The organism is Streptomyces sp. NPDC085927, from assembly GCF_044540975.1.
Taxonomy (GTDB): Bacteria; Actinomycetota; Actinomycetes; order Streptomycetales; family Streptomycetaceae; genus Streptomyces; species Streptomyces hirsutus.
The window spans coordinates 114,709-170,770 of sequence record NZ_JBITSN010000012.1; the positions used below are offsets into that span (position 1 = coordinate 114,709).

53 protein-coding genes and 2 pseudogenes (2 of these 55 running past the window's edge) are annotated in these 56,062 nt (G+C 72.0%); 32 read left to right on the forward strand and 23 right to left on the reverse strand.

The window, feature by feature from the left end; all coding sequences use genetic code 11:
• Window positions 1-829: the 3' portion of a glycerate kinase gene (locus ACIF80_RS27330; protein ID WP_399809573.1), read on the forward strand. Its footprint begins 359 nt before the window's first position; the window shows 829 of its 1,188 coding nt (coding positions 360-1,188); the start codon falls outside the window, past its left edge; it ends in the stop codon at window positions 827-829.
• 138 nt (window positions 830-967) lie between these two features.
• On the opposite strand, the gene pssA is transcribed toward ACIF80_RS27330, so the two are convergent.
• The 12 genes from pssA to ACIF80_RS27390 all read right to left on the reverse strand — a co-directional run bounded on the left by pssA (window position 968) and on the right by ACIF80_RS27390 (window position 15,851).
• Window positions 968-1,783, reverse strand: a complete 816-nt coding sequence (gene pssA / locus ACIF80_RS27335; RefSeq protein WP_381371135.1) for a CDP-diacylglycerol--serine O-phosphatidyltransferase — start codon at window positions 1,781-1,783, stop codon at window positions 968-970.
• A 25-nt stretch (window positions 1,784-1,808) separates the two neighbouring features.
• A complete protein-coding gene (locus ACIF80_RS27340; protein ID WP_055607660.1) occupies window positions 1,809-2,465 on the reverse strand; it encodes a phosphatidylserine decarboxylase in 657 nt (218 codons plus the stop codon).
• Between the two features lie 170 nt (window positions 2,466-2,635).
• On the reverse strand, window positions 2,636-3,841 hold the full coding sequence (locus ACIF80_RS27345) for an acyl-CoA dehydrogenase family protein (protein ID WP_399809576.1): 1,206 nt from the start codon (window positions 3,839-3,841) through the stop codon (window positions 2,636-2,638).
• A 3-nt stretch (window positions 3,842-3,844) separates the two neighbouring features.
• Entirely contained in the window at window positions 3,845-4,372 is a 528-nt protein-coding gene (locus tag ACIF80_RS27350; protein WP_399809577.1) for a MaoC family dehydratase, read from the reverse strand.
• Between the two features lie 5 nt (window positions 4,373-4,377).
• Window positions 4,378-5,340: an HpcH/HpaI aldolase/citrate lyase family protein gene (locus tag ACIF80_RS27355; RefSeq protein WP_399809579.1), complete on the reverse strand. Its 963-nt coding sequence runs from the start codon at window positions 5,338-5,340 to the stop codon at window positions 4,378-4,380.
• A complete protein-coding gene (locus ACIF80_RS27360) occupies window positions 5,337-7,364 on the reverse strand; it encodes a protein meaA (protein WP_399809581.1) in 2,028 nt (675 codons plus the stop codon). Before ACIF80_RS27360 ends, ACIF80_RS27355 begins: the two co-directional genes overlap by 4 nt.
• A gap of 10 nt (window positions 7,365-7,374) precedes the next feature.
• Complete coding sequence (gene ccrA / locus ACIF80_RS27365) at window positions 7,375-8,718, reverse strand: crotonyl-CoA carboxylase/reductase (RefSeq protein ID WP_399809583.1); 1,344 nt, start codon at window positions 8,716-8,718, stop codon at window positions 7,375-7,377.
• 457 nt (window positions 8,719-9,175) lie between these two features.
• Window positions 9,176-9,988, reverse strand: coding sequence for a TetR family transcriptional regulator (locus ACIF80_RS27370; RefSeq protein WP_399809585.1), 813 nt, complete (start codon window positions 9,986-9,988; stop codon window positions 9,176-9,178).
• Window positions 9,989-10,157: 169 nt separating this feature from the next.
• Entirely contained in the window at window positions 10,158-11,972 is a 1,815-nt protein-coding gene (locus tag ACIF80_RS27375; RefSeq protein WP_399809587.1) for a 3-hydroxyacyl-CoA dehydrogenase family protein, read from the reverse strand.
• 362 nt (window positions 11,973-12,334) lie between these two features.
• A complete protein-coding gene (locus ACIF80_RS27380) occupies window positions 12,335-13,471 on the reverse strand; it encodes a hypothetical protein (RefSeq protein ID WP_399809589.1) in 1,137 nt (378 codons plus the stop codon).
• A complete protein-coding gene (locus tag ACIF80_RS27385) occupies window positions 13,468-14,580 on the reverse strand; it encodes a hypothetical protein (RefSeq protein WP_399809590.1) in 1,113 nt (370 codons plus the stop codon). The genes ACIF80_RS27380 and ACIF80_RS27385 overlap by 4 nt, the downstream gene beginning before the upstream one ends.
• A 29-nt stretch (window positions 14,581-14,609) precedes the next feature.
• On the reverse strand, window positions 14,610-15,851 hold the full coding sequence (locus ACIF80_RS27390; protein WP_399809592.1) for a glutamate-cysteine ligase family protein: 1,242 nt from the start codon (window positions 15,849-15,851) through the stop codon (window positions 14,610-14,612).
• A 671-nt stretch (window positions 15,852-16,522) separates the two neighbouring features.
• Here ACIF80_RS27390 and ACIF80_RS27395 point away from each other — a divergent pair.
• Window positions 16,523-17,386 (forward strand): alpha/beta fold hydrolase, encoded by an 864-nt coding sequence (locus ACIF80_RS27395; RefSeq protein ID WP_399809594.1) that lies wholly within the window; start codon window positions 16,523-16,525, stop codon window positions 17,384-17,386.
• 5 nt (window positions 17,387-17,391) lie between these two features.
• Window positions 17,392-18,000, forward strand: coding sequence for an adenylosuccinate lyase (locus ACIF80_RS27400; RefSeq protein WP_399809595.1), 609 nt, complete (start codon window positions 17,392-17,394; stop codon window positions 17,998-18,000).
• Between the two features lie 34 nt (window positions 18,001-18,034).
• On the opposite strand, the gene ACIF80_RS27405 is transcribed toward ACIF80_RS27400, so the two are convergent.
• The 3 genes from ACIF80_RS27405 to ACIF80_RS27415 all read right to left on the reverse strand — a co-directional run bounded on the left by ACIF80_RS27405 (window position 18,035) and on the right by ACIF80_RS27415 (window position 21,570).
• A complete protein-coding gene (locus ACIF80_RS27405) occupies window positions 18,035-18,538 on the reverse strand; it encodes a GNAT family N-acetyltransferase (protein ID WP_399809730.1) in 504 nt (167 codons plus the stop codon).
• A 163-nt stretch (window positions 18,539-18,701) separates the two neighbouring features.
• Entirely contained in the window at window positions 18,702-20,279 is a 1,578-nt protein-coding gene (locus tag ACIF80_RS27410) for an alpha/beta hydrolase (RefSeq protein ID WP_399809597.1), read from the reverse strand.
• A gap of 133 nt (window positions 20,280-20,412) precedes the next feature.
• Complete coding sequence (locus tag ACIF80_RS27415) at window positions 20,413-21,570, reverse strand: Rv2578c family radical SAM protein (RefSeq protein WP_399809599.1); 1,158 nt, start codon at window positions 21,568-21,570, stop codon at window positions 20,413-20,415.
• 184 nt (window positions 21,571-21,754) lie between these two features.
• On the opposite strand from ACIF80_RS27415, the gene ACIF80_RS27420 reads away from it, so the two are divergent.
• The 9 genes and pseudogenes from ACIF80_RS27420 to ACIF80_RS27460 all read left to right on the forward strand — a co-directional run bounded on the left by ACIF80_RS27420 (window position 21,755) and on the right by ACIF80_RS27460 (window position 33,915).
• Window positions 21,755-22,198, forward strand: coding sequence for an SRPBCC family protein (locus tag ACIF80_RS27420; RefSeq protein ID WP_332431799.1), 444 nt, complete (start codon window positions 21,755-21,757; stop codon window positions 22,196-22,198).
• A gap of 169 nt (window positions 22,199-22,367) precedes the next feature.
• Window positions 22,368-24,899 (forward strand): MFS transporter, encoded by a 2,532-nt coding sequence (locus ACIF80_RS27425; RefSeq protein ID WP_399809601.1) that lies wholly within the window; start codon window positions 22,368-22,370, stop codon window positions 24,897-24,899.
• A gap of 197 nt (window positions 24,900-25,096) precedes the next feature.
• Window positions 25,097-27,646 (forward strand): SpoIIE family protein phosphatase, encoded by a 2,550-nt coding sequence (locus ACIF80_RS27430; protein WP_399809603.1) that lies wholly within the window; start codon window positions 25,097-25,099, stop codon window positions 27,644-27,646.
• Between the two features lie 218 nt (window positions 27,647-27,864).
• Window positions 27,865-27,996 (forward strand): annotated as a pseudogene (locus ACIF80_RS27435) (SAM-dependent methyltransferase); the annotation flags it as partial.
• Between the two features lie 213 nt (window positions 27,997-28,209).
• A complete protein-coding gene (locus tag ACIF80_RS27440) occupies window positions 28,210-29,043 on the forward strand; it encodes a M55 family metallopeptidase (RefSeq protein ID WP_399809605.1) in 834 nt (277 codons plus the stop codon).
• On the forward strand, window positions 29,036-30,340 hold the full coding sequence (locus ACIF80_RS27445) for a M20/M25/M40 family metallo-hydrolase (protein ID WP_399809607.1): 1,305 nt from the start codon (window positions 29,036-29,038) through the stop codon (window positions 30,338-30,340). The genes ACIF80_RS27440 and ACIF80_RS27445 overlap by 8 nt, the downstream gene beginning before the upstream one ends.
• Before the next feature lie 4 nt (window positions 30,341-30,344).
• Window positions 30,345-32,327: a prolyl oligopeptidase family serine peptidase gene (locus ACIF80_RS27450; RefSeq protein WP_399809609.1), complete on the forward strand. Its 1,983-nt coding sequence runs from the start codon at window positions 30,345-30,347 to the stop codon at window positions 32,325-32,327.
• Entirely contained in the window at window positions 32,324-33,292 is a 969-nt protein-coding gene (locus ACIF80_RS27455; protein ID WP_399809611.1) for an LD-carboxypeptidase, read from the forward strand. The genes ACIF80_RS27450 and ACIF80_RS27455 overlap by 4 nt, the downstream gene beginning before the upstream one ends.
• Window positions 33,293-33,330: 38 nt before the next feature.
• Complete coding sequence (locus tag ACIF80_RS27460; protein ID WP_399809613.1) at window positions 33,331-33,915, forward strand: GNAT family N-acetyltransferase; 585 nt, start codon at window positions 33,331-33,333, stop codon at window positions 33,913-33,915.
• Between the two features lie 139 nt (window positions 33,916-34,054).
• Here ACIF80_RS27460 and ACIF80_RS27465 read toward each other — a convergent pair whose 3' ends face one another.
• A complete protein-coding gene (locus tag ACIF80_RS27465) occupies window positions 34,055-34,405 on the reverse strand; it encodes a VOC family protein (RefSeq protein WP_399809615.1) in 351 nt (116 codons plus the stop codon).
• 60 nt (window positions 34,406-34,465) lie between these two features.
• On the opposite strand from ACIF80_RS27465, the gene ACIF80_RS27470 reads away from it, so the two are divergent.
• Window positions 34,466-34,939 carry a phage holin family protein gene (locus ACIF80_RS27470; protein ID WP_399809617.1) on the forward strand — a complete coding sequence of 158 codons (474 nt, stop codon included), beginning with the start codon at window positions 34,466-34,468 and terminating at the stop codon, window positions 34,937-34,939.
• Window positions 34,940-35,062: 123 nt separating this feature from the next.
• Here ACIF80_RS27470 and ACIF80_RS27475 read toward each other — a convergent pair whose 3' ends face one another.
• Complete coding sequence (locus ACIF80_RS27475; RefSeq protein WP_399809619.1) at window positions 35,063-36,022, reverse strand: LLM class F420-dependent oxidoreductase; 960 nt, start codon at window positions 36,020-36,022, stop codon at window positions 35,063-35,065.
• A gap of 186 nt (window positions 36,023-36,208) precedes the next feature.
• Here ACIF80_RS27475 and ACIF80_RS27480 point away from each other — a divergent pair, with 186 nt between their 5' ends.
• The 13 genes from ACIF80_RS27480 to ACIF80_RS27540 all read left to right on the forward strand — a co-directional run bounded on the left by ACIF80_RS27480 (window position 36,209) and on the right by ACIF80_RS27540 (window position 46,045).
• Window positions 36,209-37,714, forward strand: a complete 1,506-nt coding sequence (locus ACIF80_RS27480; RefSeq protein WP_399809731.1) for an FAD-dependent oxidoreductase — start codon at window positions 36,209-36,211, stop codon at window positions 37,712-37,714.
• Window positions 37,711-39,558, forward strand: a complete 1,848-nt coding sequence (locus ACIF80_RS27485) for a transketolase (RefSeq protein WP_399809620.1) — start codon at window positions 37,711-37,713, stop codon at window positions 39,556-39,558. Before ACIF80_RS27480 ends, ACIF80_RS27485 begins: the two co-directional genes overlap by 4 nt.
• A complete protein-coding gene (ligD, locus tag ACIF80_RS27490) occupies window positions 39,555-40,493 on the forward strand; it encodes a non-homologous end-joining DNA ligase (RefSeq protein WP_399809622.1) in 939 nt (312 codons plus the stop codon). Before ACIF80_RS27485 ends, ligD begins: the two co-directional genes overlap by 4 nt.
• A gap of 121 nt (window positions 40,494-40,614) precedes the next feature.
• Window positions 40,615-40,983, forward strand: coding sequence for a gas vesicle protein (locus ACIF80_RS27495; protein WP_399809624.1), 369 nt, complete (start codon window positions 40,615-40,617; stop codon window positions 40,981-40,983).
• Between the two features lie 55 nt (window positions 40,984-41,038).
• Entirely contained in the window at window positions 41,039-41,473 is a 435-nt protein-coding gene (locus ACIF80_RS27500) for a gas vesicle structural protein GvpA (RefSeq protein ID WP_399809625.1), read from the forward strand.
• Window positions 41,470-42,237 carry a GvpL/GvpF family gas vesicle protein gene (locus ACIF80_RS27505; RefSeq protein WP_399809627.1) on the forward strand — a complete coding sequence of 256 codons (768 nt, stop codon included), beginning with the start codon at window positions 41,470-41,472 and terminating at the stop codon, window positions 42,235-42,237. The genes ACIF80_RS27500 and ACIF80_RS27505 overlap by 4 nt, the downstream gene beginning before the upstream one ends.
• A gap of 4 nt (window positions 42,238-42,241) precedes the next feature.
• Window positions 42,242-42,505, forward strand: coding sequence for a gas vesicle protein GvpG (locus ACIF80_RS27510; protein WP_399809628.1), 264 nt, complete (start codon window positions 42,242-42,244; stop codon window positions 42,503-42,505).
• A complete protein-coding gene (locus ACIF80_RS27515) occupies window positions 42,502-43,161 on the forward strand; it encodes a DNA primase (RefSeq protein WP_399809630.1) in 660 nt (219 codons plus the stop codon). The genes ACIF80_RS27510 and ACIF80_RS27515 overlap by 4 nt, the downstream gene beginning before the upstream one ends.
• Window positions 43,161-44,315 carry an SRPBCC family protein gene (locus tag ACIF80_RS27520; protein ID WP_399809632.1) on the forward strand — a complete coding sequence of 385 codons (1,155 nt, stop codon included), beginning with the start codon at window positions 43,161-43,163 and terminating at the stop codon, window positions 44,313-44,315. The genes ACIF80_RS27515 and ACIF80_RS27520 overlap by 1 nt, the downstream gene beginning before the upstream one ends.
• Entirely contained in the window at window positions 44,312-44,728 is a 417-nt protein-coding gene (locus ACIF80_RS27525) for a gas vesicle protein (protein WP_399809633.1), read from the forward strand. The genes ACIF80_RS27520 and ACIF80_RS27525 overlap by 4 nt, the downstream gene beginning before the upstream one ends.
• On the forward strand, window positions 44,725-45,507 hold the full coding sequence (locus ACIF80_RS27530) for a GvpL/GvpF family gas vesicle protein (RefSeq protein ID WP_399809635.1): 783 nt from the start codon (window positions 44,725-44,727) through the stop codon (window positions 45,505-45,507). Before ACIF80_RS27525 ends, ACIF80_RS27530 begins: the two co-directional genes overlap by 4 nt.
• The gene (locus tag ACIF80_RS27535) at window positions 45,504-45,692 is read left to right on the forward strand and encodes a gas vesicle protein (RefSeq protein ID WP_055597259.1); all 189 of its coding nucleotides are present in this window, start codon (window positions 45,504-45,506) and stop codon (window positions 45,690-45,692) included. The genes ACIF80_RS27530 and ACIF80_RS27535 overlap by 4 nt, the downstream gene beginning before the upstream one ends.
• Complete coding sequence (locus tag ACIF80_RS27540; protein WP_399809637.1) at window positions 45,689-46,045, forward strand: gas vesicle protein K; 357 nt, start codon at window positions 45,689-45,691, stop codon at window positions 46,043-46,045. Before ACIF80_RS27535 ends, ACIF80_RS27540 begins: the two co-directional genes overlap by 4 nt.
• Window positions 46,046-46,125: 80 nt before the next feature.
• Here ACIF80_RS27540 and ACIF80_RS27545 read toward each other — a convergent pair whose 3' ends face one another.
• Together ACIF80_RS27545 and ACIF80_RS27550 are read right to left on the reverse strand one after the other, a co-directional pair.
• Complete coding sequence (locus ACIF80_RS27545; protein ID WP_399809638.1) at window positions 46,126-46,296, reverse strand: hydrophobic protein; 171 nt, start codon at window positions 46,294-46,296, stop codon at window positions 46,126-46,128.
• Between the two features lie 42 nt (window positions 46,297-46,338).
• A complete protein-coding gene (locus tag ACIF80_RS27550; RefSeq protein ID WP_399809640.1) occupies window positions 46,339-47,160 on the reverse strand; it encodes a methyltransferase domain-containing protein in 822 nt (273 codons plus the stop codon).
• 181 nt (window positions 47,161-47,341) lie between these two features.
• On the opposite strand from ACIF80_RS27550, the gene ACIF80_RS27555 reads away from it, so the two are divergent.
• Together ACIF80_RS27555 and ACIF80_RS27560 are read left to right on the forward strand one after the other, a co-directional pair.
• Window positions 47,342-48,961, forward strand: coding sequence for an ABC-F family ATP-binding cassette domain-containing protein (locus ACIF80_RS27555; protein ID WP_399809641.1), 1,620 nt, complete (start codon window positions 47,342-47,344; stop codon window positions 48,959-48,961).
• A 108-nt stretch (window positions 48,962-49,069) separates the two neighbouring features.
• Window positions 49,070-49,353: pseudogene (locus ACIF80_RS27560) on the forward strand (DUF6158 family protein); the annotation flags it as partial.
• Between the two features lie 121 nt (window positions 49,354-49,474).
• Here ACIF80_RS27560 and ACIF80_RS27565 read toward each other — a convergent pair.
• Together ACIF80_RS27565 and ACIF80_RS27570 are read right to left on the reverse strand one after the other, a co-directional pair.
• Window positions 49,475-50,023: a type 1 glutamine amidotransferase domain-containing protein gene (locus ACIF80_RS27565; RefSeq protein WP_399809643.1), complete on the reverse strand. Its 549-nt coding sequence runs from the start codon at window positions 50,021-50,023 to the stop codon at window positions 49,475-49,477.
• Between the two features lie 70 nt (window positions 50,024-50,093).
• Window positions 50,094-50,486 (reverse strand): DUF2795 domain-containing protein, encoded by a 393-nt coding sequence (locus ACIF80_RS27570; protein WP_399809645.1) that lies wholly within the window; start codon window positions 50,484-50,486, stop codon window positions 50,094-50,096.
• 141 nt (window positions 50,487-50,627) lie between these two features.
• On the opposite strand from ACIF80_RS27570, the gene ACIF80_RS27575 reads away from it, so the two are divergent.
• The 4 genes from ACIF80_RS27575 (at window position 50,628) to ACIF80_RS27590 (ending at window position 54,602) form a co-directional block, all read left to right on the forward strand.
• The gene (locus tag ACIF80_RS27575) at window positions 50,628-50,882 is read left to right on the forward strand and encodes a hypothetical protein (protein WP_399809646.1); all 255 of its coding nucleotides are present in this window, start codon (window positions 50,628-50,630) and stop codon (window positions 50,880-50,882) included.
• Window positions 50,883-51,086: 204 nt separating this feature from the next.
• Window positions 51,087-52,073 (forward strand): hypothetical protein, encoded by a 987-nt coding sequence (locus ACIF80_RS27580; protein ID WP_399809647.1) that lies wholly within the window; start codon window positions 51,087-51,089, stop codon window positions 52,071-52,073.
• A 133-nt stretch (window positions 52,074-52,206) separates the two neighbouring features.
• Window positions 52,207-53,529: an aminotransferase class I/II-fold pyridoxal phosphate-dependent enzyme gene (locus tag ACIF80_RS27585; protein ID WP_399809649.1), complete on the forward strand. Its 1,323-nt coding sequence runs from the start codon at window positions 52,207-52,209 to the stop codon at window positions 53,527-53,529.
• Entirely contained in the window at window positions 53,526-54,602 is a 1,077-nt protein-coding gene (locus ACIF80_RS27590; RefSeq protein WP_399809650.1) for an MBL fold metallo-hydrolase, read from the forward strand. Before ACIF80_RS27585 ends, ACIF80_RS27590 begins: the two co-directional genes overlap by 4 nt.
• A 48-nt stretch (window positions 54,603-54,650) precedes the next feature.
• Here ACIF80_RS27590 and ACIF80_RS27595 read toward each other — a convergent pair whose 3' ends face one another.
• Together ACIF80_RS27595 and ACIF80_RS27600 are read right to left on the reverse strand one after the other, a co-directional pair.
• Window positions 54,651-55,277 carry a DedA family protein gene (locus ACIF80_RS27595; RefSeq protein WP_399809733.1) on the reverse strand — a complete coding sequence of 209 codons (627 nt, stop codon included), beginning with the start codon at window positions 55,275-55,277 and terminating at the stop codon, window positions 54,651-54,653.
• A 56-nt stretch (window positions 55,278-55,333) separates the two neighbouring features.
• Window positions 55,334-56,062: the 3' portion of an MBL fold metallo-hydrolase gene (locus tag ACIF80_RS27600; protein WP_399809651.1), read on the reverse strand. 45 nt of this gene lie beyond the right edge of the window; only the last 729 of its 774 coding nucleotides appear in the window; the start codon falls outside the window, past its right edge; it ends in the stop codon at window positions 55,334-55,336.

Below are 56,062 nucleotides of genomic sequence, written 5' to 3' on the forward strand. Positions count from 1 at the left end.
CGTACTCGCGCCGCTGGCGGCGTCCACGTACGGATCGGGCGAGCTGCTGACCGCCGCGCTGGACGCGGGCGCGCGGACCCTCGTGTTCGGGGTCGGCGGCAGTGCCACCACGGACGGCGGCGCCGGCATGCTGGCCGCGCTGGGCGCCCGCTTCCTGAAGGCCGACGGCAAGCCGGTGGCGCCGGGCGGCGCCGGTCTCGCCGAGCTGGCCTCGGCGGATCTGTCGGGCCTGGACCCGCGCCTCGGCGAGGTCGAGTTCGTGCTCGCCAGCGATGTCGACAACCCGCTGACCGGCCCGAAGGGCGCCCCGGCGGTCTACGGCCCGCAGAAGGGCGCTTCCCCGGAGGACGTGCGGCGGCTGGACGCGGCGCTCGCGCACTTCGTGCAGGTGCTGGAGGAGCCGGCCGGGGCCGGGGCCACCGGGTTCGCCGCCTCGCCCGGTGCGGGCGCGGCCGGCGGCATCGGATACGGCGCGCTGCTCCTCGGAGCCCGGTTCCGGCCCGGTATCGAGGTCATGCTGGACGTCCTCGGCTTCGCCTCCGCGCTGGAGCGGGCCGACCTCGTGATCACCGGCGAGGGCTCGCTGGACGAGCAGACCCTGCACGGCAAGGCCCCGGCGGGGGTGGCCGCCGCGGCCCGCGCCGCCGGCAAGGAGGTCGTCGCGGTGTGCGGGCGGCTCGCACTGCCTCCGGAGGCACTGGGGCGGGCGGGGATCCGGCGGGCGTACGCGCTGACCGATCTCGAGCCGGACGTGGCGACGTGCATCGCGGAGGCGGGCCCGATCCTGGAACGCACCGCGGAGCGGATCGCACGGGACTTCCTCGACTGAGGCGGCCCGACCGCGCGTACCAGGGGGTTCCGGCCCTGGCTCCCGGGGGGAACCCCGGCAGGGGCCGTACCCGTGCCGGGTGGCCGCAAAGCAAGGGGCCCCGGACCCGACAGGGTCCGGGGCCCGAAGCAGCAGGCGTTACGGCTGCGCCGCCCGCGCCTCGCGACGGTTGCCGCGGAAGTTGTTCACCCGGCGAGCCGTGGCGAACAGCGGGATCACCGCGCCCATCACCAGCTGCAGCGCGCAGCCGGTCTGCAGGAGCAGCTGGCCGCTCGGGGCGTCGAAGGCCCAGGCCGCCAGCAGGCCCATGGCCAGCACGATCCAGGAGAGCATCGCCACCGCGAGGGGGCCCCGCGGCTTCGGGTACTCGACCCGGCTCACCATCAGCCAGGCCGTGCCCAGGATCGCCAGGACCGTCGCCACGAACGGCAGCTCCAGCAGCACGATCGAGACGATGGTCAGCGCCCCGAACGGTGACGGCATGCCCTGGAAGGTGCCGTCCTTGACGGTGACGCAGGAGAACCTCGCAAGCCTCAGCACCACCGCCAGCAGCACCACGATCGCCCCGACCGCGGCCACCCTCTGGTGCGCGTCGTCCGCGACCATGCCGTACACGAGGACGAAGTACGCCGGGGCCAGACCGAAGCTGATCAGGTCCGAGAGGTTGTCGAGCTCCGCACCCATGGGGGAGGAGCGCAGCTTGCGGGCCACCAGGCCGTCGAAGAGGTCGAAGACCGCCGCGCACAGCATGAGGATCACGGCGGTGGCCGCGCTGTGGCGGGCCATCCCGCTCTCCTGGCTGCCCGTGAGGTGCGGGATCAGGATGCCGGTGGTGGTGAAGTACACCGCCATGAAGCCACAGGTGGCGTTACCGAGGGTGAGGGTGTCCGCTATCGACAGGCGGAGTGAGAGAGGCATCTCCTCCTCGTCGTCCGCCCCGTCGGCGTCGGGCACCCAGCCGATCTGTGTCTTCTCTGGATCAATCACGGTCAATGCGAGTCACCCCAGCCACGGTCTTCTGGCCCACCTCGACGTCGATCTCCACACCCTCGGGCAGGTAGAGGTCGACACGCGAGCCGAACCGGATGAGACCGATCCGCTCGCCCTGCTCCACTTTGGTGCCCTCGGGCAGGTAGGGGACGATGCGGCGGGCCACCGCACCGGCGATCTGGATCATCTCGATGTCACCGAGCTCGGTGTCGAAGTGCCAGACGACCCGCTCGTTGTTCTCGCTCTCCTTGTTGAAGGCGGGAACGAAGCCACCGGGAATGTGCTCGACCGACGTCACCGTGCCGGCCAGCGGGGCGCGGTTGACGTGGACATTGAGCGGGCTCATGAAGATCGCGACGCGGGTCCGGCCGTCCTTCCACGGCATGATGCTCTGCACCACACCGTCGGCGGGCGAGATGACCCGGCCCCGGGTGATCTCGCGCTCGGGGTCGCGGAAGAACCACAGCATCCCCGCCGCGAGAGCGGTGGCGGGGACGGCTACGGCCTTGGCGGCACCCGAGCGGCGGGCGCGGACCAGGCTGACGGCTGCGGTGGCGACGGTCGGCAGGAGCCACGGCGACGCTCCGCGCGCGAGGCGCACGCCGGCGAGGCTGTCGCGAGATGCAGAGGTTTTGCTGTGGGGCATGGATGACCTTCGTAGCGGATAGTGCCGCGCATGGACAGGGGACGGCGGCTTTCCGGCGATCGTAGCGGCTCCGGGCGGCAACTGGGTAAGCCAGGCAGTCGAGTCGGTGACCGGAGAGTGCTGACGGGGTGTGATCCTCTATTCCGAGAAAACACCCCGTATCCGGACATTCAGCCCTGGAATCGATACTCTTCGAGCAGTCTGCGGCCGATGATCATTTTCTGGATCTCAGCGGTTCCCTCGCCGATCAGCAGCATCGGCGCCTCACGGTAGAGGCGCTCGATCTCGTACTCCTTGGAAAAGCCGTAGCCGCCGTGGATCCGGAAGGCATCCTCGACGACCTCCTTGCAGTACTCGGACGCGAGGTACTTGGCCATCCCCGCCTCCAGGTCGTTTCGTTCTCCGGAGTCCTTTTTGCGTGCGGCGTTCACCATCATCGCATGCGCGGCCTCCACCTTGGTAGCCATCTCCGCGAGCTTGAACTGAATGGCCTGGTGCTGGGCGATCTGCTTGCCGAACGTGTGCCGCTGCTGGGCGTACCGGACCCCGAGTTCGAAGGCGCGCTGGGCGACACCGCAGCCCCGCGCCGCCACATTGACGCGGCCGACCTCGACGCCGTCCATCATTTGGTAAAAACCGCGGCCGGTGACCCCGCCGAGCACGCGGTCCGCCGGAATGCGCAGTCCGTCCATGAGGAGCTCGGTGGTGTCGACACCCTTGTAGCCCATCTTGTCGATCTTGCCGGGGATGGTCAGACCGGGCCGCACCTCGCCGAATCCGGGCTCCTTCTCCACCAGGAAGGTCGTCATCGACTTGTGCGGCGCCGTGCCCTCGGGGTGTCCTTCGTCACTCCGGACCAGAACGGCCACCAGGGACGACGTCCCGCCGTTCGTCAGCCACATCTTCTGGCCGTTCAGGACGTACGCGTCGCCGTCCTTCACCGCCTTCGACGAGATCGCCGACACGTCGGAACCCAGCGCCGGCTCCGACATGGAGAACGCGCCCCGGACGTCACCGGCCGCCATGCGCGGCAGGAAGTGGTCCTTCTGCTCCTGCGTGCCGTGCTGCTTGAGCATGTACGCCACGATGAAATGCGTGTTGATGATGCCGGACACCGACATCCAGCCGCGCGCGATCTCCTCCACGCACAGGGCGTACGTGAGCAGCGACTCGCCCAGACCCCCGTACTCCTCGGGGATCATCAGACCGAACAGGCCGAGTTCCTTCAGGCCGTCGACGATCTGCTGCGGGTACTCGTCGCGGTGTTCCAGGCCGGTCGCGACCGGGATGATCTCCTTGTCCACGAAGTCCCGGACGGTGGACAGGATCTCCCGCTGGACGTCCGTGAGGCCGTGGGTCTGGGCGAGACGGCTCATCTTCTACTTCTCCTGCTCTCGCTTCGAAAGGTCCAGCGGCTCCGGGCGGCCGGGCTGCTCGCCGCCGCGCTCCTTGATGTAGGTCTCGGTCGGCACCATCACCTTGCGGCGGAACACGCACACCAGGGTGCCGTCCTGCTTGTACCCCTTGGTCTCGACGTGGACGATGCCGCGGTCGTTCTTCGACCGGGACGGCCACTTGTCGAGCACGGTCGTCTCACCGTAGACCGTGTCGCCGTGGAAGGTCGGCGCCACGTGCTTCAGCGACTCGATCTCCAGGTTGGCGATCGCCTTCCCGGAGACGTCCGGCACCGACATGCCGAGCAGCAGCGAGTAGATGTAGTTGCCCACCACGACGTTCTTGCCGAAGTCCGTCGTCTTCTCCGCATAGTTGGTGTCCATGTGGAGGGGGTGGTGGTTCATGGTGAGGAGACAGAAGAGGTGGTCGTCGTACTCCGTGACCGTCTTCCCGGGCCAGTGCTTGTAGACCGCGCCGACCTCGAACTCCTCGTAGGTGCGTCCGAACTGCATCGCGCTCAGGCCTCCGGGATCTCGAACGTGCCGGTGCGCCGCATACCCGCGGCCCGGCCCTTGCCGGAGACGACCAGGGCCATCTTGCGGCTGGCCTCGTCGATCATCTCGTCGCCGAGCATCGCGGAGCCCTTCTTGCCGCCCGCCTCGGACGTGTAGTAGTCGTACGCGTCCAGGATCAGCTCGGCGTGGTCGTAGTCCTCCTGGGAGGGCGAGAAGATCTCGTTGGACGCCTCGACCTGGCCCGGGTGGAGCACCCACTTGCCGTCGAAGCCGAGGGCGGCGGCGCGCCGGGCGACCTCGCGGTAGCCGTCGACGTTGCGGATCTGCAGGTAGGGGCCGTCGATCGCCTGGAGGTTGTTGGCGCGGGCGGCCATCAGGATCTTCATCAGGATGTAGTGGTAGGCGTCCGCCGGGTAGCCGGGCGGCTGCTCACCCACGACCAGCGACTTCATGTTGATCGACGCCATGAAGTCTGCCGGGCCGAAGATGATCGTCTCGACGCGCGGGGAGGCCTGCGCGATCTCGTTGACGTTGTTCAGCCCCTGGGCGTTCTCGATCTGCGCCTCGATGCCGATGCGGCCGACCTCGAAGCCCATGGTCTTCTCGATCTGGGTGAGCAGCAGGTCGAGCGCGACGACCTGCTGGGCGTCCTGGACCTTCGGCAGCATGATGCAGTCGAGGTTCGGGCCGGCTCCCTCGACGACGGTCACGACGTCGCGGTACGTCCACTCGGTCGTCCAGTCGTTGACCCGGACCACGCGCGTCTTGCCGGTCCAGTCGCCCTCGTTGAGGAACTTGACGATGGTGTGCCGCGCCTCGGGCTTGGCGAGCGGCGCGCAGGCGTCCTCCAGGTCGAGGAAGACCTGGTCCGCCGGGAGGCCCTGGGCCTTCTCCAGGAAGCGGGGGTTGCTTCCGGGAACCGCGAGGCAGGAGCGCCGGGGGCGAAGGCGGTTCACAGTCGTCATGCGGGGACCTCCAGGGGGTCGAGCTTGTTCGCGTTGCGGATCTCGTCGACGATACGGCCGATGATCCCGGTGATGTCGAAGTCCTTCGGGGTGAAGACCGCGGCCACTCCCGCGGCCCTGAGCTGCTCGGCGTCGGCGTTCGGGATGATCCCGCCGGCGATCACCGGGATGTCGGCCGCGCCGGCCCCGCGCAGCCGCTCCAGCACGTCCGGCACCAGCTGGGCGTGCGAGCCGGAGAGGATGGACAGGCCCACCGCGTGGACGTCCTCCGCGAGGGCGGCGTCCACGATCTGCTCCGGGGTGAGCCGGATGCCCTGGTAGACCACCTCGAACCCGGCGTCGCGGGCCCGCACGGCGATCTGCTCGGCGCCGTTGGAGTGCCCGTCCAGGCCCGGCTTGCCGACCAGGAAGCGCAGCTTGCCGACGCCGAGGTCACGGGCCGTCACCTCGACCTTGCGGCGGACGCCGGCGAGCGCCGAGCCCTCCTCCGCGGGGACGGCGACCGGCGCCGAGGACACCCCGGTCGGGGCGCGGTACTCGCCGAACACCTCGCGCAGGGCACCGGCCCATTCGCCGGTCGTGGCCCCCGCGCGGGCGCACTCCAGGGTGGCCTCCATCAGGTTGCCGTCGCCCTTCGCGGCCTCCTTCAGCGCCTCCAGGGCCTTGCAGGGACGCGGATGGTTGAACGGCGGCTGGTAGCGCGTGTCGCGCCAGCGGGCCAGCGCCTCGACCACCCGCGCCTCGACGGCCGGGTCGACGGTCTGGATCGCGGTGTCGAGATCGGCGGTCAGCGGGTTCGGCTCGGTGCCCTCGAAGGCGTTGACACCGATGATCTTCTCCTCGCCCGACTCGATCCGGGCCCGCCGGGCGGCGTGCGAGGAGACCAGCTGGGACTTGAGGTAGCCGGACTCGACGGCGGCCATCGCGCCGCCCATCTCCTCGATCCGCCCCATCTCGGCCAGCGACGCCTCGACCAGCTCGCCCACCTTGGCCTCGACCACCTTGGAGCCCTCGAAGAGGTCCCCGTACTCCAGCAGGTCGCTCTCGTAGGCGAGCACCTGCTGGATGCGCAGCGACCACTGCTGGTCCCAGGGGCGGGGCAGGCCCAGGGCCTCGTTCCAGGCCGGCAGCTGGACGGCACGCGCGCGTGCGTCCTTGGAGAGGGTCACGGCCAGCATCTCCAGCACGATCCGCTGGACGTTGTTCTCCGGCTGCGCCTCGGTCAGGCCGAGGGAGTTGACCTGGACGCCGTAGCGGAAGCGGCGGTGCTTGGGGTTCTCGATGCCGTACCGCTCGCGCGTGATCCGGTCCCAGATGCGGCCGAAGGCGCGCATCTTGCACATCTCCTCGACGAAGCGGACGCCCGCGTTCACGAAGAACGAGATGCGGCCGACGACGTCGCCCATGCGCTCCGGCGGCACCTGACCCGAGTCGCGCACGGCGTCGAGCACCGAGACCGCCGTGGACATCGCGTACGCGATCTCCTGGACCGGCGTGGCGCCCGCCTCCTGCAGGTGGTAGCTGCAGATGTTGATCGGGTTCCACTTCGGCAGGTGGGAGACCGTGTACGCGATCATGTCCGTCGTCAGGCGCAGGCTCGGCCCCGGCGGGAACACGTGCGTGCCGCGGGACAGGTACTCCTTGACGATGTCGTTCTGGGTCGTCCCCTGGAGCCGGGTGATGTCCGCGCCCTGCTCCTCGGCGACCACCTGGTAGAGCGCCAGCAGCCACATGGCGGTGGCGTTGATCGTCATCGAGGTGTTCATCTGCTCCAGGGGGATGTCCTGGAACAGCCTGCGCATGTCGCCGATGTGCGAGACGGGGACCCCGACCCGGCCGACCTCACCGCGGGCCAGGACGTGGTCGGGGTCGTAGCCGGTCTGCGTCGGCAGGTCGAACGCCACCGACAGACCGGTCTGGCCCTTGGCGAGGTTGCGCCGGTACAGCTCGTTCGACGCCTCGGCCGTGGAGTGACCGGCGTAGGTCCGCATGAGCCACGGACGGTCCTTCTGACGCTCTGTCATGCAACGGCCCTCAGATGTTCCGGAAGCGGTTGATGGCGTCCACGTGCTGCGCGCGCTTCTCGTGGTCGCGCACGCCCAGACCCTCCTCGGGGGCCAGGCAGAGCACGCCGACCTTGCCCTGGTGGAGGTTGCGGTGCACGTCGTAGGCGGCCTGGCCGGTGTCCTCGAGGGAGTACACCCGCGACAGCGTGGGGTGGATCTTGCCCTTGGCGACGAGGCGGTTGGCCTCCCAGGCCTCGCGGTAGTTGGCGAAGTGGGAGCCGACGATCTTCTTCAGGGACATCCACAGGTACCGGTTGTCGTACTCGTGGTTGTAGCCCGAGGTCGAGGCGCAGGTGACGATGGTGCCGCCCTTGCGGGTGACGTACACCGAGGCGCCGAAGGTCTCACGGCCGGGGTGCTCGAAGACGATGTCGACGTCCTCGCCGCCGGTGAGTTCGCGGATGCGCTTGCCGAAGCGCTTCCACTCGCGCGGGTCCTGGGTGTGCTCGTCCTTCCAGAACCTGTAGCCCTCGGCGGTGCGGTCGATGATCGCCTCGGCGCCCATCGCCCGGCAGATGTCCGCCTTCTGCTCGCTGGAGACGACGCAGATCGGGTTGGCGCCGCCGGCCAGCGCGAACTGGGTGGCGTAGGAGCCGAGTCCGCCGCTGGCGCCCCAGATGAGCACGTTGTCGCCCTGCTTCATGCCGGCGCCGTTGCGGGAGACCAGCTGCCGGTAGGCGGTGGAGTTGACCAGGCCGGGGGCGGCGGCCTCCTCCCAGCTCAGGTGGTCCGGCTTCGGCATCAGCTGGTTGGACTTCACCAGGGCGATCTCCGCCAGGCCGCCGAAGTTGGTCTCGAAGCCCCAGATCCGCTGCTCCGGGTCGAGCATCGTGTCGTTGTGGCCGTCGCTGGACTCCAGCTCGACGGAGAGGCAGTGGGCGACGACCTCGTCACCGGGGTGCCAGGCGTTGACGCCGGGGCCGGTGCGCAGCACGACGCCCGCGAGGTCCGAGCCGATGATGTGGTACGGCAGGTCGTGGCGCTTGGTCAGCTCGCTGAGCCTGCCGTAGCGCTCCAGGAAGCCGAAGGTCGACAGCGGCTCGAAGATCGACGTCCACACCGAGTTGTAGTTGACCGAGGAGGCCATCACGGCCACCAGGGCCTCGCCCGGGCCGAGTTCGGGCACGGGCACGTCGTCGAGGTGGATCGACTTGCGGGGGTCCTTGTCGCGGGTGGCGAGCCCGGAGAACATCTCCGTCTCGTCCTTGTGCACGGTGATCGCGCGGTACGACTCGGGCAGCGGGAGGGCGGCGAAGTCCTCCGACGTGGAGTCGGGCGACTGGATCGCGGCCAGGATGTCCTTGACGGTCACGGTGTTGCCTCCGGCGATGAGCGGCGCCCTGAGGGAGGGACGCCGAGGGTTACGTCGGTGCTGCTGAGGGTTCGAGGGGATGCCGTCGGTTCGGCGGTGGTGCTTCGGCAGCGCTTGGTGGCGCGGGAGGGTGCCTGTGACGCAGGCGTCCGGGCGGGCAGGCCTTCCGGCTTGCTGGGACAGCCGGCGCACGAAGGGTCTCTGCGCGCCGGCCGCCCGGACCCCTTCAACGTATGGCACGCCGTGACAGCACGCAAGGCACTGGGTGCCATGAATCGATCTCAGATGAAATCTTTACGTAACAAATGAGCGATGATCGATCGAACGGCACCCGAAGGGAGCGGGAAAAGGGGTCCTGACATGGCAAAACGGCCACCCCGTGGGGTGGCCGTCGTCACAGCGGTGAGACCGTGCTCAGCGCTTCCTCAGCGCTTTCTCGGCGCTCCTGCGGTGCTCCTCAGTGGTCCTTCAGGGCCCGCTCGATGGTCCGCATCACCTCGTCCAGCGGGGCGTCGGTACGGGCGACCGTCACCAGCACCTCGCCCTGGGCGGACACCGAGGCGGCCGGCGGTTTCGGCGGCACCGTGCGGCGGCCCGCCATGATCCCGTTCCCGAAGGTCTTGCGGACGATCGAGAAGGCGTGGTCGAGCTCCGCCTCCACATCGCCCTGGCCGTCCGCCCTGAGCCAGCGCCGCAGCACGTGGTTGTGCGCGGTGACCACGGCGGACGCGGCGACCTCCGCCAGCAGCGGGTCGTCGCCGGCGTCCTCGTCGTGCGCGTGCTCGTCGAAGTGGCCGAGCAGGTAACGGGTGAAGAGGCGCTCGTAGCGGGCCACCGACGCGATCTCCGCCTCCCGCAGGGTGGGCACCTCGCGGGTCAGCCGGTAGCGGGCGACCGAGATCTCCGGCCGCGCCGCGTACATCCGCATGACCTCTTTGATGCCGCGGCACACCGTGTCGAGCGGATGCTCGTGCGCCGGCGCCGCGTTGAGCACCGCCTCGGCGCGCACCAGCGTGTCGTCGTGATCGGGGAAGATCGCCTCTTCCTTGGACCGGAAGTGCCGGAAGAAGGTGCGGCGGGCGACCCCGGCCGCGGCCGCGATCTCGTCGACGGTGGTGGCCTCGTACCCCTTGGTCGCGAACAGCTCCATCGCGGCGGCCGCCAGTTCCCGGCGCATCTTCAGCCGCTGGGCGGCGGCGCGACTGCCTGCGGCGCGTTCCGGCGGCTCGGTCGTGGCGGGTGTACGGGAGGACTTGGCGGGCTGGGACATGCCCCGAACGTACTGCATCCGCGCAGTTCGCCGCGCCGGACCGGGAACTCCCCCGCCCCCGGAGGGCGGGGGAGTTCCACGGCCGGCGGGCGGCGGGAACCGGCCGGGTTCCAGCAACCCGCCCCACTGGCCGTCGCCGCGGTACCAGTCGCCCAGGCGATGCGGCGGCTCAGCGCTTGGCATATTCGCGGAAGCCACGGCCGGTCTTGCGGCCGAGGCAGCCCGCGGCCACCAGGTGCTCCAGCAGCGGCGCCGGGGCGAGCCCCGGGTCGCGGAACTCGCGGTGCAGGACCTTCTCGATCGCGAGCGAGACGTCCAGCCCGACGACGTCCAGCAGCTCGAACGGGCCCATCGGGTAGCCGCCGCCCAGCTTCATCGCGGCGTCGATGTCGTCGAGGCTCGCATAGTGCTCCTGCACCATCTTGACCGCGTTGTTGAGGTACGGGAACAGCAGCGCGTTGACGATGAAACCGGCCCGGTCACCGCAGTCCACGGGGTGCTTGCGGATCGCCCGGCAGACCTCGCGCACCGTCGCGTGGACGTCGTCCTCGGTCAGCACCGTACGGACCACCTCGACCAGCTTCATGGCCGGCGCCGGGTTGAAGAAGTGCATGCCGATCACGTCCTGCGGACGCGAGGTGGCACGGGCGCAGGCGATCACGGGCAGCGAGGACGTGGTGGTGGCGAGCACCGCGCCCGGCTTGCAGACCTTGTCCAGCGTCCCGAACAGCTGCCGCTTGACCTCCAGGTCCTCGGCGACCGCCTCGACCGCCAGGTCCACGTCGGCGAAGTCGTCGTAGGAGCCCGTCGGCCGGACCCGCTCCAGGGCCTGGGCGGCGGCCTCGGCGGTCATCCGCCCCTTGTCGACGGAGCGCGCCAGGGACTTGCCGATCCGGGCCCTGGCACCCTGTGCCTTCTGCTCGGTGCGGGCGGCGAGGACCACGTGGTAGCCGGCCTTGGCGAACACCTCGGCGATGCCCGAGGCCATGGTGCCCGAGCCCGCCACGCCCACCGAACGCACCGGCCGGCCCTCGGCGTGCCGGCCGGCCTCCGACGGGGTCAGCGCGTCCCGCACGACGGCGGAGCTGCCCGGCTCCTCGTACGTGTAGAAGCCGCGTCCCGCCTTGCGGCCCGTCAGACCCGCCTCGCTCAGCTGCTTCAGGATCGGGGCCGGCGCGTGCAGCCGGTCGTGGGACTCCGCGTACATGGCCTCCAGGACCGTCCGCGCGGTGTCGATGCCGATCAGGTCGAGCAGCGCCAGCGGGCCCATCGGCAGACCGCAGCCCAGCCGCATCGCGGCGTCGATGTCCTCGCGGGAGGCGTAGTGCGACTCGTACATCGAGGCGGCCTGGTTGAGGTAGCCGAACAGCAGCCCGTCGGCGACGAATCCGGGCCGGTCGCCGACCGCGACCGGCTCCTTGCCGAGATCCAGGGCCAGCCCGGTGACCGCGGTGACGGCCGCCGGCGAGGTCAGCACCGAGGAGACGACCTCCACCAGCTTCATCGCCGGGGCGGGGTTGAAGAAGTGCAGGCCCAGCACGCGCTCGGGGCGGGCCGACTCGGCGGCGAGACGGGTGACCGACAGGGCGTTGGTGCCCGTCGCCAGGATCGTCTCCGGCCGCACCACGGTGTCGAGTTCACGGAAGATCTGCTGCTTGACCTCGTACGACTCCGGCACCACCTCGATCACCAGGTCGGCGCCGGCCGCCGCCGCGAGGTCGGTGGAGGTGGTCACGCGGGCCAGCAGTTCCGTGCGCTGCTCCCCGGTGAGCCGGCCGCGCTCCACGGCGCGGGCGGTCGAGGACTCCAGGGCGGCGACGCACCGCGTGGCCTGGGCCGCGCTGATGTCGATACCGACGACCTCGCGGCCGGCCTTGGCCAGGACCTCGGCGATGCCGGTGCCCATCGTGCCGAGGCCGACCACGGCGACGGTCCGGAGCGAGGGCGCGGGGGTGTCGGACTGGGGGGACAGGGGAGTGGCCATGGAGGGACTCCAGGAATGAGGGTGACGACGGAGAACACGCCCGGGTGCGCCTGAGGGCGCACTGGGTGCGTGCGTACGGAATGCGGGTGATGCCGGGCTGCGAGCGCACACGCCCGGTGCCGTCACGACGGGCACACGCCCGGGAACGGCGGTTCCGACCGGCCCTGTCCCGAGGCCGAGCCGTACTGCGGTACACGCGTACGAGTACCGAACCGACTGCACTCACCGTGGCTGCGTCACCAAACCACCGTGAGGAGAAACGAACAGCGAGAACGCGAGTGGGTAACTCGCTCGATTGAGCTTAACTCGCGGGTAACGAGCGCGCCAGCCCCCCGTCGATGTGACCTGGACCTCTCGCCGGGTCAGCGCCCCCGGATCAGAGAACCGACCTCGTGCCTGAGGAACGCGTCCTGGCAGAACTCGAAGTGGTCCACCCTGCGCAGGTCGAAGACCTGCCGGATGCCCCGCTGCCGCGCCAGGGCGACGACGTCGTTGAAACGCTGCTCGAAGTGCAGGGAGAAGAAGACCTGGGTCGTGTTGCTGATGGCCCGGATCCGCTCCAGACGCTGGAAGAACAGGTCGTACTGGCCGTCGGGCTGCCAGTAGTCCCAGAGGTCGGCCGCGTAGCGCTGCACCTGGTTCAGGTCCTTGCCGCTGATCTTGCGCAGGTACTCACAGAAGTTCTGGAACTCCACGAGGGTTTCCGGGATCTGGGCTATGCGCTTCAGCTCCGCCAGCGGCTGCTCGGGATTGAGCGCGGCGACCTTCCCGGAGATCACCATGGTGGAGTGGTTGATGTTCGGATCCAGCAGCAGGACGGAGTGCATCTTCGGCTGTCGCTCCGGGTGGTCCCGCCACAGCTCGGCCAGACGGAAGAGCAGGTCGCAGCCGACGGAGAAGCCCACCAGCGTCAACCGCTTGTACGGGTACTGCCGTTGCAGGTTGTTGATGGCCCCGCTGATGAGGTCCGTGTGGACGCCGATGCCGATCGGACGGTAGCGCCCGTCCCGGGCCTCCTCGGTGTTGTGCCCGAACAGGGTGATGGCGGCGGTGTGCTGGCGGGCGACGTTCATGTACGGACGGAAGTCGTCCGCGTCCAGACCCAGACCGTGCAACAGGACGACCAGGTCGGAGGAGTCGGTGCTGCGCTCCAGGTACCACAGTTGCCGCCCGATGACGGCGGTGTCCGACGGCAGGTCCTCCTCGAAGTCGTCCGCGTGGATCTCGAAGTGGCGCCGCACCACCGTGCGCCGCCGCTCACGGTGGAGCTCGGCCAGCCCGCGCGCCCACCAGGCGAGGGAGAAGACGGCGGCGACCGCGAGGACCACCAGGGTTCCGCCGGCGACGACATGACTCCACGTCCAGGCGATCACCGCTCGTGCCTCGTCGCTGTAGATGCCGATGGCCGCACCGGTGACGCCGCCGATCAGGGCCACGGCGGCGCGGTGCCGGTTGACGAAGGAAGCCACTCTTTCCAGTTGCGGCAGGTGACGGCTCATCGGTGCGCCTCCGGCCGGGTCAGGGCGCTCATGTCCGGACCCACGGTGACGTCCCCCATGAAATGCGCGTCGGACACGTCGGCCACGTGCAGCGGCTCGGTGCTGCCGTCCCGGTAGGCGTGGACGGTGCACCCCTTTCTCGCGAGCGCGTGGCTGGGCTCCATCACCAGCAGCAGCCCCGGAGTCCCCAGGGCCCGCATCACCGTCCGCACCAGCTCCTCCCTCGTCTCGCTCCCGTACTGGTAGAGGACGAAGCTGCACGTGACCACGTTGATGCGGTGTTCCGTCAGGAAGCCGGCCAGGCGCGGCGAATCCAGCAGGTCGAGCGGCAGGAGCCGTACCGCGCCGGCGGCGCTTCCAGGCTGCTCCGGCGACGCCTGCCCCCGTGACGCCTGCTCCCGTGACGCCTGTTTCAGCGACGACTGCTCCAGTGACCACAGGACTTCCGCGAGCCGCTGTTCGTAGTAGTCCGACGGCCCGTGGCAGGTACGGACCCATTCGAGGGTGGGCAGCGGCGGCCGGTCGACCCCGCAGACGAAGTCCAGCGGGATGGGCCGGTACGGCGGTGCCGCCGGATGCCAGCGCAGATCCGGGGCGAACCGACGGAAGATCACCTCGTTGTTCAGCTGCCGGGGAAGGAGCCCGATGCTGGTACCCAGGTCGAGCAGGCGGACCCCTCGCATGCCCCGGCTCTCGGCGAAGGCCCCGATGACGAGCTGGGGAAGCAGGAACCGCCGTGCTCCGGTGTAGGAGTTCGAGTGCGACTCCATGTGGCGGGAGATGGCGTGGCCCTGCGTCTCCAGCAGGTGCGCGAGGGCGGACGCGCGGTGGGCGAGAGGCTGCTCCGGATCGAACACCTCGGCCGGTCCCCCGAGCCGGCGGAGGTGATGCCGTACGGCTATCCCGAGCAGCGTGATGGTGTGCGCGTCGCTGATGTGCGGCCGGCTCCGCCACAGGGAGGCCAACAGCCGGTCCAGCCCCGTCGGATGCCGGAAGGCGGCGACCACGCCCAGACATTCGTGGAACGCGGACCATCCGTGACTGCCCTGCTGGTGGTGGCACATGTCGGCCACGGCCTCGCGAAGCGATTCCTTGCGTGGGGAGAACACCGGGCGCTCACTCCTTTGCGGGACGGGGTTCATGCCACGGCCGTACGGTGCAGCCATCGCCGTTGCGCGGGGGCGAGCCCCCGCAACGTGTGCCGGTCCGCGAAACGTTCGACCGTTTCGAGGACGCTCGGGGACACGTCGAGCCGGTGCAGTCCCGTCAGTGCCAGACGCATGACCCTCTGGGCGAGGTCGGCCGTGCCGGGGTCGGCCATGCCCCGCCGCGCCGCGTCGATCCAGTCCTGCCGGGTGGGCGGGGGCAGGCCGCCGGAGACGAGGCCGGCGGCCGCGTCGGAGGTCGTTCTGTCGTCCATGAGGGCGGCGACCACGGCCACGGGGACCATCCAGTCGTCGCCGTGCTGCGCATCGATCATGCGCAGCTCCAGATGCCCGCACGCGCGCACGGGCGGAACCAGCGTCTTGAGGTGGTGGAGGACGTCCTCGGGACGCACACCGCCGGGTCCCGCCCCGCGCAGCCACTGCCTGAGGGAGAGTCCCTCCGGCGCCGTCGTCCATACCGGAGCGGAGTCACGGCCGCCGTCGACGTCCGGTTCCGGTAGGTACCGGGGGCCGCCCGCAGCCGGCGGAAGGACGCCCGGACGGGTGTCCTCGCGGGCCGGACGGCGGATGGCCACGACGTTCGCGTCCAGGGCGTAGCGGGTCCAGGCGCGCCGCGGATCACCGTCGTACGGGAGAGGGCCGCTGCGAAAGCGGTCCGTCTGGAAGCGCAGCAGCTGCCGCCCCGACAACGCGGTCCCCCTCCGGTGGTCCTCCCCGTGCCGAACGGGTGAATTGGCGAACATCGCCATCAGCACGGGACCCAGCGAGTTGGCGACCAGCCACCTCCGGGACCTTCCGCGCCAGCCGTCGGAGGCGTCCCCGGCGTCCACGTTCACCTGCACGGAGGCGGTGTTGCACAGGAGTGCGTCACCGCTGCTTCCCCAGCGCGCGTAGTAGCGGCGCAGGGCCTGGTAGCGGGGCAGCGCGACCGCGAACTCCGGGGGCCGGGGGTCGAGCCCTCCGGCGACCAGCCTCAACCCGTGCAGACGGGCCTGTTCCCGTACGACGGCGAGGTCCGCGGCGGCGGCTTCCAGGCACGACCGCAGGGACTCGTGCGGGGCGCTGCTCAGCTCCAGCTGACCGCCGGGCTCCCATGAGATCAGCCCGCCCCGGGGAAGCGGCTTCTCGAAGCGATGGGCGAGGAGTGCCAGCTCCTCGCGAGTGGGCCGACGCGTGGGATCGCTGCTGGGGGCAACGAACCATTCGAGTTCCACACCCGTTCGCCCCACCCGGTCCCGGCACAGTGCGTTTCTGAAGATCAGTCGTGCCGCTTCCGACTCGCTGAGTGAATCTTCCAATGAAACACGCTCCCCCGGCCCGTTGGATCCACCTGACGTAAATGGCTCGTGATGTTCCATTGCTGTCTGCTTATTGGCGCACTATCGGCGCCCGTGCGACCGTGCAGGAATCTTTTCGGGTGAGAGCCTTTCTACCCGGGTCGGGTGAAGCTGAACCTCTTGCTCACCGCGCGAATTACGATCTTCGTATTTGGGGCGGATCGCGTGGGGGTGGATCGAGGGTGATGTTCCGGTGGGCGGGAGGGGCTGCCGTTCGGTGTGCGATTTTCTGGGTTCCCGGGGCGTGGACGGACGGGGGTACTCGTCCGGGTCGGGTGTGCGCGCGGCGTTCGACGACTGTCACGGATTCCTGAAGTCGCCTTGCTCATACCTGAGTTGAGGCGGATGTGGGGTGGTGGACGCCGGGGCGGGGCGGGACGGCGAGGGGTGGGCGGCCGCTCTCGCCCCGCGGCCCCCGGCCGCGAACGGCCTGATCGGGGGGATCGCGGCGGGGGGCTGAACGTGAAACGCCCCGACTCGTCAAATGGAGGCGGATACTGGACTACTCTGACGTACTCGCGTTGTCCGGACTTCCGTCTCGTTGGGGAGTGGTCGATCCTGTGAAAACCCTCATTCATTCCAATCGCCTGGCCACCCGACGTTTCGGGCAGTTGTCCTATATGGAACGCGTGGCCGATTCTCGTACCGTGAGCGTGTTCTTTCATGGGCTGGGTCTGGACGCCACGGATTATCAGGAGTATCTGGAGTCGCACGAAACCCACGCAATCGCAGTCAATCTCGCCGGCTATGCGCCCAGAGCCGGTGACCGCGTGCCGCCGGTGCCGGTGTCCCGGCATGTCGAGATGGTGGCCGGCCTGGTGGAGCGGATCGGCCGTGACAACCCCGACAAGCCGATCACCCTGGTGGGGTTCTCCCTCGGTGCGGACCTGGTGCTCCAACTGGCGGAGCACTGGACCAGTGGCACGAGCGGCAGACGCCCGTCCCTCGGGGGAGCGCTGCTGCTGGATCCCAACGCGAACCGGTCGACCATGACGATCTCCCAGTTGTTCGCCGCCGCCGACGGCCGTGACCCCCTCCCGGCCCTGAAGAAACTGGTAGGCCTCGCACCGGACCTCGAAGGGTTCCGGACGTTGTGCAGCTATGCGAGCAGGATCGCGGCGAAAGACTTCAGCCAGGTCCACCAACTCGCCGACGATATGATCAATTACTGGGATCCCGTGGGGTACGACCAGTTCGGCGCGCGCGTTTCCCGTGTCGCGGAAATGGCCGCCAAGGTCAACATCGTACTGTCCGCCGATTACGGGGAACATCTGCCCGAGATGCGGGCCGCTGCGCGGCGCCGGGGCTGCACGGAGGAAAAGGTCTCCTTCACCATCACGGACCTCGATCACTTCGGCTTGATCGAGCACCCCGTGCTCTCGCGTGAGCTCGAATCCCTCGGCTGCGGGTGATCCCGATGGGAGAAATCGTCCGCTCGGTCCTGGAACGCCTGCGACAGGAGTCGGGCGGATCGGCGCAGTACACGCGGCTGGCGGCGACCGACCGTCCGGACGGCCTCGCCGACGTGCTCACCGAACCGGGGCAGCCGCTCTGGGCCAGGGAACTGGCCGCCTTCCGGCTGGGGCTCGCGGGGGACCGGCGGGCCTTCGAGTCCCTCGTGCTTCTCCTCAACCACCGGGACCCCCCGCGCTGCGCCGGCGCCGCCTACGCCCTGGCCCGCCTCGGCGACCCGCGCACCGCCCGTGCCGCCGCCGCCCTCGCCACCAACGAACTCCGCGTCGCCTACGCCCTGCACCCGGTACGCCTGCTCGTCGCACTGCGCGCCCCGGAGGCCGTGCCCGCCCTGATCACCACGCTGCAGCGGCGGCTGCGCCCGCACGACCCGTACCGCAGGGTCGCCCTCGCCTGCGTGGACGGACTGGGCGAACTCGGCGACGCCCGCGCCGAACCCGTCCTGAACGAGGCCCTGGCCCACCCCGCCCTGGCCGAGGCGGCGGTCCAGGCCCTGGCGCGGATCCCCGGGCAGCGGCGGGCGTCCGCGCCGCGGATCCCGGGGCAGAGGTGACCGCGGCCTCCGCGGCGGGGGCCGGCCGGGCCGCTCAGCCGCGGAGATCCTTCGCGTACCGCACCTCGGGCACCACCGCCCCGCCCACCTCGAAGGCCTCCTCGGCGCCGTCCGCGGCGAAGCCGGCCCGCTCGTAGAAGCGGCGGGCGTGGGCGTTGCCCTCGAGGACCCACAGAAACATGCGCTCGTGTCCGGCGACGGCGCAGTGCCGGACCGCCGTCGCGAGGAGGGCCCTGCCCACGCCCCGGCCGATGTGCTCGGGGCGGAGGTAGAGGGCGTACAACTCGGCGTCCTCGGTGCGTGTGTCACCGTCCCGGTACGGGCCGAAGGCCACCCAGCCGAGGAGTCCGCCGTCGCCCCCGTCGGCCACCAGGTTCCGCACGCTTCCGTCGCCGTCCAGCAGGCGGGCGCGCCGCCGGTCGGCGTCCGCCGCGATGTCGAGGCCGTCGAGATACGGCTGAGGGACGAGGCCCTTGTAGGCGTGCTGCCAGCCGCGTACGCGGATCCCGGCGACCTCGGCGCAGTCGTCCGCCGTCATCGGGCGCGGCACGAACCCCGCCGGGGACGCGGGGAGGACGTCGGCGGGAGCGGGGGCGGGAGTGGTGGTCCCGGTCGGTTCACTCATGGCTTCATGGTGGGCCGGGGGTCCGACAACACCGTGCCCCGCCCCCGGCTTCCCGCCCCGACGGCTCGCCGCCTGCTCAGCTGCGGAAGCCGAGCAGGCCGTGCAGGGTCGAGCCGCGGGACGTGAGGGACGCGGCCTTCGAGGTCCGCGGGGTCGGGTCGGGCAGGGCCTCGCACACCGCGTCGGCCCCGCCGCGCCCGCGCGGCACGGTGCCGTCGGCCAGATAGGCCGTCAGGTGCTCGTCCAGGCAGGCGTTGCCGCTCAGCGTGATGCCGTGGTTGCCGCCGTCCTGCTCCACCACCAGGCTGGAGCCGGCCAGCAGCTGGTGGACCGTCACGCCGCCCCGGTAGGGGGTGGCCGCGTCGTCGGTGGCCTGGAAGAGCAGCGCCGGCGGCAGCTTCCCGTTGACGACGTTCACGGGCCGCAGCGACTCGGTCGGCCAGAACGCGCACGCCGCGTTGTACCAGGCGTTGTTCCACGTCATGAACGGCGCCCGCTCGTACACCTCCCAGTTGTCCTTGCGCCACTGCCGCCAGTCCCGCGGCCAGGACGCGTCCCGGCACTCGACCGCCGTGTAGACGCTGTAGCCGTTGGCACCGGCGGCGTCGGTCGCGCCGAAGTTCTCGTACGTCCTGACCAGTGGTCCGACGTCGCCCTCGTTCACGTACGCCGCGAACGCCTCCGCCAGATAGGGCCAGTAGCCGTTGTAGTAGCCGCCCGGCAGGAAGGTGTCCTCCAGTTCGGCCGCGCCCACCTTGTCACCGGCCGGCTTCTCGGCCAGGGCCGCGCGCATCGCGTACCACTCGGCCTCGATCTCCTCCGGATCGGTGCCGAGCCGGTAGGTGCCGTCGTGCTCGGCGATCCAGGCCATCAGGGCGCGGTGGCGGTCGTCGAAGGCGTGGTCCTGGTTCAGGTTGGCCTCGTACCAGACCTCGGTGGGGTCGACGACCGAGTCGAGGACCAGGCGCCGTACCCGCTCCGGGAACAGCTTGGCGTACACGGCGCCCAGATACGTGCCGTAGGAGTAGCCGAAGTAATTGATCTTCTCCGCGCCCAGCGCCTGCCGGATCACGTCCATGTCGCGCACCGCGCTGGTGGTGTTCACGTGCGGCAGGAGATCCGCGTGCTTCTTGCCGCAGGCGTCGGCGAACGACTTCACGCGCGCGAGGTTGGCCTGTTCCACCGCGCGGGTGCTCGGCACCGTGTTCGGCCGCACCGGGTCGAAGAAGCCCGGCTCGCAGTTGAGTGCGGGCCTGCTCTCGCCCACCCCGCGCGGATCGAAGCCGATCACGTCGTACTGGGCGGCCACCTCCTTCGGCAGCGAGGCCGCGACGAACCCGGCGAGCGCCAGCCCGCTGCCGCCGGGGCCGCCCGGGTTGACCAGCAGCGGGCCCTGGTACTTCTTCGCGGTGTGCGGAACGCGGGACAGCGCGAGGGTGATCTTCCGCCCCTCGGGGCGGGCGTGGTCGAGCGGTACTTCGACGGACGCGCACTGCAGCGTCGGATAGTTCTCGGTGCCGCACTCCTTCCACACGGGTCTCGCCGCGCGGAACGTGTCGGCGCCGCTCGGTGCGGCCGCCTCGGCGGGCAGGGCCGTCAGGCTCCCGGCCATGACGGCGGCGGCACTGCACAGCACTGCTGCGCGTTTCCTCATGGGTCCTCCCAGGACGGAGGTCGGTGAACCGCGGGCTCACGGTCCACGCGGCATCGTCCCGGAATGAGCCGTTGGATGAACGCGTTCTGCCGGCTCTTGACCCGATCGGGTTGCCGGATGCCCTCGAATGCCTCTAAAGAAGCGAGAGTTGGGTCGGGCCCGAAGTAGAGGAATCGGAGTGTCGGGAGGCGGAGGGGCCGGAGGCGGAAGGCCCGGAAGCGGAGGGCCCGGAGGCGGAGGGTCCGGAGGCGGAGGGTCCGGAGGCAGGGGATCCATGGTCCGGAGAGTCGGTCACCGGGTGTCCGGCGGGCCGGAGGCGGTGGGGCATCTCCGCGCGGGTGGGGCCGATGCCGTACTCACGGGCCAGGTCGTGGACCTGACGGGTGATCCTGCGCTGGTACCACTTCGGGGCGTAGGCGCCCTCCGCGTACAGCCGCTCGTACCGGTTCACGAGGTACGGATGGTGCCGCCCGAGCCAGGACATGAACCACTCGCGGGCCCCCGGCCGCAGGTGCAGCACGAGCGGCGTGACGGAGGTGGCGCCCGCCGCGGCGATCGCCCGCACGGTGGCCCGCAGTTGCTCCGGCCGGTCGCCCAGGAAAGGGATCACCGGTGCCATCAGCGCCCCGCAGCCGATCCCGTGGGCGGCGAGCGTGCGCACGACCTCCAGCCGGCGCTCCGGGGCGGGCGTGCCCGGCTCCACGGTGCGCCACAGTCCGGTGTCGGTGAAGCCGACGGAGACCGAGATGCCGACGTCGGTGACCTCGGCGGCCTGCCGCAGCAACTCCAGGTCACGCAGGATCAGCGTGCCCTTGGTGAGGATCGAGAAGGGATTCGCGTGGTCGCGCAGCGCGGCCAGGATGCCCGGCATCAGCCGGTAGCGGCCCTCCGCGCGCTGGTAGCAGTCGACGTTCGTGCCCATCGCTATGTGCTCGCCCTGCCAGCGCCGGGCGGCGAGCTGACGGCGCAGCACGTCGGGCGCGTTCACCTTGACCACGATCTGGCTGTCGAAGCCGATGCCCGTGTCGAGGTCCAGATAGCTGTGCGACTTGCGGGCGAAGCAGTAGACGCACGCATGCGTGCACCCCCGGTAGGGGTTCACGGTCCATTCGAAGGGCATGCGGGACGCCCCGGGCACCCGGTTGAGGACCGAGCGGGCGCGGATCTCGTGGAAGGTGATTCCGGCGAACTCCGGCGTGTCGAAGGTGCGGGTGGTCACCGCGTCCGCGCCGAACAGTGCGGCGTCGGCCCGGCTGTGTTCGGAGTCCGGGGTGAGGTTCTCCCAGCGCATGACGCCTCCTCGGTGTACTGGCCCAAGCACGGGCTCACACAATAGAACAAGTGTTCCCTTGATCGCGCGAACGACTGGTTTGAGCACACTCCCGATCACTTCCGGACTCCCGATTTGGGGGGCCGGGCGAGGGGGTGGTTGGCTTGTCCCGAACCCCCGAGAACCCATGTCCTGGAGGAAAGCGATGGCGCAGGTCGAGGCCACTACGGAGCGGATCGTCGTGGCGGACGCGGAGACGGTGTTCGATGCCCTCGCCGACTACAGCGGCACGCGCGGGAAGCTGCTGCCGGAGCAGTACAGCGAGTACGAGGTCCGCGAGGGCGGTGACGGCGAGGGCAGCCTCGTCCACTGGAAGCTCCAGGCCACCAGCAAGCGCGTCCGCGACTGCCTCATGGAGGTCACCGAGCCGAGCGACGGCGAACTGGTCGAGAAGGACCGCAACTCGTCCATGGTCACCACCTGGCGCGTCACCCCGGCCGGGGAGGGCAGGTCCCGGGTCGTGGTGACCACCACCTGGACCGGCGCCGGAGGCATCGGCGGCTTCTTCGAGAGGACCTTCGCCCCCAAGGGCCTCGCGCGCATCCACGACGCGCTGCTCGCCAACCTCGCCACCGAGGTCGAGAAGTAACCGCCGAGGTGAAGCGGCCGGCCCGGCCGTATCAAGGGCCGGGCCGGCTCCCCTCACCGGTTCGAGTGATCTCCGTACGAACCTTCCGTGTGCCGTAACTCGTCGCGCTCGCTCCTGGTTGTCGCTTTCACGCGGGAACCGTGCGGCAGCGCGACGAGGGGAGCGGCACGTGGGCGGGATCACACTGACACAGGACGAGCCGGCCGCGGCGGCAGCGCCGCCGGCCGAGCACCCGCCCCCGGACCGGTTCCCCGGGCCGGAATCCGCCGGCCGTCCGGGGCACGGTGCGGATCCGGGGCCGGGTCGGGGACGGGATTCCGGGCAAGGACAGGGGCAGGGCGGCCCGGGGCTGAGCCCGCGCAGGGTGCGGCTGGTGTTCCTCGCGCTGATGCTGGCGCTGCTGCTCGCCGCCCTCGAGCAGATGATCGTCGCCACCGCGCTCCCGAAGATCGTCGGCGAACTGCACGGTCTGGACCGGATGTCCTGGGCGATCACCGCCTATCTGCTCACCGCCACCATCGGACTGCCGGTCTACGGCAAACTCGGCGACCTGTTCGGGCGCAAGGGCGTCTTCCAGTTCGCGATCGTCGTCTTCGTCGTCGGCTCCGCACTCGCGGGCCGCGCGCAGACCATGGACCAGCTGATCGCCTACCGCGCGGTGCAGGGCGTCGGCGCGGGCGGCCTGATGATCGGGGTCCAGACGATCATCGCGGACATCGTGCCCGCACGGGAACGCGCGCGGTTCATGGGCCTGATCGGCGCCGCCTTCGGTCTCGCCTCGGTCGCCGGACCGCTCCTCGGCGGCTACTTCACCGACCATCTGTCGTGGCGCTGGTGCTTCTACTTCAACGTGCCCCTCGGCATCCTGACCCTGCTCGTCGTCGCCCTGGTGCTCAAACTCCCCAAGCCGGCCGCCCGAGCCCGCCTCGACGTCCTCGGCGCCCTGCTGCTGGCCGCCGCCTCCACCTGCCTGGTGCTGCTGACCAGCTGGGGCGGGACCGAGTACGCCTGGGACTCGCGCGTCGTCCTGGGCCTGGGCGCGGGCGCGGCGGCGGCCACCCTGCTCTTCCTCGTCGCCGAGCGCTTCGCCGCCGAACCCCTCATCCCGCTGAGGCTGTTCAGGGACTCCGTCTTCAACATCGCCGGCCTGGTCGGCCTGGTGATCGGCGTCGCCCTGTTCGGCGCGGCCAGCTATCTGCCGACGTACCTGCAAATGGTCGACGGAGCCACCGCCACCGAGTCGGGCCTGCTGATGCTGCCCATGATGGCCGGCGTCGTCGGCGCCTCCGTCGCCTCCGGACAGCTCATCAGCCGCACCGGCCGCTACCGGATGCACCCCCTCCTCGGCACCGCCCTCTCGGTCGCCGGCATGTGGCTCCTGTCCCGCCTCGAGCCCGGCACACCCCGGCTGCACTACAGCATCTGGATGGCCGTGCTCGGCACCGGCATCGGCATGGTGATGCCGGTCCTCGTCCTCGCCGTGCAGAACTCCGTACGCCCCGCCGACCTCGGCACCGCCACCAGCGCCAACAACTACTTCCGGCAGATCGGCGGCAGCGTCGGCGCCGCCGTCTTCGGCACCCTCTTCGCCGGCCGGCTCAGCGACGCCCTCGCCGAGCGGCTTCCCGCGGGGGAGGACGCCGGGCTGCCCGACGCCGAGTCGATCACCCCGCAGCTCGTGCACGCGCTGCCACCCGCACTGCGCGACCTCTACATCCAGGCCTACGCCGACGCCATGCCGCGCATCTTCCTCCACCTGGTGCCGGTCCTCGTCCTCGGCCTGCTCATCGCCTTCTTCCTCAAGGAGAAACCCCTGGTGTCCCACTACGCCCCCACCGCCGACCCGGCAGCGGACGCACCGCACGTCACGGCGCCCGCGCCGCAGGCCCTCCCCCGCCCCGCGGACGGGGGGACCCCCGCCTCGCTCCGCTCGCCGCACCCCGCCGGCATCGCCGTCTGCGGCACCGTCCAGCATCCTGACGGGACCGTCGTGCCGCGCGCCGCGCTCACCCTCATCGACGTCGCCGGGCAGCAGATCGGGCGGGGCGCGAGCGGCGCCGACGGGCGGTACGCGCTGGCCACGCCCGGCTCCGGCTCGTACGTCCTGATCGCGGCCGCGGGCGGGCACCAGCCGCAGGCGGTCTCCGTGACCGTCGGCGAGCGGCCCGTCGAACTGGACGTCGTCCTCGGCGGCGCGGGCCGCCTCGCCGGCAGCGTGCTCACCGCCGACGGATCGCCCGTACGGGACGCCATCGTGACCCTGACCAACGTGCACGGGGAGGTCGTCGCCACCACCCGCAGCGACCGGGAGGGCGGCTACGAGATCACCGAACTGGTGGCCGGCGAGTACACCCTCGCCGCGAGCGCGCCCGCCTTCCGCCCGGCCGCTCTCCCCGTCACCGTCCAGGCGGCGCGGGAGACCCGCCAGGACGTCGAACTGGCCGGCGGCGCCGTGCTGCGCGGCACCGTGCGGGGCAGCGCGGGACGGGCCGTGGAGGACGCGCGCGTGACCCTGCTGGACGCGGCGGGCAACGTGGTCGACACCCTCACCACCGGGCCGGACGGCACCTTCCGCTTCGTCGACCTGTCGTCCGGCGAGTACACCGTCATCGCCGCCGGTTACCCGCCGGTCGCGACCGTCCTCCAGGTCGCCGGAGGGGACCGCACCGAACGGGACCTCCAGCTGGGACACGAGGACTGAGGCACAGGAGCGGGCCAGGGGCGGGGACGGGAACGAGGCCGCGAACGAGGTGGCGAACGGACGTCCGTGCAGGTAGTGCGCTCCGGTGCGAACGCCGGCGGTCAATTCCCGTATTGCCTCACATCGCAACCAGCCGTGCCCGTACGGTGGTGCGGCGGTACAGATCTTGGGATCCGTGGGGAGAGAGGGCCTGGGCCATGGACCGTGGCACCGAGCGGGACGCACCGGCCGGCCGAGGAGCCGAGGACGGCGCGGTGACCGAAGGCCTCGGTGCCGGCCGGATCCCGCTGGCCGTCGTCGTCGTGGACCGCGACGGGCTGGTCTCGCACTGGAGTACAGGCGCACGGCGCCTGTTCGGGCTGTCCAAGGACGACGCCCTCGGCCGCCCGGCCGTCGATCTGCTGCCGGTCTCCGGCGCCCTCCCCGGGGACGAGGAGGAGAGAGAAGCCGGACGGCACGGTGCGTACGCGTCGTACGCGGACCACGACGGTCTCGGCCCCGGTTTCGAATCCTCCCTCGACCGGGGCCTTTCCTGTCCGGCCGCGGGCCGTGCCCGCCTCGCCGCCCCTGCCTCCGTTCCCGCTCGCGAGTCCGGCGCCGGGCCCGGATCCGGCTTGGCGCCCGGGTCCGGGGCAGGGCGTGTCGACGTGCTGTGGTGGGCCTACCCGCTGGTCGGCCCCGGCAGCGAGCGGCTGCTGGTGCTCGCCGCCGACGCGGACGCGCTGCACGGCGACGGGACGGAGGCGTTGGAGCGGATCGCCCCCGGATTCGCCCCGCACACCGACTTCCCCGGCTCCGCGGACCTGGCCCGCCGGCTCCCCGAGATCCTGCCCGGCATGAGCGTCGGGGAGAGCGCCCGCATCGCCGCCCAGATCCTCGACATGGGCTGCCCCGTCCTGGAGTTCAGCAGGAACGAGCGAGTGCCCGTCACCCCCGACTGGGGTGTGCCCCGCCGCGCCGAACGCGAGGCGCGTCGTGAACGGGCCGCACGGGCCCGCGCGGCCGGCGAACCCGTGCCCGAGGACCAGCGCGCCGAGGCCGAGGACCTCGAGTACGCCGCCGTCCGCGAACACCTGGAGTTCCTCAACGAGGTCAGCTCCCGGATCGGCACCTCCCTCGACCTGTCCCGCACCATCGTCGAGGTCGGCAAGGCCGTCGTGCCCCGCTTCACCGACGTCGCCGGCACCTATCTGCGCGAACAGGTCGTCGCCGGTGAGGGCTTCGACGAGGGCGTGCCCGACACCACCACCATGTGGCACCGGGTCGCCCTCGAGCACACCGACGAACCCGGCCGCTGGGACGACGTCGTGCCCGTCGGCGAAGCCATGTCCTTCCCGGCCCACACCCCGTTCTTCCAGTGCATGACCACCGGCGAGCCCGTCCTCGTGCCGCGCATCAGCGAGCAGATGGGGGATGCCGTCGCCTCGCAGTTCGAGAAGCGCGACATCCGCCCGCTGATCACCGGCCGTTCGATGCTCGTCGTGCCGCTGAAAGCGCGTCAGGTCGTCCTCGGGTTCATGATCCTGCTGCGCCATCCGGAGCGGCAGGTCTTCAACGACATGGACCGCGTCACCGGCGCCGAACTCGCCGCCCGCGCGGGCCTGGTGCTCGACAACGCGCGCATGTACACCTACCAGGAGAACGTCGCCGAGACGCTCCGGGACAGCATGCTCCCGCACCTCCCGCCACGCATGGCGGGCTGCGACATCGCCACCCGCCATCTGCCGGGCACGCTGCCCGGCCGGGTCGGCGGCGACTGGTTCGACTCGGTGAAGCTGCCCGGCGCCCGCACCGCCCTCGTCGTCGGCGACGTCATGGGCCACGGCCTGAACTCCGCCGCGACGATGGGCCGGTTGCGCACCGCCGTGCAGACCATGGCGGGGCTCGACCTGCCGCCCGCGCAGTTGCTGCGCAACCTTGACGACCTTGCCCAGCGGCTGGGCGACACCCACCTGGCGACCTGTCTGTACGCCGTCTACGACCCCATCGCGAGCGAGCTCCACCTCGCCAACGCCGGACATGTCCCGCCCGTCCTGGTCCGTGCGGCGGACGGCCGCGGCGAACTGCTGGATCTGCCCACCGGTGCCCCGATCGGCGTCGGCGGTGTGCCGTTCGAGTCCGTGCGCGTGCGTGTGGAGCCCGGCGACCGGCTGGTGATGTGCACCGACGGGCTGGTCGAGGCGCGCGGTGAGGACATCGGTGTCGGCCTCGCGGCCCTGTGCGCATCCGCCGCCCACCCGGCCGCGTCCATGGACGACGCCTGCGACACCATCATCCGCGCCCTCGCTGTGACATTCTCAGAAGCGGGGCGTGGCGGCCGCAAGGACGACGTGGCCCTGCTGATGGCACGCCTGAGCGGCATCGAGCCCGACCACGTCGCCGAGTGGCGGCTGGTCCCCGACCCGTCGGAGGTCGCCCGGGCCCGCGCCATGGTCCGCGAACAGCTCTACGAGTGGGGCCTGGAGAAGCACGTCGACAACGCCGAGCTGATGGCCGGGGAACTCGTCACCAACGCCGTACGGCACGCCCACGCACAGCCCGTCGCGCTGCGCCTGGTCCGCGGCGACACCCTGCTGTGCGAGGTGGAGGACGACGACCACGAACTGCCCACCCTCCTCCACGCCGGGCCGGCGGACGAGTCCGGGCGGGGGCTGCGGGTGGTCAGCAGGCTCGCGCGGGAGTGGGGCAGCAGCCGGACCCCTTCCGGCAAGAGCGTCTGGTTCGAACTGACGCTGCCGCGCCGCTGATCCGGCACGCTTCCCGCCCCCGCCCCCCGCCTCCTGTTCGACGCGAGTGGACGACCGGCCGACGCGAACGGGGGCTCGCGCGACGCGAACAGGGGCTCATCCGAGGCGAACGAGGCGTGAAGGAATGCGCGGTGTCCTTGTCGGTGCGCCCCGGCGCGCGATACACCGTACCGGCCCGTCACGTGGGCGGATCCGCTTCACACCCTGGGGAGTTGGGCATGAGCGTGACCAGTCGGTACCGGGAGGCGTGGGAGGGCTTCCGGCGCGAGGCGCCGGGCGGGCAGGGAGGTGTGTTCCGGGACGCGGAACCCAGCCTGACCGTCGCCCGCCACCTCGCCCTGTGCGAACCGTAGCTGATCGGACTGCCCTCCGGCTGGTACGTGACGGGACGTGCCGGGTGACCGGAGCCCGTGGTCCGGATCGGACCCGACTCGCGGTCTGCGGCGTGGTATAGGGGCAGGTGGGAGGCGGTCCCGTGCGTCCTGTACCGTCATTGGTCTGGGCCGGTGAGAGTTTTCCACAGGCCTGGCAGAGCTTTGACGGCACGACGTAGCGTGAGGCGCATGAAGATCCTCATCAGCGCCGACATGGAGGGCGCCACCGGTGTCACCTGGCCGGCCGACGTGTTGCCGGGCACCCCGCAGTGGGAGCGCTGCCGGTCCATGTTCACTTCCGACGTCGACGCCGCCGTGCGGGGCTTCTTCGACGGCGGCGCCGACGAGGTGCTGATCAACGAGGCGCACTGGACCATGCGCAATCTCCTGCTGGAGCGGCTCGACGAGCGGGCCGAGATGCTCACCGGACGGCACAAGTCGCTGTCCATGGTCGAGGGCGTGCAGCACGGCGACGTGGACGGCATCGCGTTCATCGGCTATCACGCCGGCGCCGGCATGGAGGGCGTCCTCGCCCACACCTTCCTCGCCAACTCCATCACCGGGGTGTGGCTGAACGGCGAGCGGGCGAGCGAGGGCCTGCTCAACGCCGCCGTCGTCGCCGAGTACGGGGTGCCGGTCGTCCTGGTCACCGGCGACGACGTGGCCTGCGAGGACGCGCTCGGCTACGCACCGGAGGCGCTGAAGGTCGCGGTCAAGGACCACGTGTCGCGGTACGCGGCGGTGTGCCGGACCCCTGCCCGGACGGCCTCCGACATCCGTGCGGCGGCCAAGGACGCCGCCGCGCTCGCGGTGCGCCACGAGCCGGTGACCGCCGGTCCCTTCACCGTCGCGGTGGAGTTCGACGCCGAGCATCTGGCCATGGCCGCCACCGTCGTGCCGGGCGTGACCCGGGCCGGCGAGCGGAAAGTGGCATACACCAGCGGGACCATGTACGACGGGATCCGCACCTTCAAGGCGGTCACCACGATCGCCTCGGCCGCGGTGGAGGAGCAGTATGGCTGACGAACACGCTCTGGACGAGGTCGTGACCTTCACGTCCGACCTCATCAGGATCGACACCACGAACCGGGGCGGCGGTGACTGCCAGGAGCGGCCCGCCGCCGAATACGCGGCGGAGCGGCTGGCCGGAGCGGGCCTGGAACCGGTGCTGCTCGAGCGCACCCCCGGCCGGACCAACGTCGTCGCGCGCCTCGCGGGCACCGACCCCACGGCCGACGCGCTCCTCGTCCACGGTCACCTCGACGTCGTACCGGCCGAGGCGGCCGACTGGAGCGTGCACCCCTTCTCCGGCGAGGTGCGCGACGGGGTGGTCTGGGGGCGCGGTGCCGTCGACATGAAGAACATGGACGCGATGATCCTCGCCGTGGTGCGGGCCTGGGCCCGCCAGGGCGTGCGGCCCCGGCGCGACATCGTGATCGCCTTCACCGCCGACGAGGAGGCCAGCGCCGAGGACGGCTCCGGCTTCCTCGCCGACCGGCACCCGGAGCTCTTCGAGGGCTGCACCGAGGGCATCAGCGAATCGGGCGCCTACACCGTCCACGACGGCTCCGGCCGGCAGCTCTACCCGATCGCCGCCGGGGAACGCGGCACGGCCTGGCTGAAGCTCACCGCGCACGGGCGGGCCGGCCACGGCTCCAAGGTCAACCGGGACAACGCGGTGACCCGCCTCGCGGCCGCCGTCGCCCGCATCGGAGAGCACGAGTGGCCGCTGCGGCTCACCCCGACCGTCCGCGCGGCACTCACCGAACTCGCCGCCCTGTACGGCGTCGACCCCGACCTGTCCGACGTGGACACGCTGCTCACCAAGCTGGGGCCGGCCGCGAAACTCGTCGAGCACACCCTCCGCAACAGCAGCAACCCGACGATGCTGGGCGCCGGCTACAAGGTCAATGTGATCCCCGGCCAGGCCGAGGCGTACATCGACGGACGGATCCTGCCCGGCGGCGAGGACGACTTCCGCGCCACCCTGGACCGGCTCACCGGGCCCGGCGTGGACTGGGAGTTCCACCACCGGGAGCCGGCCCTGCAGTCGCCGGTGGACTCGACGACGTTCGCCCGGATGCGGGCCGCGGTGCAGGAGTTCGCACCCGAGGGGCACCCCGTGCCGTACTGCATGTCCGGCGGCACGGACGCCAAGCAGTTCTCCCGCCTCGGCATCACCGGCTACGGCTTCGCCCCGCTGAAGCTGCCGGAGGGCTTCGACTACCAGGCCCTCTTCCACGGAGTCGACGAGCGCGTCCCGGTCGAGGCGCTCCACTTCGGCGTCCGCGTCCTCGACCGGTTCCTGCGGACGGCCTGAGCCCATGGGGGAGACGGTGCGAACCCTGCCGTACGGTGAGTGGCCCTCGCCCATCGACGCGGCCACGGCCGCGGCGCACGACGGAAGCCCCGAGTACGTGGGATTCGTCGGGGACGAGGTGTGGTGGACCGAGCCCCGGCCCGCCGAAGGAGGCCGCCGCACCCTGGTGCGCCGGCACTCCGACGGCACCGAGGAGTCCGTCCTGCCCGCGCCCTGGAACGTGCGCAGCCGGGTCCACGAGTACGGCGGACGGCCCTGGGCCGGCTTCGTACGGGACGACGACCCGCTCGTGGTGTTCGTCGACTTCGCCGGCCAGCGCCTCCACCGGTACGAACCGGGCGGTGAGCCGCGACCGCTGACCCCGCTCTCCCCGGTGGGGCAGGGACTGCGCTGGGCCGAGCCGACCCTGCTGCCGGACCGCGGCGAGGTGTGGTGCGTCCTGGAGGAGTTCACCGGCGACGGACCCGATGACGTACGCCGTGTCCTGGCCGCCGTACCGCTGGACGGCTCGGCCGCCGACGACCGCGGTGCCGTGCGCGAACTGACCGACGACCGGTACCGGTTCGTCACCGGGCCGCGCCTCTCGCCCGACGGGCGGCTCGCCGCCTGGCTGGCCTGGGACCATCCCCGCATGCCCTGGGACGGTACCGAACTCCGCCTCGCCGACGTCGCCCCCGACGGCACCCTGCGCGACGCCCGCACCGTGGCCGGCGGCCCGGGGGAGTCGGTCGCCCAGGCCGACTGGACGCACGACGGCCGGCTGCTCCACACGAGCGACCGCACCGGCTGGTGGAACCTCTACCTCGACGGCGAACCCGTCTGCCCGCGCGAGGAGGAGTTCGGCGGGCCGCTGTGGAAGCCGGGGTCGCGCTGGTTCACCCCGCTGGACAGCGGCCTGATCGCCGTCGTGCACGGCCGGGGCGCCGCCACGCTCGGCATACTCGACCCGGAGAGGGGCGAGGTCGTCGACGCGGCCGGACCCTGGACCGAGTTCACGCCCACGCTCGCGGCCCACGGCGAGCGCGTCGTGGCGGTCGGAGCGAGCCCGCGCAGCGCCCACGAGGTCGTCGAGCTGGACACCCGGACCGGCAGGGCCCGGGTGATCGGCACCCCGCACGAGGACGCCGTGGACCCCGCCCACTACCCGCAGCCGCAGGTCCGCACCTTCACCGGGCCGGACGGCCGCGAGATCCACGCCCAGGTGTACCCGCCGCGCAACCCCGGCTGCACCGGGCCCGACGGCGAGCTGCCGCCGTACGTGATCTGGGCGCACGGCGGGCCCACCGGCCGGGCACCGCTCGTCCTCGACCTCGAGATCGCCTACTTCACCTCGCGCGGCATCGGCGTCGCCGAGGTCAACTACGGCGGCTCCACCGGCTACGGGCGCGCCTACCGGGACCGGCTGCGCGAGCAGTGGGGCGTGGTCGACGTCGAGGACTGCGCCGCCGTCGCCCTGGCACTCGCCGACGAGGGCACCGCCGACCGCGACCGGCTCGCCGTCCGCGGCGGCAGCGCCGGCGGCTGGACCACGGCCGCCTCCCTCACCACGACCGACGTCTACGCCTGCGGCACCATCATCTACCCGGTGCTCGACCTGACCGGCTGGGGCCCGGGAGAGACCCACGACTTCGAGTCCCGGTACCTCGAGAGCCTCATCGGCCCGCGCGCCGAAGTCCCCGAGCGGTACGCCGAACGCTCGCCCGCCGCACACGCCGACCGGCTCACCGCGCCGTTCCTGCTCCTCCAGGGCCTGGACGACCGGATCTGCCCTCCCGTGCAGTGCGAGCGGTTCCTCGCCCGCCTGGGGGGCAAGGCCGTGCCGCATGCGTATCTCACCTTCGAGGGAGAGGGACACGGCTTCCGGCGCGCCGAGACCATGGTGCGCGCACTGGAGGCCGAACTGTCCCTGTACGCCCAGGTGTTCGGACTGTCGGTACCCGGCGTGCCGGTCCTGGGGCTGACCCGACGAGCCGGAGCGCACCGATGAGCCGGAGCGCACCGATGAGCCGGGCCGCGTGGACGAGCCGGGCCGAGCCGTTGCGGCGGCCGTCCCGGATCGGCCCCGGCGCCCGGGTGGCCGTCGTCGCGCCCAGCGGGCCCGTGCCGGAGGAGCGGCTGCAGGCCGGTCTCGACGTGCTGCGCGGCTGGGACCTCGACCCGGTGGCCGCCCCCCACGTCCTGGACCGCCACGGCGAGTTCGACTATCTGGCCGGCACCGACGCGGACCGGGCCGCCGACCTCCAGGCCGCCTGGTGCGACCCCGCCGTGGACGCGGTGATCTGCGCCCGGGGCGGCTACGGCGTGCAGCGCATGGTCGACCTGCTCGACTGGCCGGCGATGCGGGCCGCCGGACCGAAGGTCTTCGTCGGGTTCAGCGACATCACCGCCCTGCACGAGGCGTTCGCGGCCCGGCTCGGCCTGGTCACCCTGCACGGGCCGATGGCGGCGGGCGTCGACTTCCTCAAGAACACCCGCGCGCAGGAGCACCTCGAGGCGACCCTGTTCGCCCCCGAAACCGTCCGCACCCTGGCCTCCGACGGCACCGCGCTGGTCCCCGGCCGGGCGCGCGGCGTCACGCTCGGCGGCTGCCTCGCCCTGCTCGCCGCCGGCCTGGGCACCCCGCACACCAGGTCCTCCGCGCGCGGCGGGCTGCTGTGCCTGGAGGACGTGGGGGAGGAGCCGTACCGGCTCGACCGGTACCTCACCCAGCTGTCGCGGGCCGGGTGGTTCGAGGGGGTGTCGGGACTGCTGCTCGGCTCCTGGGCACAGTGCGGCCCGTACGAGAAGGTCCGGGCGCTGCTCGCCGACCGGCTCGGCGGTCTCGGCGTGCCCGTGGCCGAGCAGTTCGGGTTCGGGCACTGCGACGGGGCACTCACCGTGCCGTTCGGCGTCACGGCGGAACTCGACGCGGACGCGGGCACCCTGACGCTCGACGAACCGGCGCTGAGCTGAGCCCGCCCCGCACCCGGAACCCGACGTAGGCTGGCACGGTGCCGCACCCCGCTTCCCGCTACCTCGCCGAAGGCCCCCGTGTGGGCATACGCCACTTCGCCCACGCGGACAGCGCCGAGTTCACCGCCCGTGCCCGGGAGAGCAAGGACCTGCACCACCCCTGGCTCTTCCCGCCGGAGAGCGCCTCGGCGTACTCCGCGTACGCGCAGCGGCTGATCGAGGACCCGGCCAAGGCCGGCTTCCTGGTCTGCGAGAAGGCGGACCCCGGCGCGGGCCCGGACGACGGGGGCCGTGACGGTTCCATCGCCGGGTTCATCAACATCAACAACATCGTGCACGGCGCGTACCAGTGCGGCGTCCTGGGGTACGGCGCGTTCGCGCACGCGGCGGGGCGCGGGCTGATGAGCGAGGGGCTGGACCTCGTCGTACGGCACGCGTTCGGACCGATGCGGCTGCACCGGCTGGAGATCAACGTGCAGCCCGCCAACGCCGCCTCCATCGCCCTGGCCCGTGGCCGCGGATTCCGGCTGGAGGGGTTCTCGCCGGACATGCTCTTCATCGACGGAGCCTGGCGCGACCACGAACGCTGGGCCCTCACCCGCGAGATGCGGGAGCCGCACTGATCGCGCCGGCGCGTACGGCGCCCCGCGTCCGCAAGGCCGCCGGCGTCGCCTCGCTCCGGTCCGTGTCTCCCCGCCCGGGCGGGGAGACACGGACCGGAGCGGAGCGGGACGGGTACGGACGGAGCCGTGGCCGGACGGGTCAGACGGCGAGGCGGTCCGCGTACTCGTAGACGGCACCGTCCGGGTGCCGCGCGATGAGGTTGCGGCCCACCGGTGTGGGGAGCGGGCCCGCGATGATGTCCGCGCCCATCTCGGCCAGCACCCGGCCGGCCTCCTCGACGTCCTTCACCGCGATGGTAGCCGCCACCTTGCGCAGCACGTCCAGTTCGGCCGCGGGGCCGCTCATCAACAGGAAGCAGCCGACGGCGGCCACGTGGACACCGGCCCGCTCGAAGCGCAGGGCCCTGCCTCCCGCCAGCCGCTCGTAGAAGGGGATCGCGGTCTCGATGTCGTCGACGCAGACGCGCAGGGTGGCACCCAGAATCTCCATGGCGACGAGCCTAGTTGGGGAACGGCGTTACGCGCGCGGGGCGTTGGGTACCCGGGTGTCATGCAGCGTTTGGAGCACATGCAGCATCTGGACAAGCACCTGGTCGACGAGTTGGCGCAGGTGGCCCGAGAGAGCGTACGCGACGAGCTGCGTGAACAGGCACGGGGGCAGCGCCGCAAGGCCGCCCTGTACGGCGCGTCCGGCGCCGTCGCCCTGTACGCGGGCGCGGCCGTCGCCCTGGCCGTGGGTCTCGCCCTCGCCCTGGTTCTGCCGGACTGGGCCGCCGCGCTGATCACGGCCGTGATCCTGGGTGTCCTGGCCTACGCACTGCGGAACGCGGCCCGTCCCTCGCCCGGGCGCGGGGCCGCCGGGCAGGCGCCCGTCCCCGGGCAGCAGGACGCCGGGCGCGGGCGTGCCGGTGGCGTCGCTCCGCCGGTGCCGTCGACGCCGCCCGCCACGGACGCCGTACCACCGCGGCCGAACACCCCGGCCCCCGGTGCGCCGGGCCCCGATGTGCCGGGCCCCCGGGCCTGACCGGCCGCGAGGAGGGCCCCGGACGAGACGGCGGAGGCACGGACCACGGTCCGTGCCTCCGCCGTGCCGCCTCCTCACCGGGTCACCGGACCACTGGGCCACTGGTGACCGGGCGTCACCAGGTCACTGGGCCTGCAACTGCGGCAGCACCTTCGAACGGTAGAAGTCGAAGAAGCCGCGCAGATCCGGGCCGATCTGGTGGACGTGGACGAGGTCGAAGCCCGCGTCCGCGAACCGGCTCAGCTCGGCGACGTGCTCGTCCACGTCGTCGCCGCACACCCGGCTGCGCCGCACCATGTCCTCGGTCACCAGGGACTGCGCCTGCTCGAAGTGTTTCGGAGAGGGCAGCACCTGGCTCAGTTCACCGGGCAGCTGTTCGTTCGCCCAGAGCCGGTGGACGGTGCGGACGCACTCCTCGCGGTCGGTGCCGTAGCAGACCTTGGTGCCGCCGGCGACCGGCTTCCCGCCGCCCCCGCCCTTGCGGAACTGCTCCACCATCGAGGCGTCGGGCATCATCGTGATGTAGCCGTCGCCCACCCGGGCCGCCAGTTTGGTCGCCGCCGGACCGAAGCCGGAGATGTCGATCCGAACGGGCTCGTCCGGGACGGTGTAGAGGCGGGCGTTCTCCACGGTGTAGTGCGTGCCGTGGTGGTTGACCTCCTCGCCGGAGAACAGGCGGCGCATCACCTGGATGGCCTCCTCCAGCATGTCCAGGCGCACGTGCGCGGGTGGCCACGCGTTCCCGAGGATGTGCTCGTTGAGGGCTTCGCCGGTGCCGACGCCCAGCCGGAACCGGCCGTCCGTCATCACCGCGCTCGTCGCGGCGGCCTGAGCCACCACCGCCGGGTGCGTTCGCACCCCCGGGCAGGTCACCGCCGTCTGGACGGGCAGGGACACCGCCTCGGACAGCGCGCCGATCACCGACCACACGAAGGGGCTCTGCCCCTGCTCGTCGTTCCACGGATGGTAGTGGTCCGAGATCCACAGTGTCTGGAATCCGGCCTGTTCGGCCATCCGCGCCTGCTCCACCAGCTCGGCGGGACCGTACTGCTCGCATGAGAGGAAATAACCGTACTCGGGCATGGGGGTGCCTCCGAGACAGGGGCGGTTCGGGTCCGGCCCCGGGTACCCGGGGGCCGGAGCGGAAACCGGCGGCAGGCCCGGGGCGGAAGCCTGCGGACGTTTGGCGACCCCGGCCAGGGGGACGCGGAAGTCTCCCGAGGTACGTGACGACAGCCCCGGAGGCGAACCGTGAGTCGACCCCGCATAGTGATCGTCGGTGCCGGTTTCGCCGGGTACCGCACGGCCCGCGTCCTGTCCCGGCTGGCCCGGGGCCGGGCCGACATCACCCTGCTGAACCCGACCGACTACTTCCTGTACCTGCCCCTGCTGCCCCAGGTCGCCGCCGGCATCCTGGAACCGCGCCGGGTCACCGTCTCCCTCTCCGGGACGCTGCGGCAGGTACGGCTGGTGCTGGGCGAGGCCGACCGCATTGACCTCGACGCCCGGACCGTGCACTACACCGGTCCCGAGGGCGACGGCGGCAGCCTCTCCTACGACCGGCTGGTGCTGGCCGCCGGCAGTGTCAACAAGCTGCTGCCCGTCCCGGGTGTCGCCGAGCACGCGCACGGCTTCCGCGGGCTGCCCGAGGCGCTGTACCTGCGTGACCACGTGACCCGGCAGGTGGAGCTCGCGGCGGCCACCGACGACCCCGCGAGCTGCGCCGCCCGGTGCACCTTCGTGGTGGTCGGCGCCGGTTACACCGGAACCGAAGTCGCCGCACACGGAAAGCTGTTCAGCGACGCGCAGGTCCACAAGCACCCCATGCGGACGGGCATGCGGCCACGCTGGCTGCTGCTGGACATCGCCGACCGGGTCCTGCCCGAACTCGACGAGCGGCTCTCCCGCACCGCCGACCGGGTCCTGCGCGAGCGGGGCGTGGACGTGCGGATGGGGACTTCCGTGAAGGAGGCCACGCGGGAGGGGGTGCTGCTGACCGACGGGGAGTTCGTCGACACGCGGACGCTGGTGTGGTGCGTGGGAGTGCGGCCCGATCCGCTCGCCGAGTCGCTGGGGCTGCCCATGGAGCGCGGGCGGCTGCTGGTCGACCCGCAGCTGCGGGTGCCGGGGCGGCCCGAGGTGTTCGCCTGCGGTGACGCGGCGGCGGTACCCGATCTGGAGGAACCCGGGCAGTACACCCCGATGACCGCGCAGCACGCCTGGCGGCAGGGCAAGCTCTGCGCCCACAACGTCGCCGCCTCCCTCGGCGACGGCGAGCCCCGCGCCTACCGCCACCGCGACCTCGGGTTCGTGGTGGACCTGGGCGGCGTCAAGGCGGCGGCCAACCCGCTCGGCGTCCACCTGTCCGGTCCGGCGGCGGGCGCGGTCACCCGCGGCTACCACCTCGCGGCGATGCCCGGCAACCGGGTGCGGGTCGCCGCCGACTGGCTGCTGGACGCCGTACTGCCGCGGCAGGCGGTGCAGTTGGGGCTCGTACGGTCCTGGTCGGTGCCGCTGGACACGGCGTCCCCGGAACTGGCCAGGGTGCCCTCCGGCCCGGGGCGGCAGACGTCCGGCGACGAGGCCGCCGAGCCGGCCGCCGAACCCTCCGGGAGCCGGCCCGGAGGTGAACCGGAGAAGAGGCGGCCCGGCCCCCGGCCGCCCGCCGGCCCGCACCTCGCTCCGGGCCCCGTCAAGCGCACCGACAGCCCCGCCGGCCCGGGCGACCCGGCAGGCACCGACAACCCCGACAACCCCGTCCAAGGAGACTCATGAACACCGGTGAACTCGTCGATTTCGGGCAGCAGTTGCGTGTGGACAGTATCCGCGCCGCGGCTGCCGCCGGCTCCGGGCACCCCACGTCCTCGATGTCCGCGGCCGACCTGATGGCCGTCCTGCTGGCACGCCACTTCCGCTACGACTTCGACCATCCGGACCACCCGGGCAACGACCGTTTCGTCCTCTCCAAGGGGCACGCCTCACCCCTCATGTACGCCGCGTTCAAGGCGGCCGGCGCCATCGACGACGAGGAACTCCTCACCTTCCGCAAGCTCGGCAGCCGCCTCGAGGGCCATCCCACCCCCCAGCGGCTGCCCTGGGTCGAGACGGCCACCGGATCGCTCGGCCAGGGACTGCCGGTCGGCGTCGGCATCGCGCTGGCCGGGAAGCGGCTCGACCGCTCCGACTACCGGGTGTGGGTGATGTGCGGGGACAGCGAACTGGCCGAGGGCTCGGTGTGGGAGGCCGCCGAGCACGCCGCGTACGAGAACCTCGACAACCTGACCGTCCTCGTGGACGTGAACCGGCTCGGCCAGCGCGGCCCCACCCGGCACGGCCACGACCTCGACGCGTACGCCCGCCGCTTCGAGGCCTTCGGCTGGCACGCCGTGGAAGTGGACGGGCACGACGTCGACGCCGTCGACCGGGCGTACGGGGAGGCGTCCTCCACCAAGGGGCAGCCGACCGTGGTCCTCGCCCGCACCCTCAAGGGCAAGGGCGTCGAGGCGGTGCAGGACCGCGAGGGGATGCACGGCAAGCCGCTGCCGGAGGCCGACGAGGCGATCGCCGAACTCGGCGGCCCCCGCGACCTGCGCGTGCGGGTGCCGGAACCACCCGCCGCCCGCACGCTGCACGCCGTGCACACCGGACAGGCCGAACCGCCCCGCTGGGACAAGGGCGAGAAGGTGGCGACACGGAACGCCTTCGGTGAGGCGCTGACCGCCCTCGGCACCGTGCGCGACGACGTCGTGGTCCTGGACGGGGAGGTCGGCGACTCCACGCGCGCGGAGTTCTTCGCCAAGGAGCACCCCGAACGCTACGTCGAGTGCTACATCGCCGAGCAGCAGCTGGTGGCCACCGCCGTCGGGACGGCGACGCGCGGCTGGGTGCCCTACGCCGCCACCTTCGCCGCCTTCCTGACCCGCGCCCACGACTTCATCCGCATGGCGTCGATCAGCGGTGCCGGCGTCAACCTCGTCGGCTCGCACGCCGGGGTCGCCATCGGCGAGGACGGGCCCAGCCAGATGGGTCTCGAGGACCTGGCGATGATGCGGGCGGTGCACGGCTCGACGGTGCTCCACCCCTGTGACGCCAACCAGACCGCGCGTCTGGTCGCCGCGATGGCGGACCTCGACGGCATCCGGTACCTGCGTACCTCGCGCGGCGAGAGCCCCGTGATCTACGGCCCCGGCGAGGAGTTCCCCGTCGGCGGCAGCAAGGTCCTGCGGTCCTCGGAACGGGACCGGCTGACGCTGCTGGCGGCGGGCGTCACGGTGCACGAGGCCCTGGCCGCCGCGGACGCGCTGGCGGAGGAGGGCATCGCGGCACGGGTGATCGACCTGTACTCGGTCAAGCCCGTCGACCGGGACACCCTGCGCCGGGCCGCCGAGGAGACCGGCTGCCTGGTGACCGTGGAGGACCACCACCCGGAGGGCGGTCTCGGGGACGCGGTCCTCGAGGCGTTCACCGACGGACGGCCCGTACCGCGCCTGGTGCGGCTCGCCGTACGCGGCATGCCGGGCTCGGCCTCCCCCGAGGAACAGCTGCACGCCGCGGGCATCGACGCCGAGTCGATCGCGGCGGCCGGGCGGCTGCTGGTGGAGCAGGCGATCGTGCCGTGAGCGGCGAGGACACCGCGCGGACCGTGCGGGCCGGGCGCCGCACCGTGCGGATCCACCGGCCGGAGAAGGTGCTCTTCCCCGGCGGCGGGGGCGCCGGGGAGTACACCAAGGGCGACCTCGTCGACTACCACCGGGCCGTCGCCCCCTTCATGCTGCCGCACCTGCGGGGCCGCCCGCTGATGCTGGAGCGGCACCCGGACGGCATCGACGGGCCCACGTTCATGCAGAAGAACACCCCCGGGAGCTACCCGGAGTGGATCACCCGGGTCGAGGTCCCCAAGGAGGGCGGCACGGTGTGCCACACCGTGTGCGACGACACGGCGACCCTGCTCTACCTCGTCGACCAGGCGAGCATCACCCTGCACCGCTGGCTGTCCCGGGCCGGCCCGGGACATGGGACCGACCGTCCGGACCGGCTGGTCTTCGACCTCGATCCCTCGCGGGACGACTTCGGGACGGTCCGGGAGGCGGCCCGCCTGCTGGGGAAGCTGCTGGACGAACTGAACCTGCCCTCGGCACTGATGACCACGGGTTCCCGCGGGCTCCACGTGATCGTGCCGCTCGCCGGTGACCACGACGTCGACGAGGTGCGCGCCTTCGCCCGCGAGGTCGCCGACACCCTCGCCGACGCCCACCCCGGCCGGCTCACCACCGCCGCCCGCAAGAAGGACCGCGGCGACCGGCTCTACCTGGACATCCAGCGCAACGCCTACGCACAGACCGCGGTCGCGCCCTGCACCGTCCGCGCCCTGCCCGGCGCCCCCGTCGCGACCCCTCTCTCCTGGGACCAGCTGGACGACCCGGAGCTGCACGCCCGCCGCTGGACCATCGCCGACGCCCTCGACCAGCTGCGTACCGACCCCTGGGCCGGGCTGCCGCGCCGGGGCCGCGCCCTGGGCCCGGCCCGCCGACGGCTGGAGGCGCTGCGGGGCTGACCGTCCCCGGGCGGCCGGCCGAGCGGGCACGGAGCGCGGCCGTGGCAGCGGCCGTGGCAATCGAGTGAACCCCAGCAGGTTTGGCGAACAGAGTTGCGGCCACACGGAGGAGGAGGTGCCCATGGCAAACACAGGAAACACCGAAGATTCCAAGGATTCACAGGAACAGCAGGATTCCCGCGGATCCCGCAAGTCCACGGAAAACACCAGAGCGAACAAGCGGCCGGGTCCGATGGAGGTGCTGCGCCAGGCGCGCGGCCAGCTCGCGGAGCTCACCGGTATGGAAGCCGAGTCCGTGTCGTCCTTCGAGCAGACGGAGGAGGGCTGGGCGCTGGAGGTCGAGGTCCTCGAACTCGAGCGCGTACCCGACACGATGAGCCTGATGGCGAGCTACCAGGTGGAGCTCGATCCCGACGGTCAGCTCACCGGTTACCGCCGTGTCCGCCGCTACGAGCGAGGACGGGCCGACGGACGCAGGTCCGGCGGCTGACAGGCCGCCCACCCGGTCCCGCTCTCACACTCACAGAAATGGAGGAACAGTCGGCATGACAGTCGTACCGGCACAACAGTCCGGCGGTGGAGGCGGCAGCAGCGGTCTCTACGACGTGCTTGAGCTCGTCCTGGACAGGGGGCTCGTCATCGACGCATTCGTGCGTGTCTCCCTGGTCGGCATCGAGATCCTCAAGATCGACGTGCGTGTCGTCGTCGCCAGCGTCGACACCTATCTGCGCTTCGCCGAGGCGTGCAACCGGCTCGACCTGGAGTCCGGGCCGCGCAAGGACCCGGGCCTGCCCGACCTCGTCGGCGAGATGACCGAGTCCGGCGCCCGCGGCAAGTCCAAGGGCGCGCTGTCCGGCGCCGCCGAAACCATCTCCGACGCCTTCCAGCAGGCGCGCGGCGAAGGCTCCGAGCGGGAGAAGGAGTCCCGTCCGCGGGCCCGCAAGAGCACCACGTCACGCCGGAAGGAGGAGCAGGAGTGAGCACGTACGTCTACGGCATCATCGCGAGTACGCACCCCGCCGTTCCCGAGCACCTGAGCGGCGTGGGCGGGGGCCCGCTGCGCGTCCTGAAGGCGGGCGACCTGGCGGCCGTCGTCAGTGACGCCCCCGAAGGGCTGCGCCCCAAGCGCAGGGAACTGCTCGCCCACCAGAACGTGCTCGCCGAGGTCGGGGCGGAGGGCTGTGTGCTGCCGATGCGGTTCGGCAGTGTCGCCCCCGACGACGACTCCGTCACCGACGTCCTCACCGAGCGCGCCGAGCACTACAAGGAGCGCCTGCGGGCGCTGGACGGCCGGGTCGAGTACAACGTCAAGGCCAATCATGTCGAGGAAGCCGTACTGCACCACGTGATGGCCGGCAACCCGGAGGTCCGTGCCCTCGCGGAGGCCAACCGGAAGTCCGGCGGCGGAAGTTACGACGACAAGATCCGCCTCGGCGAGATGGTCGCCGGCGCGGTCAGGGCGCAGGAGGCCGAGGACGGCGCCGCCGTGCAGCGTGCCCTGGAAGCGGCGGCCGACTCCGTGAGCGTGGGCCCCGAGTCCACGGGCTGGCTCGCCAACGTCTCCTTCCTGGTGGAGCGCGACGCTGCCGCGAACTTCATGGCCGCCGTGGACCGGGTGCGCGAGGACATGCCCCACCTGGAGGTGCGGCTCAACGGTCCGCTGCCGCCGTACAGCTTCGTGGAACCCGGCCCGGCCGAACCGGCGGGCACCACGGCCACCGGGGCGGACGCCGGAGCGGGGTGACGGCATGGGCCTGATCTCGGAGGTACTGCTGCTGCCGTTCGCCCCCGTGCGCGGCAGCGGCTGGGCCATCCAACAGGTGCTTCGCGAGGCGGAACGCATCTACTACGACCCTGCCACGATCCGTACCGAACTGGCGCGGCTCGAGGAGCAGTTGGAGGCCGGAGAGATCACCGAGGAGGAGTTCGACCAGCAGGAGGACGTACTCCTCGACCGTTTGGAGACCGCAATGCACACCGGCGCCACAGGGGACGGGACGGCACCACAATGAACCGAACGGCACTTGGCCTCGCGATAGGGGCCGGATACTTTCTCGGACGGACGAAAAAACTGAAGATGGCGGTCGCCGTCGGCGGCCTGGTGGCGGGCAAGAAGCTGAACCTCAGCCCGCGGATGATCGGGGACCTGGTCTCCACGCAGCTGCGGAACAACCCGCAGTTCAAGGAGCTCGGGGACCAGCTGCGCGGGGATCTGCGCGGCGCCGGCAAGGCGGCCTCCGGGGCCCTCGTGGAACGGCAGCTCAACACCCTCGCCGGCAAGCTGCACGGTCGCACCGCCGAGATGCGCGACCAGATGACCGGCGCGGGCGGCCGGCCGGACCGCGAGGCGGAGGACGACGAGTACGACGAGGGCGCCGAGTACGACGAGGACGAGGGCGCCGAGTACGACGAGGACGCCGAGAACGACGAACCGGACGGCGAGGAGCCGGAACCGCCCCCCGAGCGGCCGTCGAAGAGGGCCCCGTCGAAGGAGGCCGCCAAGAAGGCCCCGGCCAAGAAGGCTCCCGCCAAGAAGGCTCCGGCGGGGAAGGCCGCCCCGGCGAAGAAGGCCGCGGCCAAGAAGACGGCCGGCAAGAAGACCGCGGCCGCGCGGACTTCCTCGTCCCGGGGCACCCGCTCCCGCACGTCGAAGGGAGGCGGTAAGTGATGGCCGGGACACTCGGATCGGCCGCTTCCGCCGCGCGCGAGGGAACGTCGAAGAACCCGCTCGCCGACGTGGCCCACAGCGAGGCCGCCGACCGCCTCAAGGCGGAACTGCAGGACTACCTCGCGGCCCAGGCCACCCGCATGCTGACCGGTGTCGGCCGCAAACTCGGCGAGACGACCGGCAAACTCACCGACATCGCCGAGGGCAACAGCCCCGGGTTCGCCAAGCTGGCACTCGACGGCGGCCGCAAACTCGCCGAGGGCAAGAGCCCTCTGCGCAGCGCCGTCGAACTGGGCGCCTCGCACGTCAAGGACAAGGTGAAGGACGCCTTCAAGGGTCTGGTGGGCGGTGGCAAGGGCAAGCGCTCGGCGGGGAAGAAGCCCACCGTCATCATCGAGCACATCGATGTCGGCGTCCCGCTGCGCACCGCCTACGACCAGTGGACCCAGTACCAGGACTTCAGCACCTTCGCGAAGGGTGTCAAGAGCGCCAGTAAGGGCGACGACACCACCTCGGACTGGCAGCTGAAGGTCTTCTGGTCCAACCGCAGCTGGAAGGCGAAGACCACCGAGCAGGTTCCCGACCACCGCATCGTCTGGTCCTCCGAGGGTGCCAAGGGCACCACGAAGGGCGTCGTCTCCTTCCACCGGCTCGCCGACAACCTCACCCGGGTCCTCCTGGTCATCGAGTACTACCCCGTCGGCCTGTTCGAGAAGACCGGCAACATCTGGCGCGCCCAGGGCCGCCGGGCCCGGCTCGACCTGAAGAACTTCGCCCGCTTCATCACCTTCAAGGGTGAGGCCGAGGACGGCTGGCGCGGCGAGATCCAGGACGGGGAAGTGGTCCGCAGCCACGAGGACGCCGTCGCCGAGGAGGAGGAGGAGGAAGCCTCGCGCGACGAGGACGAGACGGCCGGCGAGGACGAGGAGACCGGCGAGGACGAGGAAGCCCGCGAAGGCGAGGAGGAGCCGGAGGCCGAGTACGAGGACGACGCGTACGAGGAGGCGGACGAGGCCGCGGAGGACGGGGAACCGGCGGAGGGCGAGGAGCCGGCGGAGGACGGTTACGAGGACGAGGACGCCTACGAGGACGAACAGGAGGAGGACGAGGAGGAGTACGAGCCCGAGTACGCCGAAGGCGGGAGCCGACGATGACCACACCCGGCCGCTTCCCTGAGCCGTACGGCCAGGGGGGCGGCGCCAACCTCGCCGACATCCTCGAGCGGGTGCTCGACAAGGGCATCGTCATCGCGGGGGACATCCGCATCAACCTGCTCGACATCGAACTGCTCACCATCAAACTGCGGCTCGTCGTCGCCTCCGTCGACAAGGCGAAGGAGATGGGGATCGACTGGTGGGAGACGGACCCGGCGCTGTCCTCACGCGCCCGCCGCTCCGAACTGGCCAAGGAGAACGCCGAGTTGCGGGAGCGGCTGGCCGAACTGGAGACCGGCCGTCAGGAGGAGGCCGGCCGTTCACTGGAGACCGGCCACCAGCAGGGGGCCGACCGTCAGCGGGAGGCCGACCGTCAGCGGGGGGCCGACCGTCCACACAAGGAGGCCCCGTGACCGGACTGCGGTACGTCTACGCCGTCTGCCGGCCCTTCGGTGCTCCGCTCCAGGCACAGCTGGCCGGTGTGGCGGGCGATCCGCCCCGGCTGCTGACCCACCACGACCTGGTGGCCGTCGTCAGCCATGTGCCGGAGGCGGACTTCGCCGAGGAGCCCTTCCGCGAGCATCTGGAGGACCTCGACTGGCTGACCACCGTCGCCCGCGCCCACCAGGGCGTCATCGACGCCCTCACCACCGTCACGACGCCGCTGCCGCTGCGGCTCGGCACCGTGTTCCGCGACGACAGCGGCGTACGGACGATGATGGAGGCGCGCGAGGAGAGTTTCCTGCGGACGCTGGACCGGTTGGACGGCCGGGTGGAATGGGGCGTGAAGGTCTTCGTCGAGGCGGAGCAGGCGCCGGACACCGCCGCCGCACCGCCCCCGCGCAAGCCCGCGTCGGGCAGGGACTACCTGCGCCAACGGCGCATGGAGACGAAATCGCACGACGACCTGTGGCAGCGGGCCGAGACGTTCTCGACCCACCTGCACGAGACGCTCTCCGGCCGCGCCGAGGATTCCCGGTTGCACGCACCGCAGAATCCCACGCTCTCCGGCGCCTCGGGGCGCAATGTGCTGAATGCGGCCTATCTCGTGCCGCGGGCGGAGTCCGAGAAATTCGTGGAAACGGTGGAACGGACGAGGGACGGGGCGCCCGGAATACGTGTGGAACTCACCGGACCCTGGGCGGCCTATTCGTTCGCCGGGGACGAATCGGTGGCGGGGGAGGGGGCATGACCGTCGTCGAACGCCGTGAGATAGCCCTGGTGGATCTGCTCGACCGGCTCCTGGCCGGCGGCGTCGTCATCACCGGCGACCTCACGCTGCGCATCGCGGACGTCGACCTGGTCCGTATCGACCTCAACGCGCTCATCAGCTCGGTGAACGCGAACGTTCCGTCACCCTTCGAGGAGTTGCGTTGACGGCCGCCCCGGACGACCATCACGCCGAGCCGCACGGCGGCCGGCGCGACCAGAGCGGCCGGGGTGAGGGGAGCGACCGGCGCAACCGGCTCGACCTGGATCCGGACACGGTCGAACGCGACCTGGTCAAACTGGTGCTCACCGTCGTGGAACTGCTGCGCCAGCTCATGGAGCGCCAGGCGCTGCGCCGGTTCGACGAGGGAGACCTGACGGAGGAGCAGGAGGAGCGCATCGGCCTCACCCTGATGCTGCTCGGGGACCGCATGGCGGAACTGCGGGACCGTTACGGACTGCGGCCCGAGGACCTGAATCTGGACCTCGGGCCGCTCGGGCCGCTGCTGCCGCGCGACTGAGTAACCAAGGGCCCGGTGCCGCGAGTCTCGCGGCACCGGGCCCTTGGCGTGACGCCGTCCGTCACGCACCGGCTGTCACCTCACCACCTGTACCAGCGGCTCCTGCCTCCGCCCGCCGTTGTGCTGCGCATGAGGAATCCCAGCAGCCACACGACGAGAACCGCCAAGGCGATCCACCAGAGCACCTTCACCGCGAAACCGGCACCGAAAAGGATCAGGGCCAGAAGCAGAACGAGCAGAATGGGAACCATAATGTCAACCTCCTGCTCTTCTGATGGCCCGGAATCCGGGTTTCAGGCTTCCTTGCGGCACAGAATTTCTCCGTGCAGCACACTGAACCAGCCGTCGTCCCGCGCGCCCCATTCCCGCCACGCCTGTGCCACCGCCCGCAGTTGCCCGCCGGTGGCGTGGCCCTGCCCGGTGGCCCGCCCGGCATAGGCCGACGCCACGGTGCGGTCCGCCCACAGGCCGCTCCACCAGGCCCGCTCCTCCTCGGTCGAGAAGGTCCAGGTGCCCGATCCGGCGGTGACGTCCGTGAGTCCCGCGGCCAGCGCCCAGGACTTCAGCCGCCGTCCGGCATCCGGTTCGCCGCCGTTGGCCCGCGCCACCCGCCGGTACAGCTCCAGCCAGTCGTCCATGCCCCGGGACGAGGGATACCAGGTCATCGCCGCGTAGTCGGCGTCCCGGACGGCGATGTACCCGCCCGGCCCGGTCACCCGCGCCATCTCGCGCAGTGCCCGCACCGGGTCCCCCACGTGCTGGAGCACCTGATGGGCATGGACCACACAGAACGTGTCGTCCGGGAAGCCCAGCGCGTGCACGTCGCCCACCGTGAAGGAGGTGTTCGCCAGGCCTCGTTCGGCCGCCGTGGCGCGGGCCTGCTCCAGGACGCCCGGCGCCCGGTCGAGACCGGTGACGTGCCCCTCGGGGACGAGCGAGGCCAGGTCCGCGGTGATGGTGCCGGGCCCGCATCCGATGTCCAGGATCCGCATGTCGGGCCGCAGCACTCCGAGAAGGTACGCGGCCGAGTTGGCCGCGGTCCGCCAGGTGTGCGACCGCAGCACCGACTCGTGATGCCCGTGGGTGTAGAGAGCGGTTTCTCGCGGTGTCGGCATGGTGAACCCGTCCCGTCGCGTCGCGTACGTCTCTTCCGAATGACCGTCACCGTACGCGCCCCGGCCGCATGGTGAGACCTGTGTTTCACAGTATGGACAGCGGGGGTGCGCGGAGGCATCGCCGGGCCCGAAGGGCGAAACGGTTTGCCACCTGCGCCGACGCCCCGGACAATGGCCTCCCATGGGTCACCTCGAAGCCGCGTATCTGGAGTACTGCCTTCCCGACGGGAGGGCGCTTCTGGGCGACGTGTCCTTCCGGGTGGGGGAAGGGGCCGTCATGGCCCTGGTCGGACCCAACGGGGCGGGCAAGACGACCCTCCTGCGCCTTCTCGCCGGCGAGCTGAAGCCGCACGGCGGATCGGTCACGGTCAGTGGCGGTCTCGGCGTCATGCGCCAGTTCGTGGGCTCCGTACGGGACGAGACGACCGTGCGCGACCTCCTCGTCTCCGTCGCCACGCCCCGGATCCGCGAGGCCGCCCACGCCGTGGACCAGGCCGAGCACGCCCTCCTCACCGTCGACGACGAGGCCGCCCAGCTGGGGTACGCGCAGGCCCTCTCCGACTGGGCCGAGGCACGCGGCTACGAGGCCGAGACGATGTGGGACATGTGCACGACGGCCGCGCTCGGCGTCCCGTACGACCAGGCGCAGTGGCGCCAGGTGCGCACCCTCTCCGGCGGCGAGCAGAAACGTCTGGTCCTCGAGGCGCTCCTGCGCGGCACCGACGAGGTCCTGCTCCTCGACGAGCCCGACAACTACCTCGACGTGCCCGGCAAGCGCTGGCTGGAGGAGCGGCTCGAACAGACCCGTAAGACCGTGCTGTTCGTGTCCCACGACCGGGAACTGCTCGCCCGCGCGGCCCAGCGCATCGTCTCCCTCGAACCGAGCCCCGCCGGCGCCGACGCCTGGGTGCACGGCGGCGGCTTCGCCACGTACCACGAGGCCCGCCGCGAACGCTTCGCCCGCTTCGAGGAGCTGCGCAGGCGGTGGGACGAGAAGCACGCGCAGCTGAAGAAGCTCGTGCTGAACCTCCGTCAGGCCGCCTCCGTCAGCCATGACATGGCATCCCGGTACCAGGCGGCGCAGACCCGGCTGCGCAAGTTCGAGGAGGCCGGCCCGCCGCCGGAGCCGCCGCGCGAGCAGGACATCAGGATGCGGCTCAAGGGCGGCCGGACCGGAGTCCGCGCGGTCACCTGCGAGCAGCTCGGACTCACCGGCCTGATGAAACCCTTCGACCTGGAGGTCTTCTACGGCGAACGGGTCGCCGTACTCGGCTCCAACGGCTCCGGCAAGTCGCACTTCCTGCGCCTGCTCGCCGGGGACGACGTGAGCCACACCGGCGGCTGGCGGCTCGGCGCCCGGGTCGTCCCCGGACACTTCGCGCAGACGCACGCCCACCCCGAACTGGAGGGCCGCACCCTCCTGGACATCCTGTGGAAGGAACACGCCCAGGACCGGGGCCCCGCCATGTCCCGGCTGCGCCGCTACGAACTGACCGGCCAGGCCGAGCAGACCTTCGAACGGCTCTCCGGCGGCCAGCAGGCCAGGTTCCAGATCCTGCTGCTCGAGCTCCAGGGCGTCACCGCGCTGCTGCTCGACGAGCCGACGGACAACCTGGACCTGGAGTCGGCGGAGGCGCTCCAGGAAGGCCTGGAGGCCTTCGAGGGCACGGTGCTGGCCGTCACGCACGACCGCTGGTTCGCCCGCTCCTTCGACCGCTACCTGGTCTTCGGCAGCGACGGCAGGGTCCGGGAGAGCCCCGAACCGGTGTGGGACGAGCGCAGGGTGGAACGGGCCCGGTAACCGAAGCGGGCCCGTTCGGCGGAACGGGCCCGGTGCCCGGGATGTTCGTAGAGTGGACGCAGGGACGCGGGGACCCGTGGCCTTCCCGGGCGGGTACCCGGACCGCAGGACGCACACGACGAGCGGGGCACACGATGACCGGAGTCGAGCCGAACCGCCTGGACGACCAGCAGCTCATGAAGGAGCTGGAAACCATCCACCGCACGCGTCACGACACCCTGCTGTACGCCTCCAACGACGCGCTGCGGGCCCACAACGAGCGCATGGCTCAGCTGGAGGGCGAGTACGTGCGCCGCAACCCCCGCCGCTGGGTGGCGGCGGGCCGCACCCGCGAAGGGGCCCGGGAGCGGAACGGCACGGACACGGCGAGCCCCACGGCCCCGGGCGCCTGACGGACGGCCCGGCCCCGGGAGCCCGACGGCCGCCGGACCGGGCGGGCGACGGCCGGATGCCCGGACACGCGACGGCCGCCGGCCCGGGCATCCGGCCGTCGAGCCGACGGCCGCCTCCGTCTCAGGCCTCCTTCGACTCCGCGGCGAAGACGTCGAGGTACGTCTCGCAGAACGCCTCGAGGTCGTCCGGCTTGCGGCTGGTGACCAGCTTGCCGGGGCCGTGGTCGCAGACCTTCACCTGCTCGTCGACCCAGGTGGCACCGGCGTTGCGGAGGTCGGTCCGGAGACTGGGCCAGCTGGTCAGCTCCCGGCCGCGGACCACGTCCGCCTCGACGAGGACCCAGGGCGCGTGGCAGATCGCGGCGACCGGCCGGCCCTGCTGGAAGAAGTCCCGCACGAACGCGACGGCCGTCTCGTCCATGCGCAGGAAGTCCGGGTTCGCCACCCCGCCCGGCAGCACCAGCCCGCCGAAGGCGTCGGCAGTCGTCTCGCCGACCACCTCCTGCACGGGGAAGGTGTCCGCCTTGTCGAGGTGGTCGAACGCCTGGATCTTGCCGGACTGCGTCGACACGAGCACGGGCTCGTGACCGGCGCCCACGGCCGCCTGCCACGGCTCGGTCAGTTCGACCTGCTCGACGCCTTCGGGTGCGACAAGGAATGCGATACGCATGAGGGGTTCTGTCCTTTCGTGCACGTCGTTCGCGCGATCATGTGGTGGTGCAGGGGGAACCGGCGGGCTCCTACGCGTTCTCCGTCTCCCGGACCCGCGTCAGCGCCTCGGCCAGTTCCTGCACGTTGTCGTAGTGGGCCCGCCGGGGCAGGCGTTCCAGCGCCTCGACGAGTGCGTCGGGAGCGTGCCGCCGGCTCAGGGTGCGCATCAGCTCGCGCGGGCCCGCGGGGAACGCCCCGCGGCCCAGGATCCTGGCCAGCTCCAGCCGCACCGACTCCAGCGACGTCGGCGTGCGCCCCGGCGTCACCGGGCCGCGCGCCACCTCCGGGTCGTCCTCGGCGGACGGCTCCGGGTCGTTCCACTCCTCGGTCCGGGTGGGGTGCCCCGACCTCAGCAGACCCTGCAGTTCGTGCTTCATCTCGTCGTCGCGGTGGGCACTCAGCCGGCCGCTGCCTCGCTGCATGGTTCCCTCCAGGTGGTTCGGGGTCCGCACCGCGTACCCGGAGGGCGGAGACCGACACGGGGTTCGCCGGCCGGATCCTCACCCCCTCACCACCGGGGGGCGTGCACCGCCGGTTTGCCCCGGGAACGGCGGGAGACCCGGATGTCTCACCCGTACGTGCCTCTGCCCGCCTCCTGGGAAGGGACCGCCATGGCGGTGCTCGCAGTACTCGTCCCGCCGCTCATGCTCGGCGTCCTGCTCATGCTGGGCCGTTACGAGGATCTTCTGCTGCCCGGCGTGCGTGAGCAGGCCCCCGACGGCGTCCCCGCACCGCAGGACGCGGGCCTCCGGGCCGGCGCCCCGGCCGCCGCGCACACCGGCCTGACGGATCCGGGCGGGCTTCCCGGCAGCCCTTGATCCACCGGGCGGGCGCCCGTGCGCACCGGCTTCACCCGCTCGGGCGTGCCCGTCCCGCGAATGGTGTCCGGCCGCGCGCGACGCGGCGGCCGGAGGGCTCTGATGGATGCGGGGCGCGACCCCGCGCCCCGCCGACGCGGGATCACCCCCGCGGCCGTCGAACGGGACGCCGTGCCCCGGCCGTCGCCCGAAGGAGCCCGCACCATGCGCCGCACCGCCCGCGCCCTGTCCCTCGCCGCCGCCGTCGGCACCGTCCTCGGCGTGCCCGCGCCGACCGCGTCCGCGGATCCGTCCGCCGAGGTCGGTCCGGGCAGCGCGGCCCCGGGCGGCACCGTCACCGTCTCGGTCTTCTGCGACCCGGCCGACAGGCCGCCGAAGACCCTCGAGGCGAGTTCGGCGGCCTTCGACGAGGGCGTCGTCGAGCTGGAGCAGGTGACCGGCGGCGACGCGGGGGAGTCCGGCCTCACCTACCGGGGCACCGCGGACGTCCAGGACGTGGGGGCCGCCGGGGGCCCCGACGACGCGGGGGACACGGCAGGGACCGGGGACGACGAGGCCTTGGACGAAGCCCTGGACGGAATCCTGGACGAGGCCTTGGACGAGACCTCGGACGAGAAGGCCGACGCCGGCGTCGACGACGACGAGGACACCGGTGACCTCGACGAGGCCGAGGACGCCGGGGGTCCCGCCGACGGGGCGCTCGACACGCTCGACGCGTTCGGCGCCCTCGACGCCGTCGGCACGGCCGGCGGCGGGTCCGCCCGGACCGTCGAGGGCACGTGTCCCGCCGCGCCCGGCGAGAAGGGCAAGCCGTGGAGCGCCACCTTCACCGTCGTCGCCCGCCACCCGGGAGGACCCGGCGCCACGTCCCCCTCCCACAAGCCGTCCCCCTCCTACAAGCCGTCCCCCTCCTACAAGCCGTCTCCCTCGCGCAAGCCGTCTCCTTCCTACAAGCCGTCCTTCTCCCACAAACCGTCTCCCACCCCTGCGCCGTCCTCCTCGCCCTGCCCCGGACCCGAGCGCGCCCACTGCGGCGGGCCCGAGGTCCCGCGGGGCGTCCATGCGGGAGCAGGCGGCGGGTTCACCGACTCCGTGCCCGCACTGGTCGCGGGCGGGCTGCTGATCGCGGCCGCGTTCGGAGCCGCCGCCCACCGGCTGTACCGCGACAGGAGCACACGTACGGACGGCTGATGCCCCAAGCGGCCCGGCCCGCCGAACCGGTCCGTCCATCCGGTCCTCGCCTCCCGGCCCTTGTCGGCGGCGCCCACCGGGAGTGGTCGGTGGAACCGTGGGTACTGACACCGGACACCGAGTGGAGGCGCGAATGCGGCGGACGGACCCCGAACCCCACAACCCCGCGAGCCGGCGTCCCGACGGGGCGGGTCCCGCAGGCCGTGGTCCCGCAGGCCATGATCCCGTCGGCCACGGCCCGGTCCGCTTCGGCCCGGTGCTGCCCGAGGACGGGCTGCCCGTGCTGCCCGAACTGGCCGCCGTCCTCGCCGCCGCCGCGTCCCGCGCGGAGGCGGAGCCGGTCGGCGGCGGCCCCGTCCTGCTGGACGCCGCGTGCGGCCACGGCGACCGGCGTGGCCTGCCCGCGGCCCCGGACCGGGTCGCCGTCGGCCCCGGCGCGCCCGCGCTGCTCGTGGCGCTCACCGCGGCCATCGGCGGGGACGTACTGGTGCCCCGGCCCTGCGCCGCCTGGTGGGCGCCCTCCGCGCGGCTGCTCGGCCGCCCGGCGTTCCCGGTGCCGGTGCCCGCCGAGAGCGGCGGCGTCCCCGATCCGTACGCCCTGCTGGAGACCGTACGACGGCTGCGTGCCGAGGGTGGCGACCCGCGCCTGCTGGTGCTCTCCGTCGCCGACGACCCCACCGGCACCGTCGCCCCGCCCGAACTGCTGCACGAGACCCTCGAGGCCGCCGTCGGTGAGGGGCTGCACCTGGTCAGTGACGAGACCTGGCGCGACACCCTGCACGCCCCGCGCGACACCGTGCTGCTCAGCCCCGCCGAGATGCTGCCCGAACAGGTCACCGTGGTCACCGACCTGGCGGGCGCCCTGCTCCCGTCCGGCTGGCCCGCCGCGGTCGCCCGCTTCCCGGCGGGCGCGGCGGGCGGCCCGCTGCACGCGCGCGTGCTCGACGTCCTGACCGCGCTCGACGCGCGCGTCGCCACCCCGGTCGCCGCGGCCGCCGCCTACGCCCTGTCCGAGCCGGAACCGGTCACCGCGCGGGCGGCAGCCGCCGTACGCCTGCACGCGCGCGTGGCCGCGGCCGTGCGCGACGCGGTCGTCACCGCGGGCGCCCTGGCCCGGCCCCCGCAGGCCGGGCGGCACCTGTACGTCGACCTCGCGCCGCTGGCGCCGGCACTCGCCGCGCACGGTGTCGGCGACGCGCAGGAACTGGAGGACTTCCTCACCGGACGGCTCGGCATGCCCGCGGCGGGCGGTCACCGCTTCGGCGACGACCTCGAAGCACTCCGCGTACGGCTGTCCACCGCGCCCCTGCTCGGCGACACCGCCGAGCGGCGCGCGGAATGCCTCGGATCCTCCGCGCCGCTGGAACTTCCGCACGTGCGAAGCGCGTTGGCCCACCTGAAGACGGTCTTCGACGATCTCCGCGGCGATGCCCAGCGAGGGGAGTCCCATCGATGACGCAGCAGTCCGAGTCCACCACGAGTACGACCACGACCACCACCCCGCACACGGAGGGCCCGGACCCGGCCGGCCCCGCGGCCCTCTTCTCCCCGCCCCCGTACCCTCCGCTCGCCGAACCCCGCCCGCTCGCCGAACGACGGGTGTGGCCACGCACCTTCCACGACCGGCTGACCTCCCCGCTGCCCGGCCTGAAGGGTCTCGCCCGCTTCGCCCGCGAGGGCTCCACCAGACCCGGCCCGCAGGGCCTCGCCGATATACCGGGACTGCCCTACGCCCCCGGCCCGCTGCCCCGCGTGGACGTCCGCACGGTCGCCGTCACCTGGGCGGGGCACGCCAGTTGGGTGGTGCGGATCGGCGGGCTCACCGTGCTCACCGATCCCGTCTGGTCCCGCCGCATCCTCGGCACCCCGGCCCGCATCACCCCCGTCGGCGTCGCCTGGGAGGCCCTGCCCCGCGTCGACGCGGTCGTCATCAGCCACAACCACTACGACCACCTCGACGCCCCCACACTGCGCCGACTTCCGCGCGACACCCCGGTGTTCGTGCCGGCCGGGCTCGCCGGCTGGTTCCACCGCCGCCGGTTCACCCGCGTCACCGAGCTGGACTGGTGGGAGGCCGCCGAACTGAAGGGCGTCCGCTTCGACTTCGTCCCGGCCCACCACTGGTCCAAGCGGACCCTGACCGACACCTGCCGCTCGCTGTGGGGCGGCTGGGTGCTCACCGACTCCGACGGGCAGCGCGTCTACTTCGGCGGCGACACCGGCTACGGCCACTGGTTCTCCCGGATCGGCCGCCGCTACCCCGGCATCGACCTCGCCCTGCTGCCCATCGGCGCCTACGAGCCGCGCTGGTGGCTCAGGGACGTCCACTGCGACCCGGAGGAGGCGGTCCGCGCCGCCCGGGACCTCGGCGCGCGCCGGATGGCGCCCATGCACTGGGCGACGTTCGTCCTCTCCGCCGAACCGGTGCTGGAACCCCTCACCCGCGTCCGCGCCGCCTGGGAGCAGGCGGGCCTGCCCCGCGAGCACCTCTGGGACCTGCCGGTCGGCGGCTCCCGCGTCCTGGACTGACCGCCGCGACGCACCGGCCGGCCCGCCCGCCGGGGAACGGCCGGCGGCTCACCGCGTCGCCGGCCCCCGCAGGTGGCGCCAGACGCCCGGGGCCACGCTGATCAGGACGGTCAGGACGATCGCCGCGAGCACCCCCTGCCAGGGCTCGTCGAACAGCGAGCCGCCGAGGACGCCGATCAGCTGGTACGTCGCCGCCCAGGCCAGACAGGCCGGCAGGTTGCCGCGGACGAAGCGACGGACCGGCCATTCGGCGATCAGGCAGGCCAGCATCACCGGAAGACGCCCCGCCGGCACCAGCCGGGACAGCACCAGCACCGTCACGTCGTGATCGGCGAGTTTCTCCTGAGCCTGTGTCAGCCGGTCCTCCGGCGCCCGCGCCCGGATCGCCTCCAGCCAGCGCGAGCCGTTGCGCGACCGCATCCCGCGCCGCCCCAGCCAGTACAGCGCCACGTCCCCGAGGAACGCGGCCAGCGACGCCGTCGCGAACACCAGCATCATGGAGATCGGCGCCGCCCGGTGGAAGGCGACCACCGCCGCCGAACTGACCAGTGCCCCGGTCGGCACCACCGGCACCAGTGCCCCGATCAGCACCAGCAGGAACAGCGAGGGGTAACCGATCGCCTGCTGGGTGGTGTCCGGAACCACCGTCGCCGGCACGGCCGCCGACGAGGCCACGGCGGACAGGGCGGACAGGGGCACACCGGCCGCCTGTATCAGGGCGGCGGGCAGGATCACCGTGGAACCCCCAGGCGCACACTCTCCCCGTGCCCCAGCCGGTGCACCGGCACCCCGGGCGCCCGCTCGGCCGCCCGCCGCACGAACTCGTCGCCCGGCGAGTGGAATTCGTGGGGGCGCACGGCGTCCATGCCGATCGGCCAGTACGTGCCGTAGTGCACCGGCACCGCGTTGCGCGCCCCCAGCCGGGCCAGCGCCTCGGCCGCGCGCGCCGCGTCCAGATGCTCCTCGCCGAGATACGGGCCCCAGCCGCCCACCGGCAGCAGTGCCACGTCGACCGGGCCGACCTCCTTGGCCATCGCGTCGAACAGCCCGGTGTCACCGGCGAAGTACGTCCGCGCCTCGCCCTCCAGGACGTAGCCGAGGGCGGGGGAGCGGTGCCGCCCGAGCGGCAGCCGCCGCCCGTCGTGCCGGGCGGGCACCACCCGGACCGCCAGACCGCCGGCCGTCAGCACATCGCCGGGCGTCACCTCGCTCACCCTGAGATGCGTGAGCCGGCGCAGCGCCGGTACCGCACGGCGTGCGCCCCGGGGCACGAGCAGGTGCGTGTCCGGGGCGAGCAGGGCCAGCGACGGCACATGCAGATGGTCGGCATGCAGATGGGAGACCAGCGCCACGTCCGCGTTCCGGGCGCCCGGCGGCGGCAGGGCGCCGCGCCGGCGCCGCAGATGCGCGAGCCTACGGGCGAACAGGGGATCGGTGATCACGCGCGTGTGCGCATCCTC

Coding starts and splice junctions, on each gene's coding strand:
- ACIF80_RS27510 (WP_399809628.1), top strand. CDS start 42,242: ATGGGCCTGATCTCGGAGGTACTGCTGCTGCCGTTCGCCCCCGTGCGC.
- ACIF80_RS27380 (WP_399809589.1), bottom strand. CDS start 13,471: ATGAGCCGTCACCTGCCGCAACTGGAAAGAGTGGCTTCCTTCGTCAAC.
- ACIF80_RS27500 (WP_399809625.1), top strand. CDS start 41,039: ATGACAGTCGTACCGGCACAACAGTCCGGCGGTGGAGGCGGCAGCAGC.
- ACIF80_RS27515 (WP_399809630.1), top strand. CDS start 42,502: ATGAACCGAACGGCACTTGGCCTCGCGATAGGGGCCGGATACTTTCTC.
- ACIF80_RS27400 (WP_399809595.1), top strand. CDS start 17,392: ATGGGAGAAATCGTCCGCTCGGTCCTGGAACGCCTGCGACAGGAGTCG.
- ACIF80_RS27445 (WP_399809607.1), top strand. CDS start 29,036: ATGGCTGACGAACACGCTCTGGACGAGGTCGTGACCTTCACGTCCGAC.
- ACIF80_RS27375 (WP_399809587.1), bottom strand. CDS start 11,972: ATGGCCACTCCCCTGTCCCCCCAGTCCGACACCCCCGCGCCCTCGCTC.
- ACIF80_RS27575 (WP_399809646.1), top strand. CDS start 50,628: ATGTCTCACCCGTACGTGCCTCTGCCCGCCTCCTGGGAAGGGACCGCC.
- ACIF80_RS27340 (WP_055607660.1), bottom strand. CDS start 2,465: ATGCCCCACAGCAAAACCTCTGCATCTCGCGACAGCCTCGCCGGCGTG.
- ACIF80_RS27590 (WP_399809650.1), top strand. CDS start 53,526: ATGACGCAGCAGTCCGAGTCCACCACGAGTACGACCACGACCACCACC.
- ACIF80_RS27410 (WP_399809597.1), bottom strand. CDS start 20,279: ATGAGGAAACGCGCAGCAGTGCTGTGCAGTGCCGCCGCCGTCATGGCC.
- ACIF80_RS27420 (WP_332431799.1), top strand. CDS start 21,755: ATGGCGCAGGTCGAGGCCACTACGGAGCGGATCGTCGTGGCGGACGCG.
- ACIF80_RS27430 (WP_399809603.1), top strand. CDS start 25,097: ATGGACCGTGGCACCGAGCGGGACGCACCGGCCGGCCGAGGAGCCGAG.
- ACIF80_RS27570 (WP_399809645.1), bottom strand. CDS start 50,486: ATGCAGCGAGGCAGCGGCCGGCTGAGTGCCCACCGCGACGACGAGATG.
- ACIF80_RS27370 (WP_399809585.1), bottom strand. CDS start 9,988: ATGTCCCAGCCCGCCAAGTCCTCCCGTACACCCGCCACGACCGAGCCG.
- ACIF80_RS27345 (WP_399809576.1), bottom strand. CDS start 3,841: ATGAGCCGTCTCGCCCAGACCCACGGCCTCACGGACGTCCAGCGGGAG.
- ACIF80_RS27550 (WP_399809640.1), bottom strand. CDS start 47,160: ATGCCGACACCGCGAGAAACCGCTCTCTACACCCACGGGCATCACGAG.
- ACIF80_RS27405 (WP_399809730.1), bottom strand. CDS start 18,538: ATGACGGCGGACGACTGCGCCGAGGTCGCCGGGATCCGCGTACGCGGC.
- ACIF80_RS27565 (WP_399809643.1), bottom strand. CDS start 50,023: ATGCGTATCGCATTCCTTGTCGCACCCGAAGGCGTCGAGCAGGTCGAA.
- ACIF80_RS27455 (WP_399809611.1), top strand. CDS start 32,324: ATGAGCCGGAGCGCACCGATGAGCCGGGCCGCGTGGACGAGCCGGGCC.
- ACIF80_RS27470 (WP_399809617.1), top strand. CDS start 34,466: ATGCAGCGTTTGGAGCACATGCAGCATCTGGACAAGCACCTGGTCGAC.
- ACIF80_RS27580 (WP_399809647.1), top strand. CDS start 51,087: ATGCGCCGCACCGCCCGCGCCCTGTCCCTCGCCGCCGCCGTCGGCACC.
- ACIF80_RS27555 (WP_399809641.1), top strand. CDS start 47,342: ATGGGTCACCTCGAAGCCGCGTATCTGGAGTACTGCCTTCCCGACGGG.
- ACIF80_RS27585 (WP_399809649.1), top strand. CDS start 52,207: ATGCGGCGGACGGACCCCGAACCCCACAACCCCGCGAGCCGGCGTCCC.
- ACIF80_RS27355 (WP_399809579.1), bottom strand. CDS start 5,340: ATGACGACTGTGAACCGCCTTCGCCCCCGGCGCTCCTGCCTCGCGGTT.
- ACIF80_RS27350 (WP_399809577.1), bottom strand. CDS start 4,372: ATGCAGTTCGGACGCACCTACGAGGAGTTCGAGGTCGGCGCGGTCTAC.
- ACIF80_RS27475 (WP_399809619.1), bottom strand. CDS start 36,022: ATGCCCGAGTACGGTTATTTCCTCTCATGCGAGCAGTACGGTCCCGCC.
- ACIF80_RS27485 (WP_399809620.1), top strand. CDS start 37,711: ATGAACACCGGTGAACTCGTCGATTTCGGGCAGCAGTTGCGTGTGGAC.
- ACIF80_RS27520 (WP_399809632.1), top strand. CDS start 43,161: ATGGCCGGGACACTCGGATCGGCCGCTTCCGCCGCGCGCGAGGGAACG.
- ACIF80_RS27525 (WP_399809633.1), top strand. CDS start 44,312: ATGACCACACCCGGCCGCTTCCCTGAGCCGTACGGCCAGGGGGGCGGC.
- ACIF80_RS27415 (WP_399809599.1), bottom strand. CDS start 21,570: ATGCGCTGGGAGAACCTCACCCCGGACTCCGAACACAGCCGGGCCGAC.
- ACIF80_RS27535 (WP_055597259.1), top strand. CDS start 45,504: ATGACCGTCGTCGAACGCCGTGAGATAGCCCTGGTGGATCTGCTCGAC.
- ACIF80_RS27360 (WP_399809581.1), bottom strand. CDS start 7,364: ATGACAGAGCGTCAGAAGGACCGTCCGTGGCTCATGCGGACCTACGCC.
- ACIF80_RS27450 (WP_399809609.1), top strand. CDS start 30,345: ATGGGGGAGACGGTGCGAACCCTGCCGTACGGTGAGTGGCCCTCGCCC.
- ACIF80_RS27465 (WP_399809615.1), bottom strand. CDS start 34,405: ATGGAGATTCTGGGTGCCACCCTGCGCGTCTGCGTCGACGACATCGAG.
- ACIF80_RS27495 (WP_399809624.1), top strand. CDS start 40,615: ATGGCAAACACAGGAAACACCGAAGATTCCAAGGATTCACAGGAACAG.
- ACIF80_RS27440 (WP_399809605.1), top strand. CDS start 28,210: ATGAAGATCCTCATCAGCGCCGACATGGAGGGCGCCACCGGTGTCACC.
- ACIF80_RS27545 (WP_399809638.1), bottom strand. CDS start 46,296: ATGGTTCCCATTCTGCTCGTTCTGCTTCTGGCCCTGATCCTTTTCGGT.